The organism is Schaalia turicensis (genome assembly GCF_019380255.1).
Lineage (GTDB): Bacteria > Actinomycetota > Actinomycetes > Actinomycetales > Actinomycetaceae > Pauljensenia > Pauljensenia turicensis_A.
The window spans coordinates 576,716-634,386 of record NZ_CP048928.1; the positions used below are offsets into that span (position 1 = coordinate 576,716).

Annotated in this window: 54 protein-coding genes (1 of these 54 cut by a window edge); 42 read left to right on the forward strand and 12 right to left on the reverse strand. The window is 57.2% G+C overall.

Annotation, left to right across the window (positions count from 1 at the left end):
- Positions 1-39: the 5' end (the start) of an ATP-dependent helicase HrpB gene (gene hrpB, locus G5S47_RS02440; protein WP_219585748.1), read on the reverse strand. The gene continues 2,508 nt to the left of window position 1, outside the view; 39 of the gene's 2,547 nt are visible here — the first part of the coding sequence; the start codon lies at positions 37-39; its stop codon lies beyond the left edge, outside the window.
- 135 nt (positions 40-174) lie between these two features.
- On the opposite strand from hrpB, the gene G5S47_RS02445 reads away from it, so the two are divergent.
- The 8 genes from G5S47_RS02445 to G5S47_RS02480 all read left to right on the forward strand — a co-directional run bounded on the left by G5S47_RS02445 (position 175) and on the right by G5S47_RS02480 (position 9,081).
- The gene (locus G5S47_RS02445; protein WP_083856973.1) at positions 175-1,200 is read left to right on the forward strand and encodes a PhoH family protein; all 1,026 of its coding nucleotides are present in this window, start codon (positions 175-177) and stop codon (positions 1,198-1,200) included.
- Positions 1,193-1,642 carry an rRNA maturation RNase YbeY gene (ybeY, locus tag G5S47_RS02450; protein ID WP_006681751.1) on the forward strand — a complete coding sequence of 150 codons (450 nt, stop codon included), beginning with the start codon at positions 1,193-1,195 and terminating at the stop codon, positions 1,640-1,642. The genes G5S47_RS02445 and ybeY overlap by 8 nt, the downstream gene beginning before the upstream one ends.
- On the forward strand, positions 1,639-2,958 hold the full coding sequence (locus tag G5S47_RS02455; protein WP_219585749.1) for a hemolysin family protein: 1,320 nt from the start codon (positions 1,639-1,641) through the stop codon (positions 2,956-2,958). Before ybeY ends, G5S47_RS02455 begins: the two co-directional genes overlap by 4 nt.
- Entirely contained in the window at positions 2,958-4,157 is a 1,200-nt protein-coding gene (gene era / locus G5S47_RS02460) for a GTPase Era (RefSeq protein WP_219585750.1), read from the forward strand. The genes G5S47_RS02455 and era overlap by 1 nt, the downstream gene beginning before the upstream one ends.
- Entirely contained in the window at positions 4,158-5,123 is a 966-nt protein-coding gene (locus G5S47_RS02465) for an amino acid kinase family protein (RefSeq protein WP_219585751.1), read from the forward strand. It abuts the gene before it with no gap.
- Between the two features lie 474 nt (positions 5,124-5,597).
- Complete coding sequence (leuA, locus tag G5S47_RS02470) at positions 5,598-7,352, forward strand: 2-isopropylmalate synthase (RefSeq protein WP_219585752.1); 1,755 nt, start codon at positions 5,598-5,600, stop codon at positions 7,350-7,352.
- 164 nt (positions 7,353-7,516) lie between these two features.
- A complete protein-coding gene (gene recO / locus G5S47_RS02475) occupies positions 7,517-8,251 on the forward strand; it encodes a DNA repair protein RecO (protein ID WP_040318689.1) in 735 nt (244 codons plus the stop codon).
- On the forward strand, positions 8,251-9,081 hold the full coding sequence (locus tag G5S47_RS02480; RefSeq protein ID WP_103633533.1) for an isoprenyl transferase: 831 nt from the start codon (positions 8,251-8,253) through the stop codon (positions 9,079-9,081). The genes recO and G5S47_RS02480 overlap by 1 nt, the downstream gene beginning before the upstream one ends.
- A 7-nt stretch (positions 9,082-9,088) precedes the next feature.
- Here the strand turns inward: G5S47_RS02480 and G5S47_RS02485 are convergent, their stop codons facing one another.
- The 5 genes from G5S47_RS02485 to G5S47_RS02505 form a co-directional block, all read right to left on the reverse strand.
- Positions 9,089-9,598 carry a VTT domain-containing protein gene (locus G5S47_RS02485; RefSeq protein WP_219585753.1) on the reverse strand — a complete coding sequence of 170 codons (510 nt, stop codon included), beginning with the start codon at positions 9,596-9,598 and terminating at the stop codon, positions 9,089-9,091.
- The gene (locus G5S47_RS02490; protein WP_219585754.1) at positions 9,595-10,032 is read right to left on the reverse strand and encodes a Fur family transcriptional regulator; all 438 of its coding nucleotides are present in this window, start codon (positions 10,030-10,032) and stop codon (positions 9,595-9,597) included. The genes G5S47_RS02485 and G5S47_RS02490 overlap by 4 nt, the downstream gene beginning before the upstream one ends.
- A gap of 117 nt (positions 10,033-10,149) precedes the next feature.
- Entirely contained in the window at positions 10,150-11,112 is a 963-nt protein-coding gene (locus tag G5S47_RS02495) for a metal ABC transporter permease (RefSeq protein ID WP_257878490.1), read from the reverse strand.
- Positions 11,109-11,933, reverse strand: coding sequence for a metal ABC transporter ATP-binding protein (locus tag G5S47_RS02500; protein WP_219585755.1), 825 nt, complete (start codon positions 11,931-11,933; stop codon positions 11,109-11,111). The genes G5S47_RS02495 and G5S47_RS02500 overlap by 4 nt, the downstream gene beginning before the upstream one ends.
- The gene (locus tag G5S47_RS02505; RefSeq protein ID WP_219585756.1) at positions 11,930-12,997 is read right to left on the reverse strand and encodes a metal ABC transporter substrate-binding protein; all 1,068 of its coding nucleotides are present in this window, start codon (positions 12,995-12,997) and stop codon (positions 11,930-11,932) included. The genes G5S47_RS02500 and G5S47_RS02505 overlap by 4 nt, the downstream gene beginning before the upstream one ends.
- 157 nt (positions 12,998-13,154) lie before the next feature.
- Here G5S47_RS02505 and G5S47_RS02510 point away from each other — a divergent pair, with 157 nt between their 5' ends.
- The 3 genes from G5S47_RS02510 (at position 13,155) to aroD (ending at position 16,609) form a co-directional block, all read left to right on the forward strand.
- A complete protein-coding gene (locus G5S47_RS02510; RefSeq protein WP_006681739.1) occupies positions 13,155-14,546 on the forward strand; it encodes a glycine--tRNA ligase in 1,392 nt (463 codons plus the stop codon).
- Between the two features lie 88 nt (positions 14,547-14,634).
- Complete coding sequence (gene dusB / locus G5S47_RS02515; RefSeq protein ID WP_040318728.1) at positions 14,635-15,807, forward strand: tRNA dihydrouridine synthase DusB; 1,173 nt, start codon at positions 14,635-14,637, stop codon at positions 15,805-15,807.
- 1 nt (position 15,808) lies between these two features.
- Complete coding sequence (aroD, locus tag G5S47_RS02520; RefSeq protein WP_179370512.1) at positions 15,809-16,609, forward strand: type I 3-dehydroquinate dehydratase; 801 nt, start codon at positions 15,809-15,811, stop codon at positions 16,607-16,609.
- A 46-nt stretch (positions 16,610-16,655) separates the two neighbouring features.
- Here aroD and G5S47_RS02525 read toward each other — a convergent pair whose 3' ends face one another.
- A complete protein-coding gene (locus G5S47_RS02525; RefSeq protein WP_219585757.1) occupies positions 16,656-17,783 on the reverse strand; it encodes a hypothetical protein in 1,128 nt (375 codons plus the stop codon).
- Positions 17,784-17,879: 96 nt separating this feature from the next.
- On the opposite strand from G5S47_RS02525, the gene G5S47_RS02530 reads away from it, so the two are divergent.
- From G5S47_RS02530 to G5S47_RS02540, 3 genes are all read left to right on the forward strand, one after another.
- On the forward strand, positions 17,880-19,145 hold the full coding sequence (locus G5S47_RS02530; protein ID WP_179370577.1) for a deoxyguanosinetriphosphate triphosphohydrolase: 1,266 nt from the start codon (positions 17,880-17,882) through the stop codon (positions 19,143-19,145).
- A 40-nt stretch (positions 19,146-19,185) separates the two neighbouring features.
- Positions 19,186-21,150, forward strand: a complete 1,965-nt coding sequence (gene dnaG, locus G5S47_RS02535) for a DNA primase (protein ID WP_219585758.1) — start codon at positions 19,186-19,188, stop codon at positions 21,148-21,150.
- A 75-nt stretch (positions 21,151-21,225) separates the two neighbouring features.
- Complete coding sequence (locus tag G5S47_RS02540) at positions 21,226-21,705, forward strand: S-ribosylhomocysteine lyase (RefSeq protein ID WP_179370510.1); 480 nt, start codon at positions 21,226-21,228, stop codon at positions 21,703-21,705.
- Positions 21,706-21,782: 77 nt separating this feature from the next.
- On the opposite strand, the gene G5S47_RS02545 is transcribed toward G5S47_RS02540, so the two are convergent.
- Together G5S47_RS02545 and G5S47_RS02550 are read right to left on the reverse strand one after the other, a co-directional pair.
- Positions 21,783-22,268: a hypothetical protein gene (locus G5S47_RS02545; protein WP_257878491.1), complete on the reverse strand. Its 486-nt coding sequence runs from the start codon at positions 22,266-22,268 to the stop codon at positions 21,783-21,785.
- Positions 22,269-22,347: 79 nt separating this feature from the next.
- On the reverse strand, positions 22,348-23,517 hold the full coding sequence (locus tag G5S47_RS02550) for a hypothetical protein (RefSeq protein WP_219585760.1): 1,170 nt from the start codon (positions 23,515-23,517) through the stop codon (positions 22,348-22,350).
- Positions 23,518-23,586: 69 nt separating this feature from the next.
- Here G5S47_RS02550 and rimP point away from each other — a divergent pair, with 69 nt between their 5' ends.
- From rimP to miaB, 23 genes are all read left to right on the forward strand, one after another.
- Positions 23,587-24,063 (forward strand): ribosome maturation factor RimP, encoded by a 477-nt coding sequence (gene rimP / locus G5S47_RS02555; RefSeq protein WP_040318685.1) that lies wholly within the window; start codon positions 23,587-23,589, stop codon positions 24,061-24,063.
- A gap of 5 nt (positions 24,064-24,068) precedes the next feature.
- Positions 24,069-25,115 carry a transcription termination factor NusA gene (gene nusA, locus G5S47_RS02560; RefSeq protein ID WP_006681729.1) on the forward strand — a complete coding sequence of 349 codons (1,047 nt, stop codon included), beginning with the start codon at positions 24,069-24,071 and terminating at the stop codon, positions 25,113-25,115.
- Between the two features lie 72 nt (positions 25,116-25,187).
- Positions 25,188-25,463 (forward strand): YlxR family protein, encoded by a 276-nt coding sequence (locus tag G5S47_RS02565; protein ID WP_083856965.1) that lies wholly within the window; start codon positions 25,188-25,190, stop codon positions 25,461-25,463.
- A gap of 107 nt (positions 25,464-25,570) precedes the next feature.
- Entirely contained in the window at positions 25,571-28,384 is a 2,814-nt protein-coding gene (gene infB / locus G5S47_RS02570) for a translation initiation factor IF-2 (RefSeq protein WP_219585761.1), read from the forward strand.
- Between the two features lie 238 nt (positions 28,385-28,622).
- A complete protein-coding gene (gene rbfA / locus G5S47_RS02575) occupies positions 28,623-29,099 on the forward strand; it encodes a 30S ribosome-binding factor RbfA (RefSeq protein ID WP_219585762.1) in 477 nt (158 codons plus the stop codon).
- 1 nt (position 29,100) lies between these two features.
- Positions 29,101-30,129, forward strand: a complete 1,029-nt coding sequence (gene truB, locus G5S47_RS02580; protein WP_219585763.1) for a tRNA pseudouridine(55) synthase TruB — start codon at positions 29,101-29,103, stop codon at positions 30,127-30,129.
- Positions 30,126-31,115 carry a bifunctional riboflavin kinase/FAD synthetase gene (locus G5S47_RS02585; protein ID WP_179370505.1) on the forward strand — a complete coding sequence of 330 codons (990 nt, stop codon included), beginning with the start codon at positions 30,126-30,128 and terminating at the stop codon, positions 31,113-31,115. The genes truB and G5S47_RS02585 overlap by 4 nt, the downstream gene beginning before the upstream one ends.
- Before the next feature lie 176 nt (positions 31,116-31,291).
- Complete coding sequence (gene rpsO, locus G5S47_RS02590) at positions 31,292-31,561, forward strand: 30S ribosomal protein S15 (RefSeq protein WP_006681724.1); 270 nt, start codon at positions 31,292-31,294, stop codon at positions 31,559-31,561.
- Positions 31,562-31,789: 228 nt separating this feature from the next.
- Positions 31,790-34,162, forward strand: coding sequence for a polyribonucleotide nucleotidyltransferase (locus tag G5S47_RS02595; protein ID WP_179370504.1), 2,373 nt, complete (start codon positions 31,790-31,792; stop codon positions 34,160-34,162).
- A gap of 200 nt (positions 34,163-34,362) precedes the next feature.
- Positions 34,363-35,682 carry a M16 family metallopeptidase gene (locus tag G5S47_RS02600; RefSeq protein WP_219585764.1) on the forward strand — a complete coding sequence of 440 codons (1,320 nt, stop codon included), beginning with the start codon at positions 34,363-34,365 and terminating at the stop codon, positions 35,680-35,682.
- 21 nt (positions 35,683-35,703) lie between these two features.
- A complete protein-coding gene (gene dapB / locus G5S47_RS02605; protein ID WP_006681721.1) occupies positions 35,704-36,456 on the forward strand; it encodes a 4-hydroxy-tetrahydrodipicolinate reductase in 753 nt (250 codons plus the stop codon).
- Positions 36,453-37,028 carry a GNAT family N-acetyltransferase gene (locus G5S47_RS02610; RefSeq protein WP_219585765.1) on the forward strand — a complete coding sequence of 192 codons (576 nt, stop codon included), beginning with the start codon at positions 36,453-36,455 and terminating at the stop codon, positions 37,026-37,028. The genes dapB and G5S47_RS02610 overlap by 4 nt, the downstream gene beginning before the upstream one ends.
- A 60-nt stretch (positions 37,029-37,088) precedes the next feature.
- Positions 37,089-37,985: a 4-hydroxy-tetrahydrodipicolinate synthase gene (gene dapA, locus G5S47_RS02615; protein ID WP_219585766.1), complete on the forward strand. Its 897-nt coding sequence runs from the start codon at positions 37,089-37,091 to the stop codon at positions 37,983-37,985.
- Positions 37,986-38,038: 53 nt separating this feature from the next.
- Positions 38,039-39,730 carry a ribonuclease J gene (locus G5S47_RS02620; RefSeq protein WP_006681718.1) on the forward strand — a complete coding sequence of 564 codons (1,692 nt, stop codon included), beginning with the start codon at positions 38,039-38,041 and terminating at the stop codon, positions 39,728-39,730.
- A 115-nt stretch (positions 39,731-39,845) separates the two neighbouring features.
- The gene (locus G5S47_RS02625; protein WP_006681717.1) at positions 39,846-40,796 is read left to right on the forward strand and encodes a PfkB family carbohydrate kinase; all 951 of its coding nucleotides are present in this window, start codon (positions 39,846-39,848) and stop codon (positions 40,794-40,796) included.
- Positions 40,797-40,921: 125 nt separating this feature from the next.
- The gene (locus G5S47_RS02630) at positions 40,922-43,699 is read left to right on the forward strand and encodes an FtsK/SpoIIIE family DNA translocase (protein ID WP_219585767.1); all 2,778 of its coding nucleotides are present in this window, start codon (positions 40,922-40,924) and stop codon (positions 43,697-43,699) included.
- 18 nt (positions 43,700-43,717) lie between these two features.
- Positions 43,718-44,356, forward strand: coding sequence for a CDP-diacylglycerol--glycerol-3-phosphate 3-phosphatidyltransferase (pgsA, locus tag G5S47_RS02635; RefSeq protein WP_179370501.1), 639 nt, complete (start codon positions 43,718-43,720; stop codon positions 44,354-44,356).
- 158 nt (positions 44,357-44,514) lie between these two features.
- Positions 44,515-44,829, forward strand: coding sequence for a helix-turn-helix domain-containing protein (locus G5S47_RS02640; RefSeq protein ID WP_006681714.1), 315 nt, complete (start codon positions 44,515-44,517; stop codon positions 44,827-44,829).
- A 3-nt stretch (positions 44,830-44,832) separates the two neighbouring features.
- Positions 44,833-45,069 (forward strand): DUF3046 domain-containing protein, encoded by a 237-nt coding sequence (locus tag G5S47_RS02645; protein ID WP_006681713.1) that lies wholly within the window; start codon positions 44,833-44,835, stop codon positions 45,067-45,069.
- 217 nt (positions 45,070-45,286) lie between these two features.
- The gene (gene recA / locus G5S47_RS02650) at positions 45,287-46,381 is read left to right on the forward strand and encodes a recombinase RecA (protein WP_219585768.1); all 1,095 of its coding nucleotides are present in this window, start codon (positions 45,287-45,289) and stop codon (positions 46,379-46,381) included.
- 5 nt (positions 46,382-46,386) lie between these two features.
- Positions 46,387-46,989: a regulatory protein RecX gene (locus G5S47_RS02655; protein ID WP_219585769.1), complete on the forward strand. Its 603-nt coding sequence runs from the start codon at positions 46,387-46,389 to the stop codon at positions 46,987-46,989.
- Positions 46,990-47,030: 41 nt separating this feature from the next.
- Positions 47,031-47,525 carry a CinA family protein gene (locus G5S47_RS02660; RefSeq protein WP_219585770.1) on the forward strand — a complete coding sequence of 165 codons (495 nt, stop codon included), beginning with the start codon at positions 47,031-47,033 and terminating at the stop codon, positions 47,523-47,525.
- Positions 47,526-47,535: 10 nt separating this feature from the next.
- Positions 47,536-49,080 carry a tRNA (N6-isopentenyl adenosine(37)-C2)-methylthiotransferase MiaB gene (gene miaB, locus G5S47_RS02665; RefSeq protein ID WP_257878492.1) on the forward strand — a complete coding sequence of 515 codons (1,545 nt, stop codon included), beginning with the start codon at positions 47,536-47,538 and terminating at the stop codon, positions 49,078-49,080.
- 112 nt (positions 49,081-49,192) lie between these two features.
- Here the strand turns inward: miaB and G5S47_RS02670 are convergent, their stop codons facing one another.
- A complete protein-coding gene (locus G5S47_RS02670; protein WP_179370499.1) occupies positions 49,193-49,747 on the reverse strand; it encodes a type III secretion system chaperone family protein in 555 nt (184 codons plus the stop codon).
- A complete protein-coding gene (locus G5S47_RS02675) occupies positions 49,740-50,186 on the reverse strand; it encodes a YbjN domain-containing protein (RefSeq protein ID WP_219585771.1) in 447 nt (148 codons plus the stop codon). Before G5S47_RS02675 ends, G5S47_RS02670 begins: the two co-directional genes overlap by 8 nt.
- 149 nt (positions 50,187-50,335) lie before the next feature.
- Here G5S47_RS02675 and miaA point away from each other — a divergent pair, with 149 nt between their 5' ends.
- Together miaA and dapF are read left to right on the forward strand one after the other, a co-directional pair.
- The gene (gene miaA / locus G5S47_RS02680) at positions 50,336-51,322 is read left to right on the forward strand and encodes a tRNA (adenosine(37)-N6)-dimethylallyltransferase MiaA (protein WP_219585861.1); all 987 of its coding nucleotides are present in this window, start codon (positions 50,336-50,338) and stop codon (positions 51,320-51,322) included.
- A 10-nt stretch (positions 51,323-51,332) separates the two neighbouring features.
- A complete protein-coding gene (dapF, locus tag G5S47_RS02685) occupies positions 51,333-52,241 on the forward strand; it encodes a diaminopimelate epimerase (RefSeq protein ID WP_006681705.1) in 909 nt (302 codons plus the stop codon).
- A 55-nt stretch (positions 52,242-52,296) separates the two neighbouring features.
- On the opposite strand, the gene G5S47_RS02690 is transcribed toward dapF, so the two are convergent.
- On the reverse strand, positions 52,297-52,914 hold the full coding sequence (locus G5S47_RS02690; protein WP_219585772.1) for a class I SAM-dependent methyltransferase: 618 nt from the start codon (positions 52,912-52,914) through the stop codon (positions 52,297-52,299).
- Between the two features lie 116 nt (positions 52,915-53,030).
- Between G5S47_RS02690 and hflX the strand changes: the two genes are divergently transcribed.
- The 3 genes from hflX (at position 53,031) to G5S47_RS02705 (ending at position 57,624) form a co-directional block, all read left to right on the forward strand.
- Positions 53,031-54,569, forward strand: coding sequence for a GTPase HflX (hflX, locus tag G5S47_RS02695; RefSeq protein WP_219585773.1), 1,539 nt, complete (start codon positions 53,031-53,033; stop codon positions 54,567-54,569).
- Complete coding sequence (locus G5S47_RS02700) at positions 54,566-56,527, forward strand: ATP-dependent DNA helicase (RefSeq protein WP_219585774.1); 1,962 nt, start codon at positions 54,566-54,568, stop codon at positions 56,525-56,527. The genes hflX and G5S47_RS02700 overlap by 4 nt, the downstream gene beginning before the upstream one ends.
- Before the next feature lie 107 nt (positions 56,528-56,634).
- Positions 56,635-57,624, forward strand: coding sequence for an L-lactate dehydrogenase (locus G5S47_RS02705; protein ID WP_006681701.1), 990 nt, complete (start codon positions 56,635-56,637; stop codon positions 57,622-57,624).
- Positions 57,625-57,671: the final 47 nt, after the last annotated feature.

Sequence of the window (57,671 nt, forward strand, 5' to 3'; positions counted from 1 at the left end):
GCGCGGTAGGTTAGCCAGAAGGGGATCGCACGCACTCATGGGATAAGTATGACGTGAAGTCGCTAGACTGTGGAATACGAAGAAAGAAAGGGAGCATCAGTGACAGACCCTGACGTTGCGCGAATTGTCGCATCAACCCGTCACATTTCAATCCCTGCTGACCTTGATCCTCTGATGCTGCTTGGTACATCAGATCAGGTGTTGCGCGCTCTGGAACACGGTTTCCCGCGCGTGAACTTCCACGTCATCGGCCGCGATATTTCGCTCACCGGCTTTTCTGCGGATCTTGGTGTTGCCGGCGACTTGATCGAAGAACTGATTTCTTTGGCGAAGAAGGGGCAGCCACTGGATGCGCAGGCAGTCGAGCACGCCATCTCACTGCTGACCCGAACATTCGCAACGCCCGCTGTTTCCGACGAAATTCTTTCCGTCCGTGGTCGTTCTATCCGCCCGAAGTCTGCTGGTCAGAAGGCCTATGTTGATGCGATTGATCGGTCGACGATAGTCTTCGGACTCGGCCCGGCGGGTACGGGTAAAACCTATCTTGCGATGGCAGCCGGCGTGCAACGTCTGCTTTCCGGGCAGGTCAAGCGCATTGTGCTGACACGTCCTGCGGTGGAAGCGGGGGAGAACCTCGGTTTCCTGCCCGGTTCCCTGACCGACAAGATCGACCCGTATCTGCGTCCGCTCTACGATGCGCTGAAAGACATGCTCGATCCCGAGGTTCTGCCGAAACTCATGGCTGCGGGCACAATCGAAGTCGCCCCTCTGGCGTACATGCGCGGTCGCACGCTGAACGACTCCTTCATCATCTTGGATGAGGCGCAGAATACGACGCCGAACCAGATGAAAATGTTTTTGACGAGGCTCGGATTCAACTCTCAGATTGTTGTTACTGGCGACGCGTCTCAGGTGGATTTACCGGGTGCTGGTCAATCCGGTCTTGCGGTCATCTCGAAGATCCTGAGTGACATCGACGGAATTGAATTCTGCTACCTGACCAGCGCAGACGTAGTGCGTCATCAGCTGGTCGGAGTAATCATAGACGCCTACGAGCGTTGGGAAGACCGCCTGAGCGCTCAACGCTCCATATCTGGGCGAACACGTACGAATGTTTCGCGCTCACGCGCAGTTCGGACGGGCAGGCTGTCATCTGATCGATCACGCACTGGTCACTACCGGGGAGGAACCGATGACTGAAGTCATCAACGAAACTGATTTCGTCATTGACGGGAGCGAATTCGCAGCTCTTGCTGACCACGTGCTGACGCAGATGCACGTTGCCACCGACGTTGAACTGAACATTCTGTTCATCAATCCAGAGCCGATGGAAGACCTGCATTTGCGCTGGCTTGATCTTCCTGGACCGACCGACGTGATGAGCTTCCCGATGGACGAGCTCCGCCCGGGAAGTGCCGACAACCCGACTCCGTCGGGAACGCTTGGTGATATCTGCATTTGCCCGCAGGTCGCCCAGAAACAGGCACTTGAAGCCGGTCACGCGATGGTTGAAGAAATGCTGATGCTGGCCACCCACGGCATGTTGCATCTGCTCGGCTACGATCATGCAGAAGAAGATGAAAAGAAAGTCATGTTTGACCTGCAACGCAAGCTACTGCTGACTTTCCTGGCAACTCGATGACCTCTTCTGCCACCTCACTTCCTCTTCCTGCTCTGATCATCATTGCGGTTGTCGGGCTTTTCTTAGCTGCGATGCTTCAGTCGATCGAGGTTGCGTTTTCTCGTATGTCGATTGCGCGTGCAACGGATCTGGTTGAAGAAGAACGCCAGAATGCTTCCGCACTGTTGGCTCTGCTGAACCATCGCAGGCGGGCGACGCTTGTTTTGCGTGGTTTTCGCACGTTTTTCCAAGTGATTGTTGCCGTCTCATTGACGCTTGCGTTTTCTGCGATGTCGTTGGCGTGGTGGGCGACAGCTCTCGTTGCTTTACTAGCGATCACCTTCGTCCATTTCGTCTTCATTTCGCTTGCTCCCTCCCGTTGGGGACAGCGCAGTCCAGAGAAGATTGCTCTGTCGGGAGCACCGTTGGTCTCTTCCCTTGTTACTTTGACAAGATTCCTCGACCCTCTTGTTGAAGCCATCCGTGGGCGTCTTCCCGCATCTGGCCTGACGGAAGCCGAAGCACGCGCCGAAATGGCAAATGACCTGCGTGAAATGGTCGACCAGGTGGGTGAAACCGAAGGACTTGAAGACGAGGATCGCGCAATGTTGCGGTCCGTTCTGGACCTGGGGCATACGCTTGTCCGCGAAGTGATGGTTCCCAGAACTGAAATGGTGACCGCCCCGGCGGATCTTCCCGCTCATAAAGCCTTGCGCCTGTTTGTCCGCTCGGGCTTTTCACGCATTCCTGTTGAAGGTGACGATGTCGATGACATTCGTGGCATCCTCTACTTCAAGGATGTTGTTGCCCGCTTGCAGAACTACGGGGCGGACATGGACCAGGTGGCAGAGCAGATGATGCGCCCGGTCGAGTTCACCGTCGAAATGAAGCCCGCAGACGATCTGCTTCGTCTGATGCAAGCAGACCACTTCCATATGGCGATCGTCATCGATGAATACGGTGGAGTAGCGGGGCTGGTGACCCTTGAGGACCTCATTGAAGAAGTCGTCGGTGACCTCACCGACGAACATGACAAGGGAATTATTGAGCCCGAACAACGTGACGACGGATCGTGGCGTGTACCTGCACGCTATCCAATCACCGAGCTCGGCGAGCTTTTCGACCTTGAACTTGAAGATGACGACGTGGACTCTGTCGGTGGTTTGCTTGCAAAGGCATTGGGGCGCGTCCCTCTTCCCGGGGCGCAGGGTGACGCATTAGGCATCCACATGCTCGCCGAAGAAGCACGAGGACGCCGTCGCCAAGTTGGTACGATTGTGTGTTCGCTACTCGTGGCGAGCGATGAATCGACCGAAGAAACCAGTGAGGACGCATAATGCATTTCCCCAGTGATGACGAGCTGATGGCAGGCCCGAACGCGTTCGAAAGCGATGAAGTGTGTGTCGATGACAGTGATATTGATGCTGGCGAACTACGCGCATTGGGGGACGAGGTCGCGCACACCACTGAGTTCGATGACGTTGATGACGCGGACAGCCAGGCCTTCGATGACGTCGATCTCGACGACGCAAGTGACATTGACCCCGAAGATGTGTTCGCTGTCGTTGAGGGAATGAAAGCCCTGCGCGACGAAACGAACGTGGGCACCGGCCTGATGATCCCAGACTTTCCAGAGGACTTCCGTGCGGGATTTGTCTCTATCGTGGGTCGTCCGAACGTAGGTAAATCAACTCTGACAAACGCGCTTGTCGGCCAGAAGATTGCGATCACATCGGGTCGTCCTGAAACGACGCGTCACAATATTCGTGGCATCGTCCACGGTGAAAAGAGCCAGCTGGTTTTAGTTGATACCCCCGGATATCACCGTCCGCGAACGCTTTTGGGTAAGCGCCTGAATGACATGGTTCGCGAGGCGCTCGCGGAAGTTGATGTCGTCGTCTTCTGTTTGCCTGCTGACCAGCGTATTGGTCCTGGCGACAAGTTCATTGCCCGCGAATTGAAGGACGTTCGTCGTCCGATTATTGCTGTTGCGACGAAGTGCGATCTGGTGAGTCGAGAGCGCCTGATGAAACACCTGCTGTCGATTGACAAGATGGGTGATTTCGCGGCGATCGTTCCCGTCAGTGCTTTTGACGGAAATGGCATTGACCAGTTGCTTGATGTGCTGACGAAGACGGTTCCGCTCTCCCCACCGCTCTACCCGGATGGGGATGTGACCGATGAATCGCGTGACACACTGATTGCGGAGTTCATTCGCGAAGCTGCACTTGAAGGGGTCCGTGATGAGCTTCCGCACTCGCTTGCAGTTCAGGTTGAAGAGATCGTTGCCAGGCCTCGACGGCAGGGTGATACTCGTCCACCGCTCATGAACGTGCACGTCAACGTTTATGTTGAACGCGATTCTCAGAAGGCCATCATCATTGGTAAGAAGGGATCGCGCCTGAAAGAGATTGGCTCAAAGTCGCGTCCTTTGATCGAGGACTTGCTGAAAGCGCGTGTGTATTTGGATCTGCATGTGCGAACGGCGAAAGACTGGCAGTCAGATCCGAAAATGTTGGGACGTCTCGGGTTCTAGATGAAGAGCGATTACTCTTCTAGTTCCGCGACGGTTGTTGCTCTAGGAGGTAATGCTCTAGGGCAGACACCCGACGATCAGTTGCACCTGTTGCGTCAGGCTGCGCCAGTCTTGGTGAGTTTGGCTGATGCGGGCCCTCTTGTGATCGCTCACGGGAATGGACCCCAGGTTGGTCAGATCACGCGCGCGTTTTCACTGGGCGTTGCAGCTGACCCCGGTGTGCCCGACGTTGATCTTCCAGAGATGGTTGCGATGAGCCAAGGCTACATCGGCGAGCACCTGGTGCGTTCAATCGACGAGGCTGGGGCGAGGCGCGGATATTCCGGCAAAGTAGTCGGTCTTCTGACTCGTGTGGAAGTCGATCCCAATGATCCAGCATTTGCTGACCCGACCAAACCGATCGGTCAGTTTCTGACTCGGGAAATGGCAGAACAGCGGATGAAGGAAGAGCCCGGATCCGTGTACCGCGAGGATGCTGGGCGTGGATTTAGGAAGTATGTTGCCTCTCCATTGCCACATCGGATCGTTGAAATTGAGGCGGTTCAAGCTCTGACAAACGCCGGCTTCATCGTCATCGCTTCAGGCGGTGGCGGTATCCCAATTATTCGCACCGACTATGGAATGAAAGCCGTGGACGCGGTTATCGACAAGGACCGAAGCGCAGCTCTCATGGCTGATGAGTTGGGAGCCTCTGCTCTGGTTATCCTGACTGCAGTTCCGGCGGTTGCCGCGGGGTGGGGAACACCAATGCAACACTGGCTTCACCACATTTCTTTGGATGAAGGGCGTGCTCTGATTGAGTCGGGGGAACTTGCTGAAGGTTCTATGCGCCCCAAAGTTGAAGCAATCGTTGACTTCGTATCGAAGGCCCCGGCTGGTACGGTTCGCCGTGGTGTCATTTGCGCGTTGGCGGATGCTGATAGAGCTCTGAGCGGTGAAGTGGGAACAACCATCACCTCGGTGTGACCAATGGTTAAACGCGCGTTGCTACGATGCTCGGGACAATAGAGCCATAACATCTTTGACGATTATTGGTCTTGCTACGACGATCTTTACACTCTTCTGCACTGTTTCATCTTCTATGTGGAAGCCTTTGCCTGGGAAGGGTCGCCCCCGCGCGTTCATTCTTCGGCGATAGCGCTGAAGAAACGCGAAAGTACGCGTTCTACGCCTACAACCAGGGCACGTTCCCCTTGATTGCGGTGGCCGGCCTCGTGATTGGGTTGGTGATCTGAAAGGCGAAAACGTCCACATAACGAAGCGGACGCGTACGTTTACCCCCGTCTGTCATACGCTACGAGGCATGAGCCGAGAATGGATGCTCCTGCTTCTTTGCCGTGACGAGGCCTGAAAGGGTCGAAACCTCGCCACGGCTCAACGTGTTTCGACCCGACGCCCACCGATAACCGGGCGAATCAGGATAGCGAAGAAAGAAACACAATGAAGACGACTGGAAACGTCCCCACTCCTGCTGGCTCGCACATGCCGATTGTGAAGTACAAGCCGTTCCTCGACACGAACCCCGTTGTTCTGGACGACCGCAGGTGGCCCTCGAATCGGATTACTCACGCACCTCGCTGGATGTCGACGGACCTGCGCGACGGTAACCAGGCACTGATTGAGCCGATGGACCCGGTTCGTAAGCGCAAGATGTTCGACCTGTTGGTCAGTCGCGGATACAAGGAGATCGAAATCGGTTTCCCCGCAGCATCGCAGACTGACTTTGATTTCGTGCGATCCCTGATTGACGAAGATGCCGTGCCGGACGATGTGACGATTTCGGTTCTGACCCAGTCTCGCCCTGAAATCATCGAGCGCACCCTTGATGCCCTCGTCGGTTTCCCGCGCGCGACCGTCCACCTGTACAATGCGACGTCGCCACTGTTCCGCGAGCTCGTCTTCGGCAATGACAAGGCGCAAACGATCGACTTGGCTGTCTTTGGTGCACGCGAAGTGGTGGCGCAGGCAGAAAAGCGTCTGGGCGATGAAACGATCTTCGGCTTCGAATACTCGCCCGAAATCTTCGTGGATACCGAACTCGACTTTGCTCTCGAAATCTGCGAATCCGTCATGGATATTTGGCAGCCCGAAGACGACCGCGAAATCATCTTGAACCTGCCAGCAACCGTTGAACGTGCAACGCCGAACGTTTATGCCGACCAGATCGAATACATGGCACGCAACCTCAGCCGTCGCGACAACATTGCGATCAGCGTGCACCCGCACAACGACCGTGGAACCGGCGTTGCTGCGGCTGAATTGGCATTGCTCGCCGGTGCAGACCGCGTGGAAGGTTGCTTGCTCGGCCAGGGTGAACGCACCGGTAACGTTGACCTGTTGACCCTGGGGCTCAACCTGTTCAGCCAAGGCATTGACCCGGGTGTTGATCTGACGAATATCGATGAGATCCGTCAGACCGTCGAATACTGCACGTCGATGGAAACGTCACCGCGTGCGCCTTACGTGGGTGACCTTGTCTACACTTCTTTCTCCGGATCGCACCAGGATGCGATTAAGAAGGGCTTCGTCGCCCGCAAGAAGAAAGTTGGAGAAGCTGGCGGTGACGAAAATGCAGTGGTGTGGGAGTTGCCCTACTTGCCGATCGACCCGCACGATGTGGGTCGTTCCTACGAGGCCGTTGTCCGCGTGAACTCGCAGTCCGGCAAGGGTGGCGTCGCCTACCTCATGTCGACCACTCACAATCTGGAACTGCCACGTCGTCTGCAGATCGAGTTCTCTCGCATCGTTCAGCGACACACGGACTCCTACGGTGGCGAGATCGACGGCGATACCCTCTGGCAGATCTTCGCCGATGAATACCTGCCGAACTCGGCAGCGAAGAACCTCACCGCCTGGGGTCGCTTCGAACTCGGAACTTCTCACGTGACGACTAACGCCGACGAGCAGGTTGATCTGAAGGTGATACTGAAGGATCAGGGTGAGCCCGTCGAGGTCAAGGCACACGCCGGCGGTCCGATCGAAGCATTCGTCAAGGCACTCGGCCAGTTTGACGTGGATGTCCGCGTCCTCGACTACTCCGAACATGCGATGAGCCAGGGCGGTGACGCGAAGGCAGCGTCCTATGTTGAAGCCGCCGTCAACGGCCAAATCCTCTGGGGTGTCGGTATCGATTCGTCGATTACGCGCGCAACCTATAAAGCAGTTATTTCTGCGGTGAACAGGGCTTTGCGCTGACATACAGGGGAGAAACGGGGCGGGTACGACCACTTCGTTCCCGCCCCGGCCATTTTCCAGTCGCCGTTTTCTCTCTGCAATTTCAGCCAGGGACTCGACAGTCGCCTCGTCCCCGCATTGCATAACGCGCCATTAATGCACCGAAGTGGGACAATTTCACCGTGATGAGAACGTATCGAGACGAAGCGATCGTGCTTCGCACACACAAACTGGGGGAGGCCGACAGGATCATCACACTGCTCACCGCGAATAACGGTCTGGTTCGCGCAGTCGGTAAGGGCATACGCAGAACAACGTCGAAGATGGGCGCACGTCTTGAACCATTCGGCGTGATTGACGTGCAACTCCATCGCGGGAGGAACCTCGACATCATTACCCAAGCTGAAGTCATTACCCAGTACGGTGACGCGTTATCGAAAGATTTTGAGCTGTATGCCCGCGCATGTGTCATGATCGAGATCGCAGAGAAACTGACTGCTGATTCTGATGATGGAGTGCGCTCCCAACATCTTCTGCTGATCGGTGCTCTCTACGCTCTTGCACACGTGCGTCACGACCCCAATCTGGTGCTCGCATCGTATATTCTCCGCGCGCTTGCGATAGCCGGCTGGGCACCTTCGTTCTTCGATTGTGCCGTGTGCGGAGCCCAGGGGCCACACGCTGCTTTCTCCATTCAGGAAGGCGGTGCCGTCTGCGAAAACTGCCGACCCGTCGGAGCGTCAGCTCCCTCTTTCGAAGCAATGGAATTGATGGGGGACCTGCTGTCCGGAGAGTGGGGCCGAGCCGATAACTCGCCGGATTTCGCTCGCATTGAGGCATACGGGCTTGTCAACGCCTATGCTCAATGGCACGTTGAACATCGCATTCGTTCATTGCGGGTCCTTGAAAGGAACAGTTGATGGCACCTGAAGCGAATCTGACACCGATGGATCGAGCCGGCGGTGATCCCAGCGCGCCTCTGACCGGGCCGGGTCAGTGGCATCAGCCTGTTCCCGAATTTACTACTGGGGAAGTGCCCGCGCACGTTGCGCTGATCATGGATGGTAACGGCCGTTGGGCGAATTCACGAGGCCTCGCGCGCACCGAAGGACACCGCGCCGGTGAATATGCGCTGATGGATACGATCGCGGGTGCCATTGATGCGGGAGTCCGCTACCTGTCGGTGTACACGTTCTCCACGGAAAACTGGAAGCGGAGCCCAGCAGAGGTCCGTTTCATCATGAATTACGCGACCGACGTTCTTGCTCGCCGTACCGATCAACTGAATGACTGGGGAGTCCACGTGCGCTGGAGTGGGCGTGAACCCCGCCTATGGAAGTCCGTCGTGAAGGCCCTGTCGAAGGCAGACGAAGCCACGAAAGATAACTCCACACTGGACCTCATCATGTGCGTGAACTATGGCGGTCGTGCAGAGATCGCTGATGCTGCGCGAGATATCGCTAGGCAGGTCGCAGCGGGGAAGCTCCGCCCAGATGGCGTGACAGAAAAGTCATTTGCCCATCACCTGTATCTGCCCGATGTTCCTGACGTTGACCTGATGATTCGCACGTCGGGGGAGAAGCGCATCTCCAACTACCTGCTCTGGCAGATGGCGTACTCGGAAATGATGTTCATTGATACGCCGTGGCCTGCGTTCGATCGTGAAGTGCTGTGGGACTGTCTGCTCGAATACGCAGGGCGTGACCGCCGATTCGGGGGAGCGATCGATCAGGTGGGGTCGGCCTCGTAAAAACGAGTCAGTCGACGCGGACGGTAGCAGGCTCGCTGGAGGTGCGCTTGCGCCATGCAATGACTCCAATGGCAACAGCGGCGATGGCAAGGCCTCCCGTGCGACCCCACCAGGAGCCAGCAACTGTGCCAAGCAATGCCATCCAAATAGCCAGCAGCCCCATGCCGTACAGGATTGCCCATGCGATGCAACCAGGAATCATCGCTAGTGTGTACGTGCGCCACTTCATGGAGACTAAGCCGGCACCGGCGTTTACCGCAGTTTGGATACCAACGGTCAGGAAACACAGGGGAATGATGATCAACCCCCATTTGTCCAACAGCTTCGCACCGCGCTTCGGCGTAGGGCCGTTAAACCAGCGGGCAATCGAACCCCGCACACCATCTTTTCCGGCGCCAGCCAACGCGCCACGCGCGGCACCTCGACCCAACCAATAGGTTCCCTGGGCTCGGCAAAAAACGATCACGAAGAGGGCAATAAAAAGCGTCGAGCCGTGATCGGCCCACGAGGGAATCACTGAGCATCCTTAGACGACTGAGCGCCCGCAGGGCCCTCATCATCTGCCATGCCAGCCGAACACGTCTGGCATAGGCCAAACAACTCAACGGAATGCTCGACAGCCGTAAAACCGTGCGCGGACGCATTATCGCGAATCCACTTCTCGGTCATATCCAGTTCGATCTCTTCAGTATGCCCGCAGGTGCGACAGACCAAATGATGGTGGTGCGTTGATGAATGGCATACGCGGAACAAGGATTCTCCATCGGCGCTACGCAACACGTCCACATCGTGCTCGTCGGCAAGAGCCTGCAGGTTCCTGTAGACGGTCGCAAGACCGACCTTGAGTCCCTGCTTGTGCAGGTCTTCGAAAATCTGCTGGGCGCTACGGAAATCAGGTACCCGAGTCAGCTCGGCAAAAACCGCCTGACGTTGCTTGGTCATGCGTTGCATTTTCGGACCTCCAGTTTTGCGTCGAGTCAATCGGGTGGATGGGTGGCTCAGGGGCACAGCCTGAGCATATCGGTTCGGTTCGTTTCTGTCCGACCGTGATAGTGGCACTGTGTCTGATCAAAGCCGGGTACGGGAGCGATTCTGTTGTGTTGAGTGGTTGTCTTGGTGTTCGGGGTGAGCGACGTGGGCGCGCACATTCGCCATTTTTGACGCACGCTGGCGCCTGTCGACCAGTCCCTTGATGATGAATCCGATCGCGTACAGGGCAATCGCGAATACGACGATGGATGCGCCCGGGGACAGATCGATGAAGTATGTGAAAGACAGTCCCGTGATGCAGATGATTGCGCCGAAAACCATGGCCCATGCCATCGTTGATCGAAATGACTGTGCCATCAGTTGTGAGATGGCAACGGGAATGATCATGAGTGCGGACACCAGTAGCGATCCCACAACGCGCATCGCAACAGCTACGGTCAAGGCAGACAGGATGGCAATAATCATCGACAGTGTCTTCGTGGGTAGTCCGGTTGAACGCGCGAAATCTTCATCGTTCGTCACTGAGAAAAGAGCTGGTGCAATACCGACTCCCACTGCCAAGATGAGGATTCCGAGGACTGAAATCAGCGTGATATCAGTCCATGTCACGGTTGCAATCGAGCCGAAGAGGTAAGAATTCAGCTGGGCTGAAGTGCCACCGGCAAGACCGATAAGAAGGACACCGCCGGCAATGCCACCATAGAACAGCATCGCGAGCGCCACGTCAGCAGACGTGCGCCCAGACTGGCGGACTAATTCGATCGTGATAGCTCCCACAAGCGAAATAATCATCGCCCCTGGGATCGCCCACGAATCTTGTGGGTTCGCGTTCGCCATTGTGCCGGCAAGCCAGCCGAGCGCTACGCCGGTCAGCGAAATATGCCCGATTCCGTCACCGAGCATTGCAAGTCGGCGATGCACTAAGTAGGTGCCGACAACGGGTGCTGACAAGCCGACGATGAGAGCGGCAAGAAGTGAGCGTTGCATGAGGGACGAGGTCAGCAGTGAAGTGAGTCCGTCGATAATTGTCGTGATCATCATGCCTGCCAAATATCGTCGACGAGGCCTGGCCCGGCCTGCGGATGTGGATGCCCGTGATGATGGCCGCCACCATCGGAATGCTGTTCATGGTCGTCACTGATGTGAGGTGGCCCGTCGTAGGTGACGTGTCCGCCACCGATGTGGAGTTCCCTATCGAGAAGCGGACCGAGTTCGCCGAGCTCGTGGAGTACGACAAGAATCGTTGTTCCCTCAGCTTTTGCTTCGCTAACGATTCGTGCGAGGCGTTCTCGAGATGTCCGGTCGATGCCGGCCATGGGTTCGTCCATGATCAGCAAATCGGGATTGCGGACGAGTGCTCGAGCGATGAGGACTCGCTGTTGCTGTCCACCCGAAAGAATCGACATCGAGTCTTTGGCGCGGTGTGCCAACCCGACTCTCTTCAGTGCAGCCATTGCCTTCTTTGTATTTCCGGGAAGGCTCCACCACTTCTTTGAGCCAAGAAGACCTGACTTCACAACTTCCAGAGCACTGGACGTGACTGCGCCACCAACGCTGATGCGCTGAGGGACATAGCCGATTCGATCCCAGTTGACCGCGCGACGCTGAGTGTTATCAACACCGAAGAGGTGAATCGATCCGCGGGTAATCGGAGCGGTACCAAGAATGGCGTGGAGAGTCGTGGACTTTCCTGATCCATTCGCACCCGTCAGGGCAACAGTTTGCCCGGGGTGAACATCGAACTCGATCCCGTGGAGAACGAGGTGAGAATCCCACGCAACGTGGACATTATCCAGTGAAATGACGGGAGCGGATATCCCCACCCCAGGGACATCCGCTTCCGAGTTTTTAGTGTTGCTCACTTGCAGGACAGAGCCGTCTGAAGAGCTGTGATGTTGTCACGCATGACCGCTGCGTAGTCCTTGGATGAATCAACCTGGCTTTCGATCGGATCGAGAACCGCGGTCTGGATTCCAAGATCGTCAGCAAGAGTCTGCTCAACCTTTGGGTCGATGAGAGCTTCAGTGAAGATCGTCGTGATACCTTCCGACTTCACGAGCTTGGAGATTTCTTCCAGGCGCGCCGGCGAGGGCGAGGATTCGGGATCCAGACCCGAGATGCCCACCTGGGTCAGGCCGGTGCGGTCTGCAAGGTAGCCGAATGCGGTGTGAGCAGTGACGAAGGTCTGGTGCTTGCAGGTTGCTGTTGCGTCAACGAGTTCGGTCGACAGATCTTTCATGTTCTTGGTGAGTGTCGCAGCATTGGATGTGTAGGTCTGAGCATTCTTAGGATCAGCCTTGGCCAGAGCCTGACCGATAGCCGTTGCTGCCTGGCCCATGCGTTCCGGATCCAGCCAGAAGTGAGGGTCAGTCGTCATGTCGTGGTGGTGGTGATGGTGCTCAGCTTCTTCACCGGACTCAGCGGTTTCGCTCGAGGCCATGTGATGGGCGTCGTCATGATCTGCTTCATGATCGTGCGAATCAGACTCGGTAGCGTCGCCTTCTTCTTCCGCTTCAGCCGGGTGATTGCCGTCTTCTGCAACATCAACAAGCTGAACAGCCTTAGCGACGTCGATAACCGTTTCCGGGCCGTTGTGCTCAACAGCTTCGTCCACTGCGGACTGGAAGCCCCCCAGATAAACGACAGCATCGGCCTTGCCAAGCTGGTCGACGGTGGCGGGAGAAAGCTCAAGATCGTGCGGTTCGGCACCGTCGGGGGTTAACGAGGTGACCTTAATAAGGTCGCCACCGATTTCTTCGGTCAGATACTTCAGTGGGTAGAAGGACGCCATCACATTCAGAGGTGATGATGAACCAGATGCGGAGGTATCTGACGCCGACTGGGTGGTCGTCGTGCCCGAGCATGCGGCCAAAGCGAAAGAGCCAGCGAGCGCGCTAGCGATAACAACAGAACGAGACAGCTTCATGTTTCAAGTTTCACCCTTAATGGTAATCATTGCCAATAGTGGGAAGGGGGGTGTGCGTCACACTGAGCCTGTCAACGAAGCCGTCGCTAAGTTCGATAGACTCCCACTATCGCAGGCTGCGCCAGCCAGGTGTGGCCGCCAAAACAAGGAGCACAAAGTGGCAGCGCCTTCTCGTCTTGATTCCGTTATCTCCCTAGCCAAGCGTCGCGGATTCGTCTTCCCATGTGGCGATATTTACGGTGGTACTCGCTCAGCGTGGGATTATGGTCCGCTCGGCGTTGAACTGAAGGAAAACATCAAGAAGCAGTGGTGGCAGTACATGGTTCGCTCCCGCGAAGACGTCGTGGGTCTGGACTCCTCCGTCATCCTTCCTCGTCAGACTTGGGTTGCTTCCGGTCACGTCAAGGCATTCACCGATCCGCTCGTTGAGTGCACCTCCTGCCACAAGCGCCTCCGTGCAGATAATCTGCAGGAAGCTCACGCTGCTAAGCACGGCATCGACAACCCGGATGACGTCCCTCTCGGAGACGTCGCATGCCCCAACTGTGGCACCCGCGGTCAGTTCACCGAGCCTCGCGCATTCTCTGGCCTGCTCAAGACCTATCTCGGCCCGGTCGACGACGAGTCCGGTCTGCACTACCTGCGCCCCGAAACCGCTCAGGGTATCTTCATCAACTACGGAAACGTTGCGGCAGCCTCGCGCAAGAAGCCGCCGTTCGGCATCGGCCAGATCGGCAAGTCCTTCCGTAACGAAATCACCCCCGGTAACTTCATCTTCCGTACCCGCGAATTTGAGCAGATGGAACTCGAGTTCTTCTGCGCACCGGGCACCGACGAAGAATGGCACCAGTACTGGATCGACTACCGTCGCGACTGGTATACCGACCTTGGCATCAACCCCGACAACCTGCGCTTCTACGAGCACCCAAAGGAAAAGCTCTCGCACTACTCCAAGCGCACCGTCGACATCGAATACCGCTTCGGATTCCAGGGCTCCGAATGGGGTGAACTCGAAGGCATCGCAAACCGTACCGACTACGACCTGGGTGTCCACTCCGAAGCCTCCGGCTCGAAGCTCGACTACTTCGACCAGACCACCGGCGAACGTTGGACTCCCTACGTCATCGAGCCGTCCGCTGGTCTGACCCGCTCGCTCATGGCATTCCTCATCGAGGCCTACCACGAGGACGAAGCCCCCAACACCAAGGGCGGCGTCGACAAGCGCACCGTTCTGCGCCTCGACTCGCGTCTTGCCCCCGTGAAGGCAGCTGTCCTGCCACTATCGCGTAAGCCCGAGCTCACCGGCCCGGCACGTGAACTTGCAGCAGACCTCCGCTCCATCTGGAATGTCGAATACGACGATGCGGGCGCCGTTGGCCGTCGCTACCGTCGCCAGGACGAAATCGGCACCCCGTACTGCATCACCTACGACTTCGACTCGATTGAAGACAAGGCAGTGACCGTCCGCGACCGCGACTCGATGGTTCAGGAACGTATTCCGCTTGAGAACGTCAAGAAGCTCCTCATCGAAAAGCTCGGAGCTTGCTGATTTGATTCCATCCGAATCAACGCTTGGCCCGACCTTAGCTCTTGAGGTCGGGCCACTGCGCGTATGGTCGCCCATCGTTCTTGCCCCGATGGCGGGAGTAACCGATGTGCCATTTCGGCGTTTATGTCGACAGATGGGCGAAGAAGGACTGCCGGATTGGTTGAATCCTTCCAGCTCGAACGCTCAGGTCACTCCAGAAAAAGGCGTGGACGCACTCGCCGGCCTATACGTCTGCGAAATGGTAACGTCGCGCGCCCTCGTTGAAGGTAATGTGCGCACATTGGAAATGGTGCGCCCAGACCCCGCCGAACGCGTGCGCTCCATCCAGCTCTACGGCGTCGATCCAGCAACGATGGCTCAGGCTACATCGATCCTTATTGACCGCGACCTGGTGGATCACATTGACCTGAACTTTGGGTGCCCGGTTCCGAAAGTGACGAAGAAGGGTGGGGGAGCTGCCCTTCCGTGGAAGCGCGACCTGTTCGACGATCTTGTACACGCGGTTGTTGGTGCTGCGGACAGGGCCGGAGCAGCAGCTGGTCGCGATATTCCCGTCACAGTGAAAATGCGCGTTGGTATCGACGACGATCACATTACGTTCCTCGACGCTGCGAAAGTGGCTGAAAATCGCGGTGTCGCAGCGGTTGCCCTCCACGCGCGCACGCAAACCCAGCACTACGCGGGTCACGCTGACTGGACGCAGATCAAGCGTTTGAAAGACGCGATGCGTATTCCTGTCTTCGGCAACGGCGATATTTTCTCCGGCGCAGATGCGCAGCGAATGATGGATGAAACCGGTTGCGATGCAGTTGTCGTTGGTCGAGGATGCCAGGGGCGCCCCTGGCTGTTTACCGACCTGACTTCGACACTGATGGGTGGTCCTGCCTTTAGCGACCCGAGTCTTTCCGATATCGCGGACATCATCGAAAAGCACGCCGCATGGGTCATTGAAGACCAGGGCGATGAACTGCGGGCCCTCCGCGAAATGCGCAAGCACGTCGGCTGGTATCTGCGAGGCTTCGCGATCGGCGGGCCGACTCGTCACGCGCTCTCAATGGTGTCGACCCTCGAAGAACTCCACGATCTTCTCCACATGCTGGACCTCGATCAGGAGTATCCGCAGGCGGCGCTGGGAGCTCGCGGTCGCGCCGGCGGTGAAAAGACGCCACGCCTACCCGATGGGTGGTTGGACTCTCCCTATCTGAGCGATGCTGAACGCCAGACCCTTCATCTTGCTGAATCCGATGTCAGTGGAGGCTGATATGTCGAATCCCTGCGATGATTGCATCCCAACTGAAGTGACGATTGGTCATGCGTCGACTCCGCGAGGAATGCTCAACATCGGAGGGGGCGCTCCAACGGCCGTCATCTCTTCGCTGATGAGCGCCTCACTGGAATCGCTAACAAGCGAGATCACGGATGTCGCCGGCGCTCAGCCCGACCTGATTGAATGGCGCGTTGACCCACTCCTTGCCTCGGTGCAAGCGAGCGAGCGTGAAGGCCTATTACGCACTGGACTCAAGCTCGTGACGGATCAGAGCCCGCTTCCTCTGTTGGCAACAATTCGCACAGTCGCCGAAGGGGGCCTCGTTGATCTTTCTGACGCTCAATACGCGGACTTTCTTGCCATTCTGGCCACCTTCGCCGACGCGATCGACCTTGAAATTTGTCACCCGGGTGCAATCGACATAGTTGAAGAGATTCACGAGGCCGGTAGCATCGCCGTGGCGTCGCACCATGATTTCACCCGAACGCCCCCCGCCGTTGACATTGATCGAGTATTCGCATCGATGGCAAAAGCTGGCGCCGACGTGCTCAAAGTTGCCTATATGACTCATCGGCCCGAGGACGCGCTGAGGATCATGGACGCGCAACTAAGAGCGTCACGAACCTATGCCCTTCCTGTTATCGGCATTGGAATGGGTGAATTCGGTGCGATCACCAGGATCTGTGGTCACACATTCGCCAGCGCGGCAACATTCGCTTCAGCGTCGTCCTCCAGCGCCCCAGGTCAGCTCAGCGTTGAAGAAACCCGGCGTGGCCTCGTCACCCTTCAACGCTGAAAAGGCGCGCACGAAAGCGGAAACCGAAACGGTGGTCGTGGATCCGTCAGCCAGAGAACTCGGCGGTCGGTGCCGGCTGGATGCGGGCGACACTTACCCACGCGCACGACCTGGGAGCGACCACACCATGGCTACTCTGGGAACTCGCCACAAGGATCTGGGAACCGGGCGGAAGAGCGAGAGGTTGATCGGCGGTGTTCACAACGATCATCACGTCGGAGTTCAGATAGACAAGAGTATCGGGGCGCGCCCACTCCAACCCGTGCAGTACGCCCAGCGCGTGCGTTCCCAGCTTGCGTTCGGATCGCAGGGCAAGCGCCGTTCGAATGTACGAGGTCGCACTGACCTGCTCGACCACGTTTTCTTCACGAAGGCGACCGTGGAACACACCCGGCAGACCAAGCGCAAGTAGCGTTAACGCACGATCCGCATCCGACTGGCGATCGGCGGGCAGACAATCAACGTTCCATGGAGCAACCGCACCAATACGATCGCGGATAGACAGCGAATCTGAAACAACCAACTCAAGGCTTGGAGCGTCAAAAGAAGCAGTTCGTAGCGCATCATCGTACAGATGATGGAACCACTCGTCTTCAAGGTGAGACATAATGGCGGGAGTGTCAAAGCCGGACAGGCGTGCCGTCACAATCGGCTGAGAATCAAACGTTGCACACTCTGCTTCAACCTGGCGGACAAGAGCAGTGAAACGCTCTCGCGCAAGCGCCCTGCGGATCGGGGAGTCTTCATACTCTTCGGCGCACACGCCCAAATCAACACCATCCGCGCCAGCGTTGAGGGCACCGCGCGTCCTCAGAAGGAGCGTCGTGACGCGGTTTTCCATATCCGCTCCGCGCGCCCCCAAAGACACGAATGTTTCATTCGGGATACGCACAATCACACGCTGGCGGCGCGCTTTCAACTGATGAATAAACTCCGGCAACGGCGACTTCGGATGAACCAGCAGAATCGGATCATCAAGAGTGACAAGAACGGTATCAAAACCGGCATCTTGTAAAGTCAGTGCATCAGTGGAAATCTGAGCAGCGTTATCCGCAGACAGAGAAGTAGGGATCGTCGCGAGCGCACAGGAATGCCACCAGGGACTAGGACCGCGCCTGGATCGGTGAACGAGCAGGGTGCGGACGGCGTGTGGGCGAGGCTCATGGTGTTGCACCCTTTCATCGTGTCACAGATGTGGATAACTCGTCTGCCCATTCCCAAGGGATAGGCTTATATGGTGAATGAAAGCCCTGAAATGACTCGGAGTGCCATGGTGCTCGTGCCCGTGTATTCGTCCCAGGATCAGTCACGTATGTGGCCTGAACCTTCGAAGTCAGCGATGCGGACAGCGTTCGAACGTGACAGGGCTCGAATTGTGCACTCGTCGGGTTTACGTCGTCTGGGTGAGAAGACTCAGGTGTTAGGCCCGGCCACTGACGACTTTGTTCGTACGCGGCTGACGCACTCTCTTGAGGTTGCGCAGGTTGGTCGTGAACTGGGTAAAGAATTGGGCGCGAATCCTGACGTGGTGGATGCAGCGTGCCTGAGCCACGATCTTGGACACCCGCCGTTTGGGCACAATGGCGAGAGGGTTTTGGATGAGCTTGCCGGCGATTGCGGTGGTTTTGAAGGAAACGCGCAGACCCTGCGTCTGGTGACCCGACTTGAGCCGAAAGTGCTGACCGATGATGGGCATCCGGCGGGGTTGAATCTGACGAAGGCGACACTGGATGCGATCTGTAAATACCCGTGGGCGAAAGGCCAGGGGCCGGATCCGATGAAGTCAGCAAAGAAGTTCTCTGTCTATTCAGATGATGCTCACGTTTTCGAGTGGATGCGTCAGGGAGCACCCGTTGGTCGACGTTGCTTGGAAGCGCAGATCATGGATCTCTCAGACGACATTGCCTACTCCGTGCATGACGTTGAAGATGCCATCGCAACGGGTAAATGCGACGTTGCATCCCTCAGCGATGAATCGACACTGAATGAGATTATTGACTCGACGATTAACTGGTACGGGACAGGTGTTGCCCGCACCGATTTGGAACTGGCGATTGAACGTCTGCTTCGTATGCCCGAATGGCCACGATCCTTTGATGGTTCCTATCGTGCGCTCGCGGAATTGAAAGATTTCACATCCGAACTGATCGGACGTTTCTGTGCCTCTACGGTCAGCGCGACTCGTGTTGAGTTTGGTGCCGGTCCGTTGGGACGATACCGTGCGGATCTGGTTGTTCCTCCCGAGGCTCGTGCAGAGATCCAGATCCTGAAGGGGCTGGCTGTTCACTTCGTGATGAGCCCGCGTGAGAACGAGCCGGTGTATTACCAGCAGCGCACGCTTTTGGCGGACTTGGTGGATGCTCTTTTCGAAGCTGGACCGTCGGCTTTGGAGCCTCTTTTTGCTGAAAACTGGCGTCAAACGAACGATGATAATGAGCGTTTGCGCGTGGTGATTGACCAGGTTGCGTCGCTGACGGATGCGTCCGCATCACGCTGGCACGCCCAGTGGTGTGGCATGCTTTCAACCCAATTGTGAGCGTGCGCTAAATGGTGAACGGATCGGTAGACTAGCGTCTATGGCCGGACGCATTCTTGAAGAAGACAAGGAACGCTTACGACAGGCAATTGATGTTGCTCGTGTCGTAGGTGAACACGTCACTTTGCGTAGCGGCGGAATGAACTCTTTGAAGGGGTTGTGCCCTTTTCACGATGAGCGCACTCCGAGTTTCACCGTTAATCCGACGACGGGTCTCTGGCATTGCTTCGGGTGTGGAGAAGGCGGGGACATCTTCGCTTTTGTTCAGAAGATCAATAATTTTTCCTTCCCAGAGACTCTTGAATACCTGTCTCAAATGACGGGTGTCCCTCTTCGCTACGAAGAGGGAAGCTCTCAGACGGTGCGTGAACAGCCCGGCAGGCGCCAGCGTCTGATCGACATGCATCGAATTGCTGAAGAGTTCTATCAACAACAGCTTGAAACTCCAGAGGCCTTGCCTGCCCGTAAGTTCTTAGGCAACCGCGGGTTCGGACCTGCAGAGTGCCGGCATTTTGGCGTCGGTTACTCAGCCGATTCCTGGGACACTCTGACGCGCATGCTTCGCTCACGTGGTTTTACCGATGAAGAGATTGAAAAGTCCGGTTTGGCGTCGCGTGGGCAACGAGGTCTGATTGATCGTTTCCGCGGTCGCGTCATGTGGCCGATCCGGGATATCACGGGAACAACCGTTGGTTTTGGCGCCAGGCGTTTGAACGACGAAGACAAGCAGAGCCCGAAGTACTTGAATACCCCCGAAACTCCGCTGTATAAGAAGTCCACGTTGCTGTATGGGCTGGATTTGGCGAAGAAAGAGATTTCCAAGAACCGTAAGGTCGTCATTGTCGAGGGATACACGGACGTGATGGCTGCTCATATGGCCGGTGTGACCTGCGCGGTTGCTACCTGCGGTACGGCTTTCGGATCCGAGCACGTTCGCGTTGTCCGCCGACTGCTGGGCGACTCAGCGGATTCTGCTGCCGGGGTTGTCCTATCCAGTGGGCAGGCACGAGGTTCCGAAGTGATCTTTACCTTTGACGGTGACGAGGCGGGCCAAAAGGCTGCTCTTCGTGCGTTTAAAGAAGACCAGAACTTTGCGTCTCAAACGTTTGTTGCAGTTGATCCTCAGGGGATGGATCCGTGCGACATCATGATTAATCGTGGGAAGAACGCGGTTGTTGAATTGATTCGCTCGCGTATTCCACTGTTTGAATTCGTCTTGCGTTCGATCCTTCGCCAATCGAACCTCAATTTCCCCGAAGGACGCGTTCGGGCTTTGGAAGCTTCTGCTCCCATCGTTGCTGACATTAAAGATCGCGCATTACGGATGGAGTACGAACGCCTGCTAGCCGGCTGGCTTGGCATGGATCCTCGTTTCGTTCACAACCAGATTCGTTCACTATCACGCGGGAGATACCAGCGTTTCGACAGTGCGCAGAATAACCACATGGCTGGAGCTGGTCGCCCGCAACCTCAAGCGCGCCCCGAACCCGAAGATCTCGTCTCGCGCGTGGAACGCCAGGCGTTGGAAGCGGTTTTGCAACAGCCGATTTATTTCATTGGCACGCAGTTCGATTCCATCGATGGTGCGACGTTTACTCATCCAACGCGCAGAGCCGTATTCGATGCGGTTAAAGCGGTTGGTGGCGTCGATGCGTTTGCTCGTCAGCTGAAGAAAGCACAGGACGAAACAGGCGATAGTGTCTATGCACAAGAGGTGGCGACACGTCGTTTCGTGGATGATATTCGCCAAGAAGCAGGCGAATTGATTGAACCGATTATCACCAAACTTGCAGTCGTCGAACTTCCTCAGGATCGCGAAGACGAAATGCGTTCCTACTGCAAGGGAGTTGTGAACGCACTGGTTCGACTGGACCTGAATCGCAAAACAGCCGACATTCGCTCTCAGCTTCAGCGTATGAATGAAGACGACCCGAAGTATCAAGAAACATTCGAATACCTGGTCACTCTTGAACAGCGACGACGTTCTTTGCGTGAACGCGACTAGATTGTTGATCGTTTCTCGCACTGGCTACCCCGGTGCCGTGCTACCGACATGTTCGACCCCAAGGAGGAGGCCACCATGGCTGAAGTTGAGAGCTTCGCGCTGGATCACACTGCAGTGAAAGCACCCTATGTTCGCCTGATTGCCGTTGAACACGGCCCGAGGGGGGATGCGATTTCTAACTTTGATCTGCGTTTCGTCCAGCCGAATGAAAACGCGATCCCAACCGGTGGTCTGCACACGATCGAACACCTGATGGCATCCCTTCTGCGCGACCGCATGGATGGAGTGATTGACTGCTCGCCGTTCGGTTGCCGAACCGGTTTCCACCTGATTACGTGGGGCACCCCAAGCATTGAAGAAGTCACACGAGCCGTTGTCTCCAGCCTTGAAGCAATCGCTGACCAGATCACTTGGGATGACGTTCCCGGCACCGACATCGTGTCCTGCGGTAACTACCGTGATCACTCACTGTTCTCCGCCAAAGAATGGGCGCGAGCCATCCTGGATAAGAAGTTCTCCATTGATCCTTTTGTGCGCACTCTGCTGGACGACTAGAGGCGCGTTGTAGCGACTGAAAAACGTGTCGGCGAGGTCACAGACTTCGCCGACACGTGTATTACTGGGGAATAGACCTAATCGAGGCCCACGCTCTCACGCAAATCGCGTTCGAAGGCATCTGCTTCCTTCTGGGAAGCCTCGTCAAGCGGGCCAAGCGCAATCAGAACAGAAAACAGCTTTCCGTCTTCCGCGCGCCGAATCCATGCCGCTACTTGCGTTCCATTCGACACCTTCAAGGCCTTGTGAATCACGATCGAATGATTGACGCGGTCACTGATGGTCCGCATCAGAACGTGCGGATCTTCAGACACTGTCGTCAGCGTCCAATCCGGGCGTTGAGGATCAACCCAGGTGACCGACAACTGACGAGTTTCAGCCTCCCATTGAGCGGTCGCGGCCTCGTACCACATTGCGGAGTCGATGATCGCGGTGGCGGAAGTCAGGATCAGCGCATGAGCGCCGGCGACAACCCAGAGGTCATCGCCTACTTGCTCAGCGACGGGGTTGCGATCACTATCGGGGAGTAGGCTAAGAGCAGACGCGGGCAGAACGGTAGTCATGGGCTCATTGTAAGCAAACGCCATCTGCCCGGCTGGGCGAGGTGGCGTCCTGCGAAAAGCGGGCTTCCAAGACGGACAGTTAGTTGGTCTGTCCGGATTCGGTGTGTGCAACGGATTGAGATGAGGGGGAGTCGTCAGTGCCCTCGGCGGGAACGGGGGTCGGCAATGGAAGAGAGCTCATCGCGGCAACACCCATCCATGAGCGAATATCATCGAGGGCTGCCTGAATGCCGATTGTCCGCAGGCTTTCGTCAGACGTATTCACCAAGTGAAGGTCGGCTTCAATCAGAGTCAAGAAAATAGCGTCAGCGCTGGACGTATCGATTGAACACCTCATGGCGCGCGTGTCCGTTGCACCATTCTTTAATGTTTCATCGACGCGGCTGAATAGTTCATCGGCTTTGATGCTGGCATCAGAAATGACTTGGTTCTTTAACTGAGCAGTCGGCAGTGACTGAGCAACACAATCCCAGCGTGCGACAGAATCGGAGAGCTCCGTGGAAGCTGCAAGCTTTTCAGCTGTTTCGTCGCTTATTTCGAGCGTGGTCAACATCGTGCCATTCTCAAGGGGTTCCTGGTCAATTCCCCATGTTGACAGCGCCGCGAGCTCCCTATTGTCTGTTTTCATGCTGAAGCGAGAGTTGAGAGTCTGGAGGCTCTGACTCTGCATGCGTGTACCAATCCCGTACGTCAGAGCAAGCCCCTGAGTATCGGCGTAGCGACTCAAAGCCACTTGAGTGAGGGCAACGGCTTGTCCGCCGTCAAGAGCCTCGGGATTTGATGCGGTTGCAAGATCTCGAAGAGCAGTTGTTTCGTTCCACGCGATGAATTCGTCAATCGAAAGTGGCGCGTCGGCAATATCCGGAACGTTCTTGGCATTGTCTGGCACCTGAGTTCCCCACGGCTGCCAGACCCCACCCAAGGAATTTGCGCGTCCCTGAGCCTGCGTAGAAAAAGTTGAAAGCGCAGTGGCACATGACTCACACGATGAAGCAAGGGAAGCGAACCCCTGAGCGCGAATCGCTGCTGCCTGATCAGCGCGCGCAGCGCGATCGCGAATGATGTCGGTGTCAGACATTGACGGGATCTGAAGTGTTCGCGTCAAAAATGGGATATTCGTTGACGTGCAGGCGCTGAGGATCAGGGCAGAAGCGATACTGATGCTCACCGAGGTGGCGATTCGGCGACGCCGAAGTGGTCGCGACGAAGTGGCTCGGTCAGTCTGAGTGTGATGATCAACAAGATGCACCTTCAAATCATGTCATGTTTCAAGGCGGGTACGATGGGGAGCTAATGCCGTGTTGGACACGTAGGAGGAATGGTGGCGAAGCCACAACATCACTTTGAGGCGCTTGAAGAACGCTTAGCGCCTATCGCTTCAGGGTTCGGACTCGAACTCGATTCCGTTATTGGAGTCAAAGAATCCGGAATGCAGATTGTTCGAGTGATCGTCGAAGCAATCGAGCCCGGCGCCAGCGTCGATTCGGAAGCTCTTGCCGATATGTCACGTGCAGTCAGCCCGATTATGGACGAAGTCGATCCCGTCGATGGCGAATACTTCCTTGAGGTGTCAACACCGGGAGCTGAGCGTGAACTGGTCACCCCTCGTCATTGGGGGCGCCAAATTGGGCGCCTTGTCGCCGTCAAACTCAAAGACGCTACGAAGCTGGTCGGACGTGTCGAATCCGCCACTGATTTCCATGCTGTGCTGAACGTCGATGGAACGCCTACTACCATTGAATACACCCAGGTTAAGAAGGCGCGTCCGCGCGTCGAATTCGGTTCGGAGGAATGAGACGCATGGAAATCGATATGACAGCACTGCGCATGGTCGAGCAGGAAAAGGGCGTGTCCCTAGACCGGCTCGTCGATGCCATTGAAGAAGCCCTTCTCAAGGCCTACCACAATCTTCCCGGCGCCATCTCTCAGGCTCGAATCGAAATCGATAAGAAGACCGGTAGCGTCGCAGTGATCGCCACCGAAGAAGACGAAGAGGGCAACCCGATCGGCGAATTCGACGACACCCCGAAGAACTTCGGTCGTATCGCCCAGACGACCGCTCGTTCGATCATTATTGCGCGCCTGCGTGATGCAGACGATCAGAAGGTTCTCGGCGACTTTGCTTCCCAGAAGGGACAGGTCGTCACCGGCGTCGTTGACCAGTCGCGCGACGGGCGCATCACCATCGTCAAGGTCGGCGATGACTTCGAAGCAGTTCTTCCCGACTCGGAAAAGGCTCCCGGCGAAACCTACCGTCACGGAGACCGCATTCGCGCGTTCGTCGTCAACGTTGAACGCACCGAAAAAGGCGCACGCATCACGCTTTCGCGCACTCACCCGGGCCTCGTTTCCGGTCTCTTCGAGCGCGAGGTCCCCGAAATTCAGCAGGGCTTGGTCAAGATCAAGTCGATCGCACGCGAAGCCGGACACCGTACGAAGATCGCCGTTGCACCGACTCGTGACGGCATTAACGCCAAGGGCGCATGCATCGGTCCGATGGGTGCACGTGTGCGCGCGGTCATGAACGAACTCGGTGGCGAAAAGATCGATATTGTCGACTGGTCGGCAGATCCGGCACGCTACGTCGCAAACGCTCTGTCGCCTGCACGCGTTGCCCGCGTTGTCGTTCACTCGATCGACAATCGCACCGCAACCGCGATCGTCCCGGACTTCCAGCTATCGCTGGCGATCGGTAAGGAAGGCCAGAATGCTCGCCTAGCCGCGCGTCTGACCGAATTCCATATCGACATTCATTCTGATACGGAAAACGGTGAAGAAGCAGACGTTTCGCGCACCTCAATGCCTGATGACGTGACCAGTCGCTCATGCGTGGACGACGAGGAATAAGCCCAGCTCGATTAAACTGATCATGTGTCGCATCCTGCGCTGAACCAGATTACCGTGCCACAAGGCGCGGTAATGGTGCGTACGTGTGTGGGATGTTCACGTCGAGCGTTACGCGCGGATCTTATTCGCGTTGTTGTTTCGAAAAATGGGGTGTGCACCGTAGACCCCACAAGCGCGCAACCCGGTCGAGGTGCGTGGATTCACCCGGATCCAACGTGTATCGAAACCGCCCGCAAGCGTCGGGCATTTCAACGCGCACTCTCATGCGAGGGTGACATTGACGCCCACATGTGGGACCAGCTTGGCCAGGTTGCCTCATCACGAGCACACAGTGCTCTCGTCGAGTAATGAAAGCGGGTTGGAAGCCGATGGGCACCCGATGAGTACCCAGCGATGAGCTGCCAGCAATACAAGTAACGCGTCTCCGTCCGGAGGCGCTTCCGGACAGGAGAAAAGTGGCAAAGTTGCGTGTCCACGAGCTCGCCAAAGAGCTCGGAATCACCAGCAAGGAACTTTTGACGTACCTCAACGACCACGGTGAGTTCGTCAAAGCCTCAAGCTCAGCATTGGAATCGCCAGTTGTGCGTTCCGTGCGCGAGCACTACGGATCGAAGGGCCCGGCTGAAGCCCCTTCAACGAAGAAGACCGCTACCAAGAGCGAAAAGAAGCCCGCCGAAAAGAAGACTGCCGAAAAGAAGACTGCGGCATCGAAGGCTTCTTCTTCGCAATCTTCAGCTCCGAAGCCTGCCTCACCGAAGGCAACAAAGAGCGCTGAGAAGACCTCGGCCCCCAAGCCGGGTGCTCCCAAGCCTGCAGCCCCCAAGCCGGCAGGCCCCAAGCCGGCAGGCAAGCAAAAAGCTGAAAGCAAGGACGACGCTAGCGCGCCACGTCCTTCTGCACCTCGTCCCGGTCCTCGTTCGGGTGGCCCACGTCCGGGTAACAACCCGTATGCGTCCAGCCAGGGCATGCCTCGGCCGGGTGGTACCGGTGGCCCGCGCCCCGGTCCTCGTCCGGGCCCGCGCCCCGGTGGCAGCCGTCCGCAGGGTGGTAATGATCGCCCGACACGCGGCAATTCCAACCGTTCCGGTAGTCCTCGTCCGAGTGGTAACCGTTCCGGTGGTGCCAATCGCCCGAACCCCGGCATGATGCCAGGACAAGCAAACTTTGCTCGTAACGCTTCCGGCGCCGCCCCCGCAAATGATCGCCCCGCACGTAACGGTGGTGGCCGTGGTCGTGGTGGCGCACGTCCCGCTGGTGGTCGCTCTGCGGGCGGTCCCGGCGCAAACGCCGGTGGCGGTTTCGGAGGTGCTCCCCGCGGTGGTGGACGTGGTGGACGCGGCTCAACTCCGGGCGCATTCGGTCGCGGAGGCGGTCGCAATCAGCGCGGACGCAAGTCGAAGCGCGCAAAACGTCAAGAGTTCGAACAGCAGAATGCACCCGTCATTGGTGGCGTTCAGATTCCTCGCGGAAACGGCAAGGTTATCCGTATCCGCCAGGGTGCATCCCTCGCAGACTTCGCCGAGAAGATCGAGGTCAATCCCGCAGCACTGGTCACCGTTCTGTTCCACCTTGGTGAAATGGCAACCGCAACCCAGTCGCTCGACCAGGACACCTTTGAAACACTCGGTGCAGAACTCGGTTACGACGTTAAGGTCGTTTCTCCCGAAGAAGAAGACCGCGAACTACTGGAGTCCTTCGATATCGACCTCGAGGCCGAAGAACTCGACGACGTCGAAAACCTCATGCCTCGTCCGCCGGTCGTCACCGTCATGGGTCACGTCGACCACGGCAAGACCAAGCTGCTTGACGCGATCCGTCACACCGATGTGGTCGATACCGAACACGGTGGCATTACGCAGCACATCGGCGCCTACCAGGTCAACGTTGAACATGAAGGTCGCAAGCGTCCGATCACGTTCATCGATACCCCCGGTCACGAAGCATTCACCGCTATGCGTGCCCGCGGTGCTCAGGTCACTGACATCGCGATCCTGGTTGTCGCAGCCGACGACGGAGTCATGCCACAGACGGTTGAAGCAATCAACCACGCTCAGGCAGCAAACGTTCCGATCGTTGTCGCGGTCAACAAGGTCGATAAGGAAGGCGCAAGCCCGGACAAGATCCGTGGCCAGCTGACCGAATACGGTCTGGTCGCCGAGGAATACGGTGGCGACATCATGTTCGTCGACATCTCGGCAAAGCAGCGTACCGGTATCCGCGAACTGCTCGAAGCAGTTCTGTTGACCGCAGACGCTGCTCTGACCCTGGAAGCTAACCCCAATACCGCAGCACGTGGCGTTGCCATTGAAGCGAACCTCGATAAGGGTCGTGGCGCCGTTGCAACCATGCTGGTTCAGCGTGGCACCCTGCGCATCGGTGACGCACTGGTCGTCGGTTCCTCCTACGGTCGCGTCCGCGCCATGTTTGATGACACGGGGGATGACGTTTCTGAAGCCGGTCCGTCGCGTCCGGTTGCTGTCCTTGGTCTGACCTCCGTTCCGCGTGCAGGCGACTCCTTCTTGGTTGCCTCCGATGACCGTACTGCTCGCCAGATTGCTGGCAAGCGTGAGGCAGCAGAACGTCAGGCAATGCTTGCCAAGCGCCGTAAGCGTGTCTCCCTTGAAGACTTCGATAAGGTCCTCAAGGAAGGCGAGGTCGATACTCTCAACCTCATCATCAAGGGCGACGTTTCCGGTGCCGTCGAGGCCCTGGAAGATTCACTCCTCAGCATCGATGTGGGCGAAGAGGTCGCACTGCGCATCATCCACCGCGGTGTTGGTGCAATCACGCAGAACGACGTCAACCTGGCAACGGTCGACAACGCCGTCATCATCGGCTTCAACGTTCGCCCCGCAGAACGCGTGGCAGAACTGGCCGACTCCGAAGGCGTCGAGATCAAGTACTACAACGTCATCTACTCGGCGATCGATGACATTGAGGCCGCTCTTAAGGGCATGCTCAAGCCGATCTACGAAGAGGTCGCACTCGGTAGCGCAGAGATCCGTCAGGTCTTCCGCTCCGGCAAGTTCGGTAACATCGCAGGTTCGATCATCCGCTCTGGCACGATCAAGCGTGGAACCAAGGCTCGCTTGGTTCGCGACGGCGTGGTTGTCGCAGACAACCTCGAAATCGCGTCGCTACGTCGCGAGAAGGACGATGTCACCGAGGTCCGCGAAGGCTACGAATGTGGTATCACGCTGGGCTACAAGGACATCGCCGAAGGCGACATCATCGAAACCTGGGAAATGCGCGAAAAGCCGCGTGACTGAGGCCGTGATGGTCCGCTTGTAGGACATACGTAGTGTCGGGTGGAAGCGAGTTTCGTTTCCACCCGACCTGTGTGTTCCAAGCAGCTAACGCGTTTGGATAGGTGCGTTGAACGTGAGGTATCCACCAGCATTCAGCCGATGAGGGGTAGAGCCTCTACGATGGGATACCAGCAAGTACGCCAGTTCGACTGAAATCATGAGCCACTGAACGGGTGACAGAAGAAAAAAGGGGAGTGCCATGGCAGACGAAGCACGCCAGCGCAAAGTTCAAGACCGTATTCACCAGACCGTCGCGCGTATGCTCGGCCGTCGAATCAAGGATCCACGTCTCAGCTTCGTCACGATCACCGACGTGCGAGTGACCGGCGACCTTCAGCATGCTTCGATCTTCTACACAGTCCTCGGCGATGATGCTGACCGCGCAGGCGCCGGTCGCGCATTCGAATCTGCAAAGGGCATTATTCGCTCCGAAGTGGGTAAGGCTCTAGGCATTCGCCTGACCCCGACCCTTGAATTCATCCTGGATGGTCTGCCCGATTCTGCGGCAGCTCTCGAAGACGCGCTGGCAGCAGCGAAGAAGCGCGATGAAGAGATCGCGGCCTCGTCGATCGGGGCTACCTACGCTGGAGATGCAGATCCCTACCGTCGCGACGATGACGATGAAGGTGGCGAGGAAGCCGACGGCTTCGACGAAAATGACCAGGACCTCGCCTGAGATGGCGAAAAAGCCTGACACTTCCATCCCAGGCATCGTTATTATCGATAAGCCAGCTGGGATGACCAGCCACGATGTCGTGTCGAAGATGCGACGCGTGGCGCATACTCGTAAGGTCGGCCACGGAGGAACCCTTGATCCGATGGCGACCGGCGTTTTGGTAATCGGCATCGGTCAAGCAACGCGACTGCTGACCTACATTACCGCCGGATCGAAGGCTTATGATGCGACGATTCGTTTCGGCGTTGCAATGACCACGGATGATGCGCAAGGCCAGCCGATTTCGATTGCCGGATGCGAACAGCTGGACCGAGAAGCGCTCGAATCTGCAATGGCAAGCCTGCGCGGTGAGATCATGCAGGTTCCTGCAACGGTCTCGGCGATCAAGGTCGATGGCAAGCGAGCCTACGCGTTAGCACGTGAAGGCCGCTCTGTTGAGCTGAAAGCGCGTCCGATTACAATCCACGCCTTCGAACGACTGGGCGATCCGCGCATTCAAATGGCGGAGTATGCGATTGCTACAGATGATGATTCGGCTGAAATGACGGCTATTCCAGTCAGTGTCGTTGATGTTGACGTTCACGTCGATTGCTCGTCTGGCACGTATATTCGTTCCCTCGCCCGCGACCTCGGGCAGATGCTGGGGTGCGGCGCGCACCTGACGGCATTGCGTCGTACGCGTGTTGCCTCGTTCACCCTTTCGGGCGCCCACCAGCTGGCTGATCTGCAAGCGGAAGCTGAAGCGCGAGGGGAGTTTTCGCCAGGCGCGCCCTCGTTGCCGTCTCCCGGCCTGATTCCGATTGCCGAGGCCGCGACCTCGTTGTTCCCCTCCATTGTTCTGAGCGCGGAAGAAGAACAGCGTTTCTCCCATGGTCAGGCACCGACGCGTGACGCGCAGGAAGTCATGGCATTAGGGAACCCCGGCGATGTCATCGCAGCATGCAATACATCTGGAGTGCTCTGTGGGGTGCTGGCCATTAAGAATCATTCTTTGAAGACTCTCAACGTATTTTCTGGAGAAACACAATGAAGGTCTGGACCGACCTGTCTGAGATTCCCGGCGACGAAAAGTCGGTGGTCACCATCGGTAACTTTGACGGTATGCACAATGGGCACCGCCGAGTCGTTGCCTCGTGCGTTGAGCGCGCACGCAAACGCGGTGTGGATGCCGTGGCGATTACTTTCGACCCGCATCCGACCCAGGTGCATCGCCCGGAAGTAAACCTCCAGCTGATTTCGCCGTTGCGGGATCGACTTGATGCCATGGCCTCGTGCGGACTGGATGCGACACTTGTGGAGCACTACGACCAAAGCGTGTACACGCTGGAACCCGAAGATTTCGTCACCGAGTTCCTCGTTGATCGCTTGGGTGCGGTTGAAGTTGTTGTCGGTGAAGACTTCCGTTTTGGCGCCCACAACGTAGGCACAATCGATACGCTTCGGGCGCTGGGACGCACCTACGGTTTTGATGTTGTGATGGTCACCGATATTCAGGCTCCCGAAGGGCGTCGCTGGTCCTCATCGTGGGTGCGTGAACTGCTCGCTGAAGGCGATGTCGCTGGCGCTGCCCGGGTTTTGGGGCATTTGCACCGAATCCGTGGCACGGTCGAACACGGTTTTAAACGAGGCCGTTCTCTGGGATTTCCGACCGCCAATTTGCGGGGAGGAATTGAAGGCGTTGTGCCTGCTGATGGCGTGTATGCCGGCTGGGTTGTGCGTACCGTTCCGGGAACGCAGTCCGCAGAATTCTTGCCCGCAGCGATCTCGGTGGGAACGAACCCACAGTTCGATGGGGTAGAGCGCACTGTTGAAGCTCACGTGCTGGGGCGATCCGACCTGAACCTCTACGGCGAGAGAATCGCGGTCACCTTCGTGTCACGCATTCGCGAAATGATGACCTTCGATTCTCTCGATGAACTACTTTTCCAGATGGATAATGACCTGCTGAAGACCGCGTCCGTGCTCGGAATCGCCGTGGCGAATCGCGTGGATCCCGATTCGGTGACCGCCGTCTGAAAGCAACGGGTTTCCCTCGGGTGTGATTGTCCTTTCACAAGGTGAGTCTGCCCACGTAGATACGGGGAAAAGCCCGCATCATGCTAACCTTGAAAAGCCGTCAAACGGCCGCGGATCCGATGCTGTAAAGGAAAGCTTTACAGCTCCGCGCAACGAATGAAGCAAAGGAGACGCCTGTGCCGCTGAGCAAGGACGTTAAAGACCAGATCATCGCCGAGTACGCGACCCACGAGGGCGACACCGGTTCCCCCGAGGTTCAGATTGCACTGCTGACCCAGCGCATCAAGGATCTGACCGAGCACTTCAAGTACCACACGCACGATCACCACTCACGTCGCGGTCTTTTGCTGCTCGTTGGTCGTCGTCGTCGCCTCCTTGGCTACTTGGCTTCGGTCGACATCGAACGCTACCGTTCGCTCATCGAGCGTCTCGGCCTGCGTCGCTGAACTTGTGCCGGCCCGATCCCGTATGGGACCGGGCCGGTTCACTACGTGTGGCGTTTTCACCCACACACCCACACACCCAATAGGAAAGAACCACGAACGCGTCGCCGGTTTTCGACAGTGGTTCACGGACCCCCGCTTGTTTGTCGGGTGCGACGCCGTGGACTTCGATCGAAGGCCGAAGCGTGACGTGAGTTCTTCAGTTGAGAATCACAAAGGAGAATCCCCATCATGATGGAAGGTTCAGACATCACCGCCGCAGAGGCGATTATTGATAACGGCCGTTTCGGCAAGCGCACCGTGCGCTTCGAAACGGGTCGCCTTGCCAAGCAGGCCGCCGGCTCCGCTCTGGCATACCTGGACGACGAGACCACCGTCCTGTCGGCCACCACCGTCGGCAAGTCGCCTCGCGATCAGTTCGACTTCTTCCCGCTGACTGTCGACGTTGAAGAACGTTCGTACGCTGCGGGTCGTATCCCCGGATCGTTCTTCCGTCGCGAAGGTCGCGCGGGCACCGAGGCAATCCTCGCAGCCCGCCTGATTGACCGCCCGCTGCGCCCCGGCTTCGTCAAGGGCCTGCGCAACGAGGTCCAGGTTGTCGAGACTGTCCTGACCGTTCACCCGGATGACGCTTACGACGTTCTGGCAATCAACGCAGCATCCATGTCTACCCAGATCGCGGGTCTGCCCTTCACCGGCCCGATCGGTGGCACCCGTCTTGCTCTGATCGACGGCCAGTGGGTGGCATTCCCGCGTTGGTCTGAGCTCGAGCGCTCCGTCTTCAACATCGTTGTTGCCGGTCGTATCGTGACCGCTGAAGACGGCACCGAAGACGTCGCAATCATGATGGTTGAGGCCGGTGGCGGAAAGAACCAGTGGGAACTCATCCAGGGCGGCGCCATTGCTCCGACCGAAGATGTTGTTGCCGATGGTCTTGAAGCAGCAAAGCCCTTCATCAAGGTCCTCTGCGAGGCCCAGATTGAGGTCGCCAAGACCGCTTCGAAGGAAACTGCAGAGTTCCCGCTCTTCATCGACTACACCGATGAAGAATACGCAGCAGTCGAGGAATGGGTTGGCGACAAGCTTGCCAAGGCGCTCCTGACCGAAGGCAAGCTGGCACGCGACGAAGCCGTTGATGCTGTTAAGGCCGAGATGCTCGAGGCACTGCTTGCGCGCTTCGACCATGAAGACGCTGAGAAGGAACTGAAGGCAGCCTTCCGTTCGCTCGAAAAGTACACGATCCGTCAGCGCACGCTGCGTGAAGAAATCCGCATGGATGGTCGTACCCCGCGCCAGATCCGCTCCCTCTCCGCAGAGGTCGAGGTTCTGCCTCGCGTCCACGGTTCCGCCATCTTCCAGCGTGGCGAAACCCAGATCCTGGGCGTCACCACACTGGCAATGCTTCGCATGGAACAGCAGCTCGACAACCTGAGCCCCGTCACCGCGAAGCGCTACATGCACCAGTACAACTTCGCTCCCTTCTCGACCGGTGAAACCGGCCGAGTGGGTGCCCCGAAGCGCCGCGAAATCGGCCACGGTGACCTTGCAGAGCGCGCTCTGATCCCGGTTCTGCCGTCGCGCGAAGAGTTCCCCTACGCAATCCGTCAGGTCTCCGAGACCATGGGCTCCAACGGCTCGTCCTCGATGGGCTCCGTCTGCGCATCGACCCTGTCGCTACTCCAGGCTGGCGTCCCGTTGCGCGCACCCGTCGCCGGTATCGCCATGGGCCTCATGACCGGTGAAGTTGATGGCGTTCAGAAGGCTGTCACCCTGACCGACATTCTCGGCGCCGAAGACGGCTTCGGCGACATGGACTTCAAGGTAGCCGGCACCAAGGACTTCATCACCGCCCTCCAGCTCGACACCAAACTCGACGGTATTGATTCCCAGGTCCTGCGTGGCGCCCTTGCTCAGGCCCGCGACGCTCGCCTGACCATCCTTGATCTGATCAACCAGGCTATTGACGGCCCTGATGAAATGAGCCCGAACGCTCCTCGCATCATCACCGTCCAGGTTCCCGTGGATAAGATCGGTGAGGTCATTGGCCCGAAGGGCAAGATGATCAACCAGATCCAGGAAGATACCGGCGCAGATCTGACGATCGAAGATGACGGCACCGTCTACATTGCTGCCGCTGCCGGCGAAGCCGCTGAAGCTGCACGCCAGATGGTCAACCAGATTGCTAACCCGCAGATGCCTGAGGTCGGCGAACGCTTCATCGGCACGGTCGTCAAGACCACGTCGTTCGGTGCATTCATCTCCCTGACCCCGGGTAAGGATGGCCTGCTCCACATTTCCCAGGTTCGTCGCCTGGTCGGTGGCAAGCGCATCGAGTCTGTCGATGACGTTCTGCAGGTTGGCCAGCAGCTTGAGGTCGAGATCGCTGAAATCGGCGATCGTGGCAAGCTCTCCCTGCACGCTGTCCTTGATGACGAAGCTATAGCCGCTGAAGCTGCCAATGCTTCCAACTCCGAGTCCGAAGGTCGCCCCGAGCGTCGCGAACGCCGTGACCGCTCCGAGCGTCGTGAGCGTCGTCCGCGCACCCGCACGCGTCGCAAGCGTGAGGACGAGGGTGAAGCAACCCAGGCTCCGTCTGAAGACTGATAGTTCTTCATAACCTCGTTGGGCCGGTGGCAGAGCCACCGGCCCAACAGTATTTTTCAGTCAATACTGCTCTGCCTGAACGTCTCCAACCGGTTGAGCATTGAGCAAGTAGACTCACACACGTGGACGTTTTGAACCTCCGCCTGAACAATCGGGGGAACATCACGTTAACGGCCAGAAGAAAAGGAAATGGAAGACTCGTGAGCGAACCGATCGAACTGACACTCGATGCGATCGACAATCAGCTACTGGATGACACTGATGGCGATCTGCGACGGACAGTGACTTCGTTTGGTACGCGTATCATCACCCAGCACATTCCTGCCACGCATTCTGCTGGAGTCAGCATGTGGGTTCCTGTGGGATCTCGCGATGAAACCCCCGAAGTCGCAGGTTCGACCCACTTCCTTGAACATCTGTTGTTTAAAGGGACGGATACTCGCTCCGCTTTTGACATCGCCGAAAGTTTCGACCGTGTGGGCGGAGAAACGAATGCGGAAACCGCGAAGGAACACACTGCATACTGGGCTCGCGTCGTTTCGACCGATCTCACAATGGCGGTGGGGACGATCGCTGACATGTTGACCAACTCGCTCTTGGATCCGGCAGAGTTTGAAATGGAACGAGGGGTCATCCTCGATGAGCTCGCGATGTCAAAAGACTCTCCGACCGAGAACGTCCACGAAGCATTCCAGCAGGCAATTCACGGTGATACTCCGCTTGGTCGCCCGGTGGGTGGCACCCCTGACATTATTAGCGCTGTCAGTCGTGACAAGGTGTTCGAGCACTATCACCGCCACTATGCGCCGAACAACTTGATCGTTGCGGTTGCCGGCGATATCGAGCATGAAGCAGTCGTGAACATGGTGACCGATGCTCTGTCGGCATCCAATTGGGCATCACAGCTGAAATCATCCAGCCGGCCTCGTCAGCGCCGCTCGAAGCTCGCAACCAACGAAGGCGTTCAGTCGGCGGAAATAGTGAGGCGTCGCGATGTTGAACAAGCTCACGTTGTGATCGGCACCAGGGGGTTTCGCGCACTCGCTGATGAATTCCCGACCTTTAACGTTTTGCTCAATGTGCTGGGCGGATCGATGTCGTCGCGCTTGTTCCAGGAAGTTCGCGAGAAACGAGGCTTGGCCTACACGACCTACGCTTTCGGTTCGTCCTACGCGGAAACCGGTAGCTTCGGCATGTACGCGGGCACATCGCCGGCGAAGGTAGACGAGGTCGAAAAACTCATGCGGAGCCAATTGGAGTTGCTCGCAAGCGAAGGCCCGTCCGCCTCAGAGATGGAGCGCGTACGAGGCCAAGTGCGAGGCTCCGTCGTGCTGGGCCAAGAAGATAACTGGTCGCGCATGATGCGTATTGGTCGCGCTGAAGTGTCTGGCCGATACAAGTCCATCGAACAAGCAATTGACGCGATCAACCAGGTGAACGCTGAAGATGTGAAGGCCATGGCCACCGACCTTGCACGCCGTGATTTCTCTCGTGCTCTCGTCCTTCCGAACAACGCCTAAAGACAAGAAGAGGAACTCATCATGATTCACGTAGCAGTCATTGGCGCTCAAGGCCGTATGGGCGCGACCGTCGTTGAAGCCGTGAACGGTGCAGACGACATGGAGTTCGTCGCTGGTCTTGATGCTTCGGATCAGATCACCGCCAGTAACCTTGGTGGCGCCGAGGTTGCCGTCGATTTCTCAACGCCGTCTGTTACTGAAGCAAATGTCCACGCACTGCTGGACGCTGGGGTGAACGTCGTTGTGGGCACAACGGGGTGGAGTGATGAATCCTATGAGCGTGTGCGCGTCCACGCTGAAGAATCTGGCCGTTGCGTCCTGATCGCACCGAACTTCGCGATGTCTGCCGTGCTGGCGATGAAGTTCGCTGCGCTGGCCGCCCCGTATTTCGAGTCCGCTGAGGTTATTGAAATGCACCATCCGAACAAGGTGGATGCGCCTTCCGGTACTGCGGTTGCCACTGCGAAGGGGATCGCAGCGTCGCGCGGAAAGGCCGGATGTGGTCCCATGCCTGATGCCACCCAGTCGGATCCACTGGGGGCCCGAGGGGGAGTCGTAGACGGCGTGCCTGTCCATGCTGTCCGCCTGCGTGGCCTGACAGCCTCGGAAGAGATCCTGCTGGGCAACCCTGGTGAACAGCTGGTGATTCGCACGGATTCCTTCGACCGTTTCTCTTTCATGCCCGGCGTTTTGTTGGGCGTGCGTGAAGTGAGCAAGCATCCGGGTCTGTCGATCGGCTTGGATACTGTCCTTGACCTGCCGGGGCTTCTATGAGCATCGACCTTGGTATGCCGGGAGCAGGTGCACCTCAGTCTGTTTCGAAGGTGCCCGACCGATCGGTTCGCCCCGCATTGGCTCAGGATGCGCCACAGATCGCGCGTATTCAGGCAGCCTCGCTCAAGAGGCTCTTCGGCGCGAGCGCACAGGTGGGCGAACAGGTTCTTGTGCAACAGTGGGCAACAACATTGACTGCTCCTGCTCCCGCTGGGTGCTTCACTCTTGTTGCCCTCCACGCCAACGTGGTCGCCGGTTATGCTCTGGTTGTTCCCGCCGATGATTTCACCGCCGGTGATGGTAGCGCCATCACGGGCTCCTCGTTAATTGCCGAAATGGACGTGGACGAAAGTTTCCGTCGAAGCGGACACGCCTCTCGCTTGGTGCAGGCGTGCGTCGATGTTTCGCGTGCGACCGCCCTCAGTACGTGGATTGATTCAAGGGACGAGGCCCGGATCCGTTTCTTCACCTCGTGCGGGTTTGGGCCGGCAGGGGTGAGGCGCACATTCCCCGACATGCCTGATGTTGTCCAACACCTGTGGTGGACTTCGACGCAGACACCTGACGAGTGATAGGCGTTCACCTAGTGAACTTTGGGCTGTTTCGATGCCTCCGCGTCATATGCTCAACCCATGAGCTACACCCCGCGCCGTCTTTTCGGCTCCCTTGCAACCGCAATGGTGACCCCGTTTCACGCTGACGGGTCAATCGATCTCGACTCCGCGGTCCGTTTGGCGAAGAAACTCGTTGACGACGGGTCTGACACAGTTTTGCTGTCTGGAACGACTGGCGAATCTCCGACGACCCATCAGCCGGAGAAGGATGAACTGACGGTTGCTGTGAAGGAAGCGGTGGGTGACCGCGCGTTTATTCTCTGCGGTGCGTGCTCGAACGACACCGCGCACGCTGTGCGTATTGGTGAAGGGGCGCAGGCGTCGGGGGCTGATGGTCTGCTGGTTGTCTCCCCGTATTACAACCGTCCCTCTCAGATGGGTCTGCGTGCCCACGTTCGCGCTATTGCGGACGCAACTGATCTTCCCGTCATGCTCTACGACATTCCGGGACGTACCGGCTTGGCGTTCAGTGATGAGACACTGGACGACCTTGCCACCCACCCGCGTATCAAAGCTGTTAAAGATGCCACAGGCAACGTTGAACAGGGCGTCGAACGAATGCACCGAACTAAGCTCGAGTACTACTCGGGTGATGACGGCTTGAACTTCGCTTGGATGACCGGCGGAGCCTCCGGTTTCGTGTCGGTCGTGTCACATGTTGCCTCGTCGCACTACCGGAAGATGATCGACCTGCTGGATGCCGATAAGGTCTGGGAAGCCCGCGAACTTGCCTACTCGCTTCGCCCGCTGGTGGCTGCCATCATGGGCGGAGGACAGGGGGCTGTCATGGCAAAAGCAGCCCTGTACCTGCAGGGCGTCATTGAAACGCCGGTTCTGCGTCTGCCGTTGGTGGGAGCCTCGAATGACGAAATGGAATCCTTGAAGTCTGCGCTGAAAGTGGCCGAACTGCTCTGACTTGGGTCTGAGTGTTCACGGATTTCCCCTGAGGTCGTGGCACACTTAGACCTATGAAGTCCCTGTATGAGAACCTTTCCGAACCCGCACCCCTAGAAGAGGGCGCCATTCGCATCATCCCACTTGGTGGCTTGGGTGAAGTGGGCCGCAACATGAACGTGCTGGAGTTCGACTCCAAACTCCTCGTTGTCGACTGTGGCGTTCTTTTCCCTGAAGAAACCCAGCCGGGTGTTGACCTGATTCTCCCGGACTTCTCTTGGATTGAAGACCGCATGGACGACGTTGTCGGCATGGTCCTCACCCACGGTCACGAAGACCATATCGGCGGTGTTCCGTACCTGTTGAAACTCCGCGAAGACATCCCAATCTACGGTTCGGAACTGACGCTGGCATTTGTCGAACCGAAGCTTCGTGAGCACAAGCTGACCACCGACAACCTGCATGTCGTAGCAGAAGGTGACCGAATCACTATTGATGACTTCGATCTTGAATTCGTCTCCGTGACCCACTCGATCCCCGACGCTCTGGCTGTCTTTGTCCGCACCCCGGCAGGAAAACTGCTGATCACCGGTGATTTCAAGATGGATCAGCTTCCCCTTGACTCTCGCCTGACCGACCTTCGTGCCTTTGCTCGCTTCGGTGAAGAGGGCGTGGACCTGTTCATGGTTGACTCCACGAACGCTGAGGTTCCCGGCTTCATCACTCCCGAACGTGAAATCGGCCCTGTCCTCGATCGAGTATTCGGTGAAGCTCCGGGACAGATCGTCGTTGCATCCTTCGCCTCGCACGTCCACCGCGTCCAGCAGGTTATTCAGGCTGCGGCGCACCACGGGCGGCACGTTTGCCTGGTGGGGCGCTCAATGGAACGCAATATGCGCATCGCTCAGGAAAAGGGCTACCTGACTATTCCCGAGGGCGTTATTGTCGACGCGCGCACCATTGAAATGCTTGAACCCTCCAAGCGTGTCTACATGGCAACTGGCTCGCAGGGTGAACCAATGGCCGCGCTGTCCCGTATGAGCCTTGGAACTCACCGTAGCGTCTCCATTGAGCCCGGCGACATGGTGGTCCTAGCGTCCTCTCTGATTCCTGGAAACGAAAACTCCGTCTACCGCGTCATCAACGACCTCATGCGCCTGGGCGCACGCGTCGTGCACAAGGCGAACGCGAAGGTTCACGTATCCGGCCACGCCGCTGCAGGCGAGCTGATTTACTGCTACAACATCGTGCAACCCACCAACGTCATGCCGATTCACGGCGAGGTCCGCCACCTGGTCGCTAACGGACAACTTGCCGTGAAGACCGGTATCTCACCCGACAACGTGGTGCTGGCAGAAGACGGCGTCTGCGTCGACTTAAAGGACGGCATGGCACGCGTCAGTGGAGCCGTTCCCTGCGAATACGTGTACGTCGACGGTCGCTCCATCGGCGAAATCTCTGAACACGAGCTTGAAACTAGGCGCACGCTCGGCTCCGAAGGCTTTATCTCCGTCTATGCCGTCGTTGAACACGATTCAGGTATGGTGCTTTCTGCGCCGATCATCCGCGCAATCGGTATGGCAGAAGATGATTCGGTCTTTGAAGAGATTCAGCCGGACGTCGAAGTAGCGCTCGCGGAAGCGGCGGCTCCCGGTGGAGTCGACCCCTACGTTCTCCAGCAGGCAATGCGTCGTGTGATCGGTCGTTGGGTGGCGCGCAAGCTCCGCCGTCGTCCGATGATCGTCCCAGTCGTTGTAGAACAGTAGAAGAGGCACACGTGGGGATCTCTTCACCGCACGAGCGTTTGAGGGTGTCCCTATCGCGTACTCTGGTGTCAGCAACCTCAACGAAGAGCCTCAAACTCAAAGAAGCGTGGAAGAAATGACAGGTCGTTTTATCTCAACCCACTCGGTGGTGCTTGTTCTTCCGATGCACATTTCACATTCACCGGTTCGTGGCGCTTCCATCCATGCCGATGCTTCTAGCTCGCGTCCCGGGGGTGGTTTTACAACCCTATCTGCGGTGGCAGCTCTCGGTATCCCGGCTGCGCTGGCTTCCCCGTTAGGCACTGGACCGAACTCGTTCACTGTTCGTCGTCAGCTTGTTGAAGCTGGAGTTGAGGTTCTTATTCCAGAACTGGTGGGTGACATCGGCGTCGCAATGCAGTTGATCGAACCCGATGGGTCGATGACCTCGATTGTGACGTCCGGTGTTGAGTCAGAGCCGTCGCGTACAGCGTTGGACTCTCTTGTTCTTACCCCTGGCGACTTGATCCATATTGCTGCCTCTGACTTGACGAATCCTCATTCTGCGAAGGTCCTTGCGGGATGGGCTGCAGCCCTGCCGTCATCTGTCACTCTTGTTGTGGCCGTTTCCCCGGCAGTTGAGCAAGTTCCCGTAGAACTATGGCGCCAGCTGTTGCATCGTGCTGACGTCGTGACAATGAATGTCCGTGAATCGAACACCTTGGCGTCGATCCTCGACTCTTTTGAGCCCGGCACGGGAGTGCGTCACCTCATGCGACCCGAAGCTGCGCTGGTCCGTCGCACGGGCGCGTCGGGGTGCGAATTGCAACGCACACAGACTGATGAACCCGTTATGATCCCCGCCTACAAGACGCACGTCGTCGACACCGCTGGTGTCGGTGATACACACATCGCGACAATGTGCGCCACTCTGATCACCGGCAAAGACGTTGCGGAAGCATGTCGTATCGCGAACGCGGCTGCCGCAATTGCGCTCTCTCATGAATCTGCTCTTCCTGTTCCCTCACGCGAACAGATTGATATCGTCATGGAAACGGGAACAGTCGAGAGCCTCGCGGCACTGTAGAGACTGCACGTGCGCCTCTTTCTTCTATTCGCAGACGTGTCACGAGTGTGAGATCCGCGTGAGACTGCGCTTTAACGGCGCGCCGATCACGATTCGCCAGGTCTACGGGTAGCGTTTTGATCATCATGGCTAAAAGCAACCCATCTGCCCGAAATGGCTCGAACGCCAAGTCGCGCCAGCGCACGTCGAATCAGAAGCAGGCTCAACCCGAGATAACGGAGAAGCCGGGGCTCCTTGCCTCGTTCTTCTCAGCAATCGGGCGTGGCATTGCCTCGATGGTTCGCGCGTTCAATGCAGCTGATGTGCAAGTAAAGCGCGACGGCCTTGCGTTTGTGCTTCTTGCGCTAGCGATCGTTGTCGCCCTGCGCGAGTGGTTCCACATTTCCGGCCAGGCTGGGGATGTATTGCACCACGGGGCAGCCGGCCTCGTTGGTCTATTCTCTGTCGTTGTTCCACTGGCACTTGTCGCACAAGCCGTAGAACTCTTCCGCGCGCGCTCCGGAAACCATGCCTTGCCACACCACACTGCGGGTGGCATTGGGTTGACGGTTGCCCTGACCGGTTTGGTGCATATCAGTCAAGGAAATCCGGCATTCGATGACCTAGCAGCTATTGAATCGGCCGGTGGCATTATCGGCTGGTTTATCGCGCGCCCACTGACGCTTCTGCTGTCAGGGTGGGGGGCTGGCGGAATCCTCATTCTTTTGGGCATTTATTCGATCTTGCTGGCAACTCGTACGCGTGTTGCCGATGCTCCGGCTGCTCTCGCCTCCTTCTTCCGTTCGCTGACCCACCGCGGTGGAGAGGAAGAAATGAGCGATGAAGAACGTGCACGCGAACGCAGGCGTCGTGCGCGCGAGGATCTTGCTGCCGGCGATGATCCTTTCCTTGAACAATATGACGGTGATGAGTCGTTCCGTTCCCCACAGATCAGCGATGACCCGACGGTTGTCCTTGAGCAGGATGCGAATACGGAAAAGTTTGTTGATAAGCCGGCGCGCAAGTCTCGGTTTGCGAAGAAGGCTGAGCTTTCCCCCGATCCGCAGGACATGCCAACTCAGGTGATTTCCCTGCCTGATGCGACTGCTGGCATCGATGGGCTGACCGCTGATATAGCGACCTCCGAAGTCGATGCGCGTGGGGGAGCGACAAATATTCCTGCTCCGCCGATCACCGATCCTCCTGCTCAGCCCGGTTTCCAGCCGAACTTGGACGATGCAATCACGTACACGCTTCCCCAGGCCAGTCTTCTTGTTGCCGGCCCGCCGCACAAGACGCGCTCCGAGGTCAATGATCAGGTTGTCAATGCGCTGATGCAGGTGTTCGCTGACTTCAACGTTGATGCGAAGGTCACCGGTTTTTCACGAGGTCCGACAGTGACGCGCTACGAAGTTGTTCTTGGTGCCGGCGTCAAGGTCGACAAACTGATGAACCTGACGAAGAACATCGCGTATGCGGTGGCTTCAGCTGACGTGCGTATCCTTGCTCCGATTCCTGGAAAGTCAGCGATCGGCATTGAAATTCCGAACGCTGACCGCGAAAACGTGGCGCTGGGTGACGTATTGCGTTCCGGCGCTGCTATGCGTAACCAGCATCCGCTGGTCGTCGGCGTGGGTAAGGACGTCGAAGGCGGGTACGTTGTCACGAACCTCGCAAAGACTCCTCACATGCTGGTCGCTGGCCAGACGGGTTCCGGTAAGTCGAGCTTCGTGAATTCGATGATTACGTCGATCATGATGCGTGCGACGCCCCAGCAGGTGCGCATGATCCTGGTTGATCCCAAGCGCGTGGAACTGACGATTTACGAAGGAATTCCGCACCTGATTTCGCCGATTATCACTGATCCGAAGAAGGCTGCTGAGGCTCTCGAATGGGTCGTGCGCGAAATGGATGCGCGTTACGATGATCTGGCTGAGTATGGCTTCAAGCACATTGACGATTTCAATAAGGCTGTGGCGTCCGGTCAGGTTCAGGCAAAGCCCGGTCTGCAACGCACGCTTCACCCGTACCCGTATTTGCTGGTGGTGGTTGATGAGCTCGCCGACATGATGATGGTCGCTCCGCGCGATGTTGAAGCCTCGATTCAGCGCATCACTCAGCTGGCGCGTGCCGCTGGCATCCACTTGGTGCTGGCGACGCAGCGTCCGTCTGTTGACGTTGTGACCGGCTTGATTAAGGCGAATATCCCCTCGCGTTTGGCGTTTGCTACCTCGTCCCTGACTGACTCTCGCACGATTCTCGACCAGCCGGGTGCTGAGAAGCTGATCGGTCAGGGCGATGCTCTCTACCTTCCTGCCGGCGCTTCGAAGCCGTTGCGCGTCCAGGGCGCGTGGGTCAGCGAGTCGGAGATTCACAAGGTTGTCGCGCACGTGAAGTCGCAGATGCAACCCACGTACCGCGAGGATGTGGTTGCGCCGGCGAAGAAGGTCAAGGTCGCCGAGGATATTGGCGATGACCTCGATGATCTGTTGCAGGCAGCTGAGCTGGTTGTTTCCTCGCAGCTGGGTTCGACGTCGATGCTTCAGCGCAAGTTGCGTGTCGGTTTTGCCAGAGCAGGTCGCCTGATGGACCTGCTCGAGTCGCGTGAAATCGTCGGCCCATCCGAAGGGTCGAAGGCGCGCCAGGTGTTGGTTGCGCCCGAGCAGTTGCCTCAGGTGCTTGCCATGCTACGAGGCGAAGTAGAGACGCTAGACGAAGCAACAGAGGTCGTGCCTTCCATGGGTGACGAGACCGCGTCAACTGGTGATGGCGTTCCCGGCACCGATGTGCGCACTGGTGCGGTCGATGGTGCTATGTCGGCACCGGACCCATATTCAGGACATGATTATGGTGGGAATGCACCACAATGGGTAGATGAAGAGCCCGACGATGATGAGGACGCTTGGCAGCTGACCGGTCGCTAAGCCAAAAAAAGGGGTGCTATGGGAAGTAATGTTTCTCGTGTTGATCATGAACACCATGTTTCTTTATGGAACGTGCCCAATGTTTTGACCGTTTTCCGTCTGGTTCTGGTCCCGGTATTCATTTGGCTGATGTTCCTTGAGGCTTCTGCTGCGCGCTGGTGGGCTGTTTTAGTCTTCATGGTTGCTGCCGCAACAGATCAGCTTGATGGGCATATTGCGCGTTCGCGAAATCTCATCACAGACTTCGGTCGTTTGATGGATCCGATTGCGGATAAGGCGCTTACGCTGGGTGCATTCATCGTGCTCTCGATTGCTGGATTGTTGCCGTGGTGGGTGACGATTCTGATTGCTGTTCGCGAGCTTGGTATTACGGCTTTGCGTGCAGTTTTGTTGCGACGTGACATTGTTGTGTCGGCAAATAAGGGTGGCAAGCTGAAGACGGTTCTGCAGATTTTCGCGATCTGGTTGCTTCTGATTCCGTGGCAGTCTCTGGGTGCTTCGTGGCCCGCATATGCTTCGCTGACCCACGGAATGCTGATCTTCGGTTGGGTTGTCGCAGGCCTGGCATTGGTGATGACTGTCTGGTCTGGTCTGGTTTATGTTGTCGAGGGCGCGAAGCTCTGGAAGGCAAGCTCACCTCAAGTTGAGTCAAAGTGACTCAACTTATTTAATGGTGAGACACACTTCGCCTTTCGCGTCTTATCGTTGAAATTTCGCGGATAATGTCCGCATTTCTTGTGCTATCCAGTCGGTGGGTTGGTCTTATCACGTGGTCTGCACGCGCATTTCTATATGATGGGGGATACTCTTTTCTTATGAATGCTTCACTGACTACCGCACCTTTATTGAGGACTGAGCTTGGCGACGTCCTGCGTGGTATCCGTCAGCGTCAAAAGCGCACGCTCAGAGAGGTCTCTGCCGGCGCTCAAGTTTCGCTGGGATATCTGTCAGAGGTAGAGCGCGGTCAGAAGGAAGCGTCGTCAGAGTTGCTTGAAGCTATTTGCGAGGCCCTCGATGTCCCGCTGTGGTTTGTTCTGCGTGAAGTCTCTGACCGCCTTGCCGTTGTAGATGGCGTTGTCGTTCCGGATACTGTTCCGGATGATCTTGTCCCTGTTACCTTGATTAGCTGACGCGTGAAGGTATCTGAATTCTGGGAGGGCGTTGACGCTGTCTTTGGGGCGACGCTCGGTCGTTCATACACGTCTGACCTCTATCTCACTTCGCTACGTGGAACGTGCGAAGAGGCTCTTGATCGCGGGGTTGCTCCTCAGGAAGTGTGGGATGCGTTGGTCGATGAAGCGGGTGTTGATCCGTCTATGAAGTGGATTCATCGACTGGATCAAAAAGAGCGACGTAGGTCTCGTTCGTAGCTTTCGGCGCGTCGCCCGAAGGTGTAGAACATCTGTTCCATATATCATTTCTTATAGATGGCGCATTTTGCCCCCACTTATCCACAGGTAAGCAGGTGTGCAATGTGGTTTGCCCATGGTCAGGCATATCGTCATTGTGTGTCCTCGGAGAGGGGATCACACTTCAAAGGCCAGAATAATCGTCAGCCGGTGAGGCTCGGATCTTAAGAAGGACATCATGGCAGGTCGCAAGAATGCACCCGTGTCTGCTCCCAAGGGAAATGACCGCAACAAGGCGCTCGAAGTAGCGCTTTCTCAGATTGATAAGCAATTCGGTAAGGGCTCTGTCATGCGCTTGGGCGACGACTCGCGTCCGCCGGTACAGGTGATTCCCACCGGTTCGCTTGCTCTGGATGTTGCTCTCGGCATCGGTGGCTTGCCACGTGGTCGTGTCATCGAAATCTACGGACCCGAATCCTCCGGTAAGACCACCGTTGCTCTCCATGCTGTCGCCAGCGCTCAAAAGGCTGGCGGTAACGCAGCGTTCATTGACGCTGAACATGCTCTTGACCCGGTATATGCAAAGGCACTGGGTGTGGATACGGACGCTCTGCTGGTTTCTCAGCCCGATACCGGTGAACAGGCCCTTGAAATTGCAGATATGTTGATCCGCTCCGGTGGTATCGACATTATTGTTATTGACTCGGTTGCAGCCCTCGTTCCTAAGGCTGAAATCGAAGGCGAAATGGGCGATTCCCATGTTGGTCTTCAGGCTCGCCTGATGAGCCAAGCACTTCGTAAGATCACGGGTGCGCTTTCTGCCACTGGGACCACGGCCATTTTCATTAACCAGCTACGTGAAAAGATCGGCGTATTCTTTGGTTCTCCCGAAACGACAACGGGTGGCAAGGCTCTGAAGTTCTACGCATCGGTTCGCATTGATGTTCGTCGCATTGAAACCTTGAAGGAAGCGGGAGCCCCGGTCGGTAACCGCACGCGTGCCAAGGTCGTGAAGAACAAGATGGCGCCACCCTTCAAGCAGGCCGAATTCGACATCGTCTACGGCAAGGGCATCTCGCGTGAAGGTTCGATTATCGACATGGGTGTTGAGGCTGGCGTCGTGCGTAAGTCGGGATCCTGGTTTACTTACGGGGACGATCAGCTTGGACAGGGCAAAGAAAACGTCCGTCAATTCCTGATCGATAACCCTGAACTTGCCACAGAGATCGAAAACAAGATTCTGGCAGCCCTCGGAATCGGTGAACCACTTGAGTCCGAAGATGAAAACCAAGATCTTCCTGACATTGATCCGATGGAAGATGCAGGTTTCTAACACCAATGGTTCGTTATCTGGATCCTGAAGATCATCCGGAGCTCGAACGAACGTGCAAGGCGCGCTCCTCAGTCGGAGAGCGTCTTGCACGCTTAAAAGAGAAGAATGCTGCTCTGACGGGCACTGAAGCGATCGAAGCGGCGCGTGAAGTTGCTCTTCGACAGCTTGATTCTCGGAGTCGTTCGACTGGCGAATTGCGTAGCGCTATCGTCGCAAAAGGTTTCTCAACCGAGACTGCCGACGAAGTGATCGATCGCCTTCAACAGGTTGGGTTGGTTGATGATGCTGCTTTTGCTCGCATGCTTGTTCATGATCGTTTTGAACTTGGTGGGAAGACCGGGCGAGCACTCGTTGAAGAACTACGACGTAAAGGACTGTCGCGCGCTGACATTGAGCAAGCACTTGCTTTGATAAAACCTGATGATGAAGCGAACAAGGCATTCGATCTTGCCATGCGAAAGCGCAGGTCAATGGGCAATGTCAGTCGCCAAGTTGCCTATCGTCGGCTGGTTGGTATGTTGAGCAGAAAAGGGTATTCGCCTTCGGTTGTCTCAAGTGCCGTCTTGCAGGTGCTTGCTGATGACGTCGAAGCTGAAGACAACGAATAGCACACCATGCTTTGTGGCTGTGCGTTGAGTGGAAGAATCTCATGCCTGTAGAAGAAGCAGTTGAACTGATTCAACAATGCTCACTGAATCATGTCACCGTCAGCGTTGCTGAATCACTGACCGGTGGAAAACTGTGCTCCACATTGGTTGATGTGCCGGGAGTATCAGCTGTCCTTCTTGGCGGAGTGTGCACCTATGACACCAAATTAAAAGCTCAGATCCTGGGTGTTGATCCCAGCCTGTTACAGTCATTCGGTCCCGTTGACCGGCGCGTTGCAATTCAAATGGCGCGCGGAGTCTGCGAGCTCACTGGTTCAGACCTTGGCATTGCAACGACGGGGGTTGCTGGTCCCGGACCGCAGGGACTTCATCCTGCCGGAACCGTGCATGTCGCCTGCGTGATGGGCGCTGTTGAGCGCCATCGCCTCTTCCACTTCATGGGGGACAGGGAAGCAGTACGCAACCAGAGTGTCAGTGCAGCTCTCAGCCTTGCCCACAATGTTCTTCACTTCACCCGAACCGATGGGAATGATTAAACTGTCCGCGATGGAAACGAATGTAGACGAAGCATCTCAGGTAGCTCTTCCGCGCACCTATGCGATTAAAACGCTGGGATGCCAGATGAACGTTCACGACTCTGAGCGTATGGCTGGCTTGCTGGAAGAAGCTGGACTCATCCCGGTTGACCGTGTTCCTGCAGCTCAGGCACGAGCAACTGATGCCGGTGACATGGGTGCCGACGTTGTTGTTATCAACACCTGCTCGGTTCGCGAGAACGCCGCGACGAAGCTGTATGGCAACCTCGGTCAGCTCGCGTCGGTAAAACGTGAACGTCCGGGCATGCAGATCGCCGTCGGTGGATGTCTTGCGCAACAGATGCGTGACGGCATTATCGATAAGGCTCCATGGGTTGATGCAGTGTTTGGAACACACAATATTGATGTGCTCCCCGCCCTGTTGAAGCGTGCTGAACACAACCGCAAAGCTGCTGTCGAAATTGAAGAATCGTTGAAGGTCTTCCCATCGACTCTGCCCACTCACCGCGAATCCGCGTACGCTGCGTGGGTTTCAATCTCCGTGGGTTGCAACAACACGTGCACCTTCTGCATCGTTCCTCATCTGCGCGGTAAAGAACGAGATCGTCGTCCCGGAGAGATTCTGTCCGAAGTTCAGGCGGTCGTCTTAGAAGGTGCGATCGAAGTGACGTTGCTGGGACAGAACGTCAATTCATACGGTGTCGGTTTCGGTGAACGAGGCGCATTCGCCTCTCTCCTTCGCTCAGTGGGGCAGATCGAGGGTCTCGAACGCGTACGTTTCACATCACCTCACCCGGCTGCCTTCACGGACGATGTGATTGCGGCGATGGCTGAAACTCCTACCGTGATGCCCAGCCTTCATATGCCACTTCAATCTGGCTCCGATGCGGTGCTTCGTCAGATGCGACGCTCCTATAGGCGCGAAAAGTTCATGGGTATTCTCGAAAGAGTCCGCGCCGCGATTCCCGATGCTGCGATTACGACAGACATCATTGTTGGCTTCCCCGGTGAAACCGAAGAAGACTTCCAACAGACGCTGGACGTTGTCGAACAGGCTCGATTCTCGTCAGCGTTCACGTTCCTCTATTCCCCGCGTCCGGGTACGCCAGCTGCCGATCGTGAAGACCAGGTTCCCGATGATGTCGCACTGGAACGCTACAAGCGCCTCGTTGCTCTTCAAGAGCGAATTTGCGCGGAAGATAATGCTGCATTGGAAGGCACCACGGTCGAGGTCCTGATCTCTGAGGGCGACGGTCGTAAAGATGGTGAAACACTGCGCGTGACCGGGCGAGCCCGCGATAATCGCTTGGTGCACGTTGCTTTGCCGGAGGGCATCAGCGAAGCAGATAAGCCACGTCCTGGCGACATGGTGACCGCTACCGTCACTCACGGCGCCCCGCACCACTTGATCGCAGATTCGGCTCTGACAGGTGGTGGTCTATGGACTATGCGCCGTACGCGCGCAGGCGACGCATGGGAGCGTCGCCAAGCTCATGAGGAAGACGAACGCGTGTCGTTGGGTATTCCGACGATCCGCGTGGGACGACCTCACTGAAACTGCTGTTCCCTAATAGACGCATAGCAGGTGTGCTCCGCTCGACGAGCGATGCACACCTGCTATTTCGTTTCGCGAATCGCGCACCAATCGTGTGCGCACTGATCAAGACTTACGCGTGGGCCAGCAAAGCCGGCATTTCGTTCAATGCTTGCAGTGTCACTCCCAGTCCGCGACGCACCATCGCATGGATCTGACGGTCTGACATTCCCTTGCCAGCGAAGAAACGGGTCGCCAAGATAACGACCTTGCTATCTTCAGTTTCAAGAGCGAACGTGGTCGGCTGAAGATGGTCGACGTTCCACTTATTGGTGAGTTCGTTCAGGCGAGGCATGTCGAGCTTAGCTGCTCTCTCAGCGTCGAGTTCCATGCGTGCTTCGATCTGAATCCACGGAGAATCTGCTGGTTCGCGGTGAATCTGGATGCGAGCACCTTCAACATCAGTGATAACAACGAATTCGTTTGAGCCGTGGGACAGTCCATCTCCAGCAACAACGTTTTCAATTCGTTCAATGCTGACCTCAGAAACCTCGGTACCCCACTTTTCAGCGGCTTCATCAGCTTCCATGCCCGGTGCCGGCGTAGCGGTCTGGGACAGGTGCTGGATCGGTGACTCGGTCAGTGGTGAGGCGCCGTCACCCATCGAAAACGACTTCCATTCAGGCATTGGAGGCCTCCTTTGTCCACGGGTCAACGTACATCTGGTCAAGACGGTTTTGAACCGCGATGGATGCGAGCACGAACTGCTGGACCTCTTCTGTCAGCTGCTCATGAGTCGCCCCAGCTACCCAGTTGAAGCAGTGGAAGAGGCGGATACCGATCATCCCTTGCTCGCTGGTGTAGGTTGTCGCCTTCGGCACGTATGTTGAAGCGTTCAACGTGCGCATTGTTTCAAGCAGAGCTTGCTGGTGCGACGGGTGGAAGAAGCGGGGGTAGTCGACAACGCCCTGTGCTGGAGACGTGGGCGGGACGATGAATCGGATTGTGCGGTTTGGAAGCAGAGCAGCAACTTGATCCTTGGACGAAATGAAGGGGAAAACGCCCATGTCTTCAAGTGCGCGTGCAATGCGGTCGATGGTGACCGGATCTGTTGTTGTCACACTCATACTGCTACCTTACGGGGTTTGGTAGACGGCGGGAAATAGGAAGTGCCATTTAGACTGAACCCATGGCTGACACTCATTCTTTAATCCCAAGCGCTGATGCGCGCTGCACCACGTCTGATGCTCAGGTGGGGGATTGTGAGAGCCAGGCGATGACTCTAGCGAATCCGTCGCAACTGATTGTTGCTGTTGTTGGACCGACAGCGTCGGGCAAGTCTGATTTGGCTCTGGATCTTGCCGAAGAATTGGGCAGATGCTGGGGAGCAAATGGCGGTCAGATCGTGAGTGCTGATGCACTTCAGCTGTATCGGGGCATGGATGTTGGCACGGCGAAGACGCCGCTGGAGGAACGTCGCGGGATTCCTCACTATCAACTCGATGTTCTCGACATCAGTCAGGAAGCGTCGGTTGCCCACTATCAGACGCATGCGCGAGCGGACCTAGAGGCGATCCACGGCGAGGGAAGCGTTGCGATCGTTGCCGGCGGCTCGGGTCTTTATCAACGTGCGTTGCTCGATCATATTGAGTTCCCTGGAACAGATCCGAAAGTACGCTCTGCACTGGAAGAAGAAGCGGAAGGCCCGCTGGGCAGTCGGGGGCTTCATGGCAAACTCGAGGCCCTCGATCCGGTGTCTGCTTCTCGCATTGATCCGCACAATGCTCGTCGTATTATTCGTGCCCTCGAAGTCATTGAACTGACTGGCAAACCCTATTCGTCGCATATGCCGGTCAAAGAGTTCGTGAAGCCGTCTGTGATGATCGCGATCCGCCGTGATCTCGATGAATTGGATCGACGCATTGTTCTTCGCACCCAGATGATGTTTGATGACGGTCTGATTGAAGAGACTCGCGCCCTGATCGATCAGGGCTTGCGCGATGCGAAGACGGCGTCGAAGGCGACGGGGTATGCCCAGGCAATTGCGGTGATCGATGGGCAGATGAGCATCGATGAAGCGAAGGAATCGATCGCTATCGCGACCAGGCAGTTGGCCAGGCGTCAGATCAAGTGGTTGCGCCCTGACCATCGCGTGATCTGGATCGATGCCGAAGACGGAACCTCGAAGAACGACCTGCTGGACCGGGCACTGAAGATTGTCCAAAAAACGGCGGATGACTACGCCGGCGCGCAGACCCACTAGCGTTAACGATATGACTGCTCTACGTCCCTCAACTCGTATTGCGAAAGCCCACGGCACTGGGAATTCTTTCGTTGTCTACACAGATGCCGATGACACAAACGATATCGATGCTGTAGAGGTGCGTCGTCTCTGCTCGCCTGCGTTCGGTATCGGCGCTGATGGGCTGATGCGTGCCGTCATGAAGGATGGTCGCTGGTTCATGGACTACCGCAATTCCGACGGGTCGATCGCGGAAATGTGCGGCAACGGTATCCGCGTCTTTGTTGATCATCTGCGCCGCGAAGGCCTGATAACCGATGAGGAAATTGAGGTGGGCACCAGAGGGGGAGTTCGCACTGTCCGCGTTATCGATCAGGGGGGCGAGGCCGAGGTCCTGTACCGCGTTGACATGGGTCCGGCTCGATCCAGTGGAACGGCCGACATTGACGTGACGATCCCGGGCATTGAGCAGACCCTGCGCGGAGTATATGTGGATATGCCGAACCCGCATACGGTTGTCGCGCTTGCGAGCGAAGAGGAACTCCACAACATTATCTTCCCGGCCACTGATGCGTCCGAAGCCCCCGAGGTTATGCGCCCCACCTATGCGCCCTCGAATGAGCGCGGTACAAACCTTGAAGCCGTCGTTGACCTGACCGGCCCGGAGGATCAGAGTGGCCACATTCGTCTGCGCGTCCTTGAACGCGGAGTGGGTGAGACCCTTGCGTGTGGCACGGGATGTTGTGCGGCGGCCCTTGCAACGGCTATTCGTCGAGGTGAGGGAGCACCGGCCTCGTGGATCGTTGACGTGCCGGGAGGTCGCGTGTGGGTTGATCTGGACGATGTCCTGAGCTGGGAGAACGGTCAGCCACATGTCACCGACGCTTCAGTGATTCTGACCGGTCCTGCGACTCGCGTTGCTACATTCGAACTCGTCTGAGCCTGTTTCTCTCGCTCAAAGGTCTGCGTCACCCGTAAAAAGTGGGGGCAGAAGTTCAGGCGCCCGAGCGAACCTTGATAATGCGGTAACCCTTCTTTGACGCGTACTTTTCAGCGCCGTATCCGCGGCCATTCAGCCATGAAATGAGGGAATCGGCGCCAAGGTTTCGCTGCACAACAAGATAGGCGACACCCGTGGGGCTCAGGCGGTCGAGCCATCGCACCAGCAGAGCATGCAGAGCCTCTTTGCCGATACGGATCGGCGGGTTTGACCATATGACGTCAAAACGAACGTCATCGGTGGCCACGGCTGCAAGGGCCTCGTCTTCGCTCATCGCGCGCACATTGGTGCAACCGTGAGACGTGGCGTTCCGGCGCGTGAGATCAATCGCCCGATCGTTCACATCAACAGCCCAGACGGTAGCTTCAGGCGCTTCCTTTGCCATTGCCAGAGCAATCGGACCCCAACCGCATCCCACATCAAGGAAAGTGCCGGTGGCGGGAAGGCAAGGAGCTTCGGCAAGAAGCTGGCGAGTTCCTAAATCCAGACGGCTGGTCGAAAACACCTTCGATGAGACGGACATGTCGAAGTTATGGCCTCGTACGCTGTAGGTCAGCTTCGATATCTCGTCGGCGCGAGCAGGGCTGGAATGAGAAAAATACTGTTGATTCACGCTCTTTAGCCTAGCGGGTTGACTGCCTGGCAACGAACGCACTGAGAGGGGCGTAGGTCGCACGCCGACCGAATAGGTGCCACACTTAGAGGGCAGACATACGCGGAAGGAACTGAATGGACAATCCCGGATTCTCGGCTGACGACGAATTGGCACAACAGCGCGCGAATGACGTTGTTGCACGCATTCTGGCGCGTCGAGGCACGGCGCTGGAATCCACCGCCGGTCAAGATCACTCCGCAGATGCTGGCGATCTTGAACGAGAGGCACGTGCCGGTACCCGTCGTATCCAGGGTTATGCCAACGATCGTGAGGAAATCTCCGAAGTCGAATACCGCCAGGTTCGCCTCGAAAAGGTTGTCCTTGTCGGTCTGCGGACGACGCAGACCGAAGAAGAAGTCGAGACTTCGCTACGTGAGCTTGCTGCGCTCGCGCAAACCGCCGGATCTCAGGTCCTCGATGCGGTCGTGCAAAAACGGGTGAAGCCGGATCCTGCCACCTATCTGGGGTCAGGTAAAGCGAAAGAGCTCGCGGGGATCGTGCGCGCCGTTGAAGCCGATACCGTCATTGTTGATGAGGAATTGGCCCCTTCCCAGCGACGCGGACTGGAAGATGTTGTCGACGCAAAGGTCGTTGATCGCACCGCTCTCATCCTCGACATTTTCGCTCAGCACGCGAAGTCGCGTGAAGGTAAGGCGCAGGTCGAGTTGGCTCAGCTCGAATACTTGCTTCCCCGTCTTCGTGGCTGGGGCGATTCGATGTCCCGTCAGGCGGGTGGTCGAGTCGCGGGTGGTGCGGGTATCGGTTCACGAGGTCCGGGCGAAACGAAGATCGAATTGGATCGTCGTCGCATTCGCACGCGCATGGCGAAGCTCCGCGAAGAAATACGAAAGATGGAGCCTGCCCGGCGCACTCAGCGTTTATCGCGTCGTCGCGGAGCTGTCCCTTCCGTCGCTATTGTTGGCTACACGAATGCTGGTAAGTCCACTCTGCTCAACCAACTGACGGGCGCAGGGGTCCTGGTTGAAGACGCTCTGTTCGCCACCCTTGATCCGACGGTGCGTCGGACCCAGACAGCGGATGGTCGCGAATACACGCTGTCAGACACGGTTGGTTTTGTTCGGAATCTTCCCACCCAGCTGGTTGAAGCATTCCGCTCTACCTTGGAAGAAGCGGGCGAAGCCGACCTGCTCGTTCACGTTGTGGATGCCGCGCACCCCGATCCGGTGGGACAGGTTGAGGCTGTCCACCAGGTGTTGGGTGAAATTGAGGGGGCTCTCGCTATCCCCGAAATTATCGTGCTGAACAAAGCCGATCTTGCATCTGCAGAGCAGTTAGCACTGCTTCGCACCTACTTCCCGTCGTCGGTAGCAGTATCCGGATACACGGGCTTTGGAGTCGATGAACTTCGCCATCGCATTGAAGAAGCTCTACCCAGGCCTCGTATTCAGATTGACTGCGTGATCCCATATTCGCGTGGCGACCTGGTCCATCAGATCCACGAGGATGGCGAAGTCGATCACGAAGAATATGTTGCCGAAGGAACGCGCATTCGAGCTCGAGTTGATGAGCACCTTGCAGCGCTCATCCGTGACGTGGCGCTACCGGTCGCTACCGAAGGTGCCCCCTATACTCGCCAGGACAATGGCGAATGAGTGAGGAAGTAGGACCGGGAAACTCCGAAGCCAGCAAGGCCATCGAGGTTCTTGATGCGGTGATCGAATCAATGGGTGGCACGCAACGTGATGGCCAGCGACGAATGGTCACCGATATCAGCGAGGCCCTGAATTCTGACGGTCATATTTTGATCCAGGCGGGCACCGGTACGGGTAAGTCGATTGGCTACCTCGCGCCACTTCTCAGTCACTGCGTTGCAACTGGCGAGCGCGGCCTCGTCACCACCGCGACTTTGGCACTCCAGAGGCAGATTCTGACGAAAGACGCGCCTGCGGTCCAAGACGCAGTTGCGAAAGTGACGGGTATTCGTCCCACTGTCGCTGTGCAAAAGGGCTGGTCAAACTATCTGTGTTTGAACCGTGTCAACGGTGGGTATCCGGACGAGGGCACACTGTTCGACCCGGCACATGCCCCGTCGGCACACTCGTCGACTTCCGCGCTTGGCAAAGAGGTTCTGCGTCTTCGTCAATGGGCGAAGGAAACCGATACTGGTGATCGTGATGATCTGGTCCCCGGTGTTGATGACCGAGCGTGGAGGCATGTCAGCGTCGCCAAACGTGAGTGTTTAGGCAAGACCTGCCCCTACGTTGATGACTGTTTCGCCCAGCAGGCGCGGGAGGCAGCCGGAGAGGCTGACCTGGTGGTCACGAACCATTCTCTATTTGGCATCCATTGCACGTCGCCGAACGATCTGTTTGAAGACATTGGTCCAGTCGTTGTCGACGAAGCCCACGAACTTGCTGAGAGAGTACGAAGCCAGGCGACGATGACGCTATCGCAGGCCATGATTCATCGCGTATCACGCAGGCTTCGAACCAACGCGAAGCTTGAAACTGATGCTCTTGATATGGCTACAGTCGATTTTGTTGCCGCTCTGACCCCGTGCGGGGAGGGGCTGATGGGCTCTCGTCCTCAGGCGCTTGTCGGCGCATTAGCGCTGCTCGATAATGTCTCACGCGAACTCGGAACTCAGCTACAGGCGTCATCTGCTGATCAAGCAGACAAGATACTTGCGCGCGGGTCGCTGGACGAATTACGGGACTTTATCGCCGGATGGAGTGAGGACCCGGCATCGATGGCGACTTTTGTGACGAAAGATGACGCGGGGAATATGTCGCTGAATCTAGCGCCCCTTGACGTTGCGCTTCCCGTTGGGTCCAAAGGGTTCTCAGGTAGGCCGGCAATCTTGACCTCAGCGACTCTGACGTTGGGTGGTTCTTTCGACCAGATGGCACGCGATTGTGGATTCATGGTGTCGAAGCAGCCGTGGACGTCGCGCGATGTGGGCACACCTTTCGATCCGGCGCGCCAGGGGATTCTCTATATTGCTTCCGGCTTGCCAGATCCTGGGCCGGGTGGGTTGTCTGACGCTGCTACGGATGAATTGGTGGCCCTTGCCCAGGCCTCCGATGGGGGAATGTTGGCGCTGTTCAGTTCGTGGAAGGCAGCGAATCAAGGGTACGAGGCTCTGAAGGATCGGACAGAACTCACCGTGTATCGCCAGGGAGATGAAACCTTGAGCGTGCTGGTTAACCGATTCCGTAGGGAGCGCGATGCGTGTTTGGTTGGCACCTTGTCGTTGTGGCAGGGTGTTGATGTTGTGGGCGACTCGTGTCGACTGGTCGTCATCGACCGCATTCCATTCCCGCACCCCGATAATCCGGTGACGAAGGCTCTGTCCCAGGATGCCGATGCGCGTGGTATTGGAGGGTTTTGGGGTGTTTCTCTTCCTCATGCCGCGCTTCTGATGGCGCAGGGGGCTGGGCGTCTGATTCGATCGGCGTCGGACAGGGGAGTGGTGGCGATCCTTGATCGTCGTGTGGACACGAAGTCCTATGGTGGATACCTGCTGAATTCGTTGCCGAGAATGTGGGTCACACGCGATCAGGAGGTCGTGAAAGGGGCCCTAAGTCGCTTGTCCAAGGTTAATTGTTAACAATGTCCTGAAATTGGGTGACGTAGTTACCTTGAAGCAATGCGAAATCGAGATAATGTGATTCAAATTTGAGACTATGAGACCACTCAACGAGGAAGGAAGGCATCGTGCCTGGACGTGTGAATAGCTTGTATCCCCCGAAGTCATCGGGTCGTCCGTCAAAGATCGCTGTCGTAGGGGCTGGGGCCGTTGGCACGGCAGTCGCCTACGCGTGCGCAATGCGCGGTGATGCTCGAACAATCGTTCTTCAGGACATTAACAAGGCCAAGGTTGAAGCCGAAGCTCTCGACATGGCACACGGTATTCAATTCACTCCGTGTGGCAGTGTTGAAGGCTCAGATGATGTTGAAATCGTCCGTGGGTCTGACCTTGTGATTGTGACCGCTGGTGCCAAGCAGAAGCCGGGGCAGTCGCGCCTTGAACTTGCTGGTTCAACTGTTGAACTGATGAAGAAGATTGTTCCGAACCTTCAAAACGTTGCGCCAGACGCAATCTTCATGTTCATCACGAATCCCGTGGATGTTGTTACCTATGTGGCGCTGAAGCTGACCGGTCTACCACGCAATCAGGTATTTGGATCTGGCACTGTGCTTGATACGTCGCGTTTGCGCTACCTGGTGTCGCGTGAAACCGGCGTGGCTACCCAGAATATTCACGCCTACATTGCTGGTGAACATGGTGACTCAGAAGTTGCACTGTGGTCCTCCGCTGAGATTGGTAATGTTCCCCTTGAGCACTGGGGGCCAACCTTGGAGGGTAAACCGTTCGATATTGGATTGCGTAAACGCATTGCTCAGGATGTTGTTGAGTCTGCCTACAAGATCATTGAAGGCAAGGGTGCGACAAACTACGCAATTGGTCTTGCCGCATCGAATATTGCGAGTGCCGTCCTTAGAGACGAAAATCGTGTTCTTACCGTCTCTAGCCTGCTGGAGGACTGGGAAGGCATCTCGGATGTCTGCATGGCTGCGCCGACAATCGTTGGTCGTTCGGGTGCGGGCAGGGTCCTGAATCCGCCGTTGACGCTGAATGAACGCGATGGTCTGACTGCCTCTGCGACGCGCCTGCGTCAGGTGGCAAGGGACTTGGGCTTCTAAGTTCTGTATCTGTCCAGTGTGGGGAGTGCCCGTTGGGTGCTCCCCAC

Excerpts from the sequence above, each read along its gene's own strand:
- G5S47_RS02445 (WP_083856973.1), top strand. The coding sequence starts at position 175 with ATGCTGCTTGGTACATCAGATCAGGTGTTGCGCGCTCTGGAACACGGT.
- ybeY (WP_006681751.1), top strand. The coding sequence starts at position 1,193 with ATGACTGAAGTCATCAACGAAACTGATTTCGTCATTGACGGGAGCGAA.
- G5S47_RS02455 (WP_219585749.1), top strand. The coding sequence starts at position 1,639 with ATGACCTCTTCTGCCACCTCACTTCCTCTTCCTGCTCTGATCATCATT.
- era (WP_219585750.1), top strand. The coding sequence starts at position 2,958 with ATGCATTTCCCCAGTGATGACGAGCTGATGGCAGGCCCGAACGCGTTC.
- G5S47_RS02465 (WP_219585751.1), top strand. The coding sequence starts at position 4,158 with ATGAAGAGCGATTACTCTTCTAGTTCCGCGACGGTTGTTGCTCTAGGA.
- leuA (WP_219585752.1), top strand. The coding sequence starts at position 5,598 with ATGAAGACGACTGGAAACGTCCCCACTCCTGCTGGCTCGCACATGCCG.
- recO (WP_040318689.1), top strand. The coding sequence starts at position 7,517 with ATGAGAACGTATCGAGACGAAGCGATCGTGCTTCGCACACACAAACTG.
- G5S47_RS02480 (WP_103633533.1), top strand. The coding sequence starts at position 8,251 with ATGGCACCTGAAGCGAATCTGACACCGATGGATCGAGCCGGCGGTGAT.
- G5S47_RS02490 (WP_219585754.1), bottom strand. The coding sequence starts at position 10,032 with ATGCAACGCATGACCAAGCAACGTCAGGCGGTTTTTGCCGAGCTGACT.
- G5S47_RS02495 (WP_257878490.1), bottom strand. The coding sequence starts at position 11,112 with ATGATGATCACGACAATTATCGACGGACTCACTTCACTGCTGACCTCG.
- G5S47_RS02505 (WP_219585756.1), bottom strand. The coding sequence starts at position 12,997 with ATGAAGCTGTCTCGTTCTGTTGTTATCGCTAGCGCGCTCGCTGGCTCT.
- dusB (WP_040318728.1), top strand. The coding sequence starts at position 14,635 with ATGGCGGGAGTAACCGATGTGCCATTTCGGCGTTTATGTCGACAGATG.
- aroD (WP_179370512.1), top strand. The coding sequence starts at position 15,809 with ATGTCGAATCCCTGCGATGATTGCATCCCAACTGAAGTGACGATTGGT.
- G5S47_RS02530 (WP_179370577.1), top strand. The coding sequence starts at position 17,880 with ATGGTGCTCGTGCCCGTGTATTCGTCCCAGGATCAGTCACGTATGTGG.
- dnaG (WP_219585758.1), top strand. The coding sequence starts at position 19,186 with ATGGCCGGACGCATTCTTGAAGAAGACAAGGAACGCTTACGACAGGCA.
- G5S47_RS02540 (WP_179370510.1), top strand. The coding sequence starts at position 21,226 with ATGGCTGAAGTTGAGAGCTTCGCGCTGGATCACACTGCAGTGAAAGCA.
- G5S47_RS02545 (WP_257878491.1), bottom strand. The coding sequence starts at position 22,268 with ATGACTACCGTTCTGCCCGCGTCTGCTCTTAGCCTACTCCCCGATAGT.
- rimP (WP_040318685.1), top strand. The coding sequence starts at position 23,587 with ATGGTGGCGAAGCCACAACATCACTTTGAGGCGCTTGAAGAACGCTTA.
- nusA (WP_006681729.1), top strand. The coding sequence starts at position 24,069 with ATGGAAATCGATATGACAGCACTGCGCATGGTCGAGCAGGAAAAGGGC.
- G5S47_RS02565 (WP_083856965.1), top strand. The coding sequence starts at position 25,188 with ATGGTGCGTACGTGTGTGGGATGTTCACGTCGAGCGTTACGCGCGGAT.
- rbfA (WP_219585762.1), top strand. The coding sequence starts at position 28,623 with ATGGCAGACGAAGCACGCCAGCGCAAAGTTCAAGACCGTATTCACCAG.
- truB (WP_219585763.1), top strand. The coding sequence starts at position 29,101 with ATGGCGAAAAAGCCTGACACTTCCATCCCAGGCATCGTTATTATCGAT.
- G5S47_RS02585 (WP_179370505.1), top strand. The coding sequence starts at position 30,126 with ATGAAGGTCTGGACCGACCTGTCTGAGATTCCCGGCGACGAAAAGTCG.
- G5S47_RS02595 (WP_179370504.1), top strand. The coding sequence starts at position 31,790 with ATGATGGAAGGTTCAGACATCACCGCCGCAGAGGCGATTATTGATAAC.
- dapB (WP_006681721.1), top strand. The coding sequence starts at position 35,704 with ATGATTCACGTAGCAGTCATTGGCGCTCAAGGCCGTATGGGCGCGACC.
- G5S47_RS02610 (WP_219585765.1), top strand. The coding sequence starts at position 36,453 with ATGAGCATCGACCTTGGTATGCCGGGAGCAGGTGCACCTCAGTCTGTT.
- dapA (WP_219585766.1), top strand. The coding sequence starts at position 37,089 with ATGAGCTACACCCCGCGCCGTCTTTTCGGCTCCCTTGCAACCGCAATG.
- G5S47_RS02620 (WP_006681718.1), top strand. The coding sequence starts at position 38,039 with ATGAAGTCCCTGTATGAGAACCTTTCCGAACCCGCACCCCTAGAAGAG.
- G5S47_RS02625 (WP_006681717.1), top strand. The coding sequence starts at position 39,846 with ATGACAGGTCGTTTTATCTCAACCCACTCGGTGGTGCTTGTTCTTCCG.
- G5S47_RS02630 (WP_219585767.1), top strand. The coding sequence starts at position 40,922 with ATGGCTAAAAGCAACCCATCTGCCCGAAATGGCTCGAACGCCAAGTCG.
- pgsA (WP_179370501.1), top strand. The coding sequence starts at position 43,718 with ATGGGAAGTAATGTTTCTCGTGTTGATCATGAACACCATGTTTCTTTA.
- G5S47_RS02640 (WP_006681714.1), top strand. The coding sequence starts at position 44,515 with ATGAATGCTTCACTGACTACCGCACCTTTATTGAGGACTGAGCTTGGC.
- recA (WP_219585768.1), top strand. The coding sequence starts at position 45,287 with ATGGCAGGTCGCAAGAATGCACCCGTGTCTGCTCCCAAGGGAAATGAC.
- G5S47_RS02655 (WP_219585769.1), top strand. The coding sequence starts at position 46,387 with ATGGTTCGTTATCTGGATCCTGAAGATCATCCGGAGCTCGAACGAACG.
- G5S47_RS02660 (WP_219585770.1), top strand. The coding sequence starts at position 47,031 with ATGCCTGTAGAAGAAGCAGTTGAACTGATTCAACAATGCTCACTGAAT.
- miaB (WP_257878492.1), top strand. The coding sequence starts at position 47,536 with ATGGAAACGAATGTAGACGAAGCATCTCAGGTAGCTCTTCCGCGCACC.
- G5S47_RS02670 (WP_179370499.1), bottom strand. The coding sequence starts at position 49,747 with ATGCCTGAATGGAAGTCGTTTTCGATGGGTGACGGCGCCTCACCACTG.
- G5S47_RS02675 (WP_219585771.1), bottom strand. The coding sequence starts at position 50,186 with ATGAGTGTGACAACAACAGATCCGGTCACCATCGACCGCATTGCACGC.
- miaA (WP_219585861.1), top strand. The coding sequence starts at position 50,336 with ATGACTCTAGCGAATCCGTCGCAACTGATTGTTGCTGTTGTTGGACCG.
- dapF (WP_006681705.1), top strand. The coding sequence starts at position 51,333 with ATGACTGCTCTACGTCCCTCAACTCGTATTGCGAAAGCCCACGGCACT.
- hflX (WP_219585773.1), top strand. The coding sequence starts at position 53,031 with ATGGACAATCCCGGATTCTCGGCTGACGACGAATTGGCACAACAGCGC.
- G5S47_RS02700 (WP_219585774.1), top strand. The coding sequence starts at position 54,566 with ATGAGTGAGGAAGTAGGACCGGGAAACTCCGAAGCCAGCAAGGCCATC.